At 29.0% G+C, this 57,671-nt stretch carries 48 protein-coding genes, 1 tRNA gene, 1 other RNA gene, 1 pseudogene and 1 other annotated feature (1 of these 52 only partly in view); of the genes and pseudogenes, 46 read left to right on the top strand and 5 right to left on the bottom strand.

All coding sequences use genetic code 11. The annotated features are described in order from the left end of the window. The 11 genes from groL to CLPA_RS13810 form a co-directional block, all read left to right on the top strand. Positions 1-1,482: the 3' portion of a chaperonin GroEL gene (groL, locus tag CLPA_RS13860; protein WP_003443077.1), read on the top strand. Its footprint begins 150 nt before the window's first position; 1,482 of the gene's 1,632 nt are visible here — the last part of the coding sequence; the start codon falls outside the window, past its left edge; it ends in the stop codon at positions 1,480-1,482. 510 nt (positions 1,483-1,992) lie between these two features. Then, positions 1,993-3,447: an IMP dehydrogenase gene (gene guaB, locus CLPA_RS13855; RefSeq protein WP_003443075.1), complete on the top strand. Its 1,455-nt coding sequence runs from the start codon at positions 1,993-1,995 to the stop codon at positions 3,445-3,447. Positions 3,448-3,517: 70 nt separating this feature from the next. After that, entirely contained in the window at positions 3,518-5,050 is a 1,533-nt protein-coding gene (gene guaA / locus CLPA_RS13850; RefSeq protein ID WP_003443073.1) for a glutamine-hydrolyzing GMP synthase, read from the top strand. A gap of 283 nt (positions 5,051-5,333) precedes the next feature. Next, the gene (locus CLPA_RS13845) at positions 5,334-8,645 is read left to right on the top strand and encodes a type I restriction endonuclease subunit R (protein ID WP_003443070.1); all 3,312 of its coding nucleotides are present in this window, start codon (positions 5,334-5,336) and stop codon (positions 8,643-8,645) included. 21 nt (positions 8,646-8,666) lie between these two features. Continuing rightward, positions 8,667-10,217, top strand: a complete 1,551-nt coding sequence (locus CLPA_RS13840; RefSeq protein WP_003443068.1) for a class I SAM-dependent DNA methyltransferase — start codon at positions 8,667-8,669, stop codon at positions 10,215-10,217. Between the two features lies 1 nt (position 10,218). Further along, complete coding sequence (locus tag CLPA_RS13835; protein ID WP_003443066.1) at positions 10,219-11,457, top strand: restriction endonuclease subunit S; 1,239 nt, start codon at positions 10,219-10,221, stop codon at positions 11,455-11,457. Positions 11,458-11,573: 116 nt separating this feature from the next. Beyond that, positions 11,574-12,602, top strand: coding sequence for an AAA family ATPase (locus tag CLPA_RS13830; RefSeq protein WP_003443062.1), 1,029 nt, complete (start codon positions 11,574-11,576; stop codon positions 12,600-12,602). Beyond that, entirely contained in the window at positions 12,602-13,114 is a 513-nt protein-coding gene (locus tag CLPA_RS20895) for a hypothetical protein (RefSeq protein WP_003443059.1), read from the top strand. Before CLPA_RS13830 ends, CLPA_RS20895 begins: the two co-directional genes overlap by 1 nt. A gap of 90 nt (positions 13,115-13,204) precedes the next feature. After that, entirely contained in the window at positions 13,205-14,194 is a 990-nt protein-coding gene (gene xerA / locus CLPA_RS13820; RefSeq protein ID WP_034829929.1) for a site-specific tyrosine recombinase/integron integrase, read from the top strand. Positions 14,195-14,215: 21 nt separating this feature from the next. After that, positions 14,216-14,899 carry a restriction endonuclease subunit S gene (locus CLPA_RS13815; protein ID WP_236900344.1) on the top strand — a complete coding sequence of 228 codons (684 nt, stop codon included), beginning with the start codon at positions 14,216-14,218 and terminating at the stop codon, positions 14,897-14,899. Further along, positions 14,880-15,215 carry a hypothetical protein gene (locus CLPA_RS13810; RefSeq protein ID WP_003443051.1) on the top strand — a complete coding sequence of 112 codons (336 nt, stop codon included), beginning with the start codon at positions 14,880-14,882 and terminating at the stop codon, positions 15,213-15,215. The genes CLPA_RS13815 and CLPA_RS13810 overlap by 20 nt, the downstream gene beginning before the upstream one ends. 235 nt (positions 15,216-15,450) lie before the next feature. Here CLPA_RS13810 and CLPA_RS13805 read toward each other — a convergent pair whose 3' ends face one another. Next, entirely contained in the window at positions 15,451-16,779 is a 1,329-nt protein-coding gene (locus tag CLPA_RS13805; RefSeq protein ID WP_051803909.1) for an IS701 family transposase, read from the bottom strand. A gap of 289 nt (positions 16,780-17,068) precedes the next feature. Between CLPA_RS13805 and CLPA_RS13800 the strand changes: the two genes are divergently transcribed. Together CLPA_RS13800 and CLPA_RS13795 are read left to right on the top strand one after the other, a co-directional pair. Further along, positions 17,069-17,449, top strand: coding sequence for a hypothetical protein (locus tag CLPA_RS13800; protein WP_003443047.1), 381 nt, complete (start codon positions 17,069-17,071; stop codon positions 17,447-17,449). A 267-nt stretch (positions 17,450-17,716) separates the two neighbouring features. Continuing rightward, on the top strand, positions 17,717-18,625 hold the full coding sequence (locus CLPA_RS13795; RefSeq protein WP_003443044.1) for a hypothetical protein: 909 nt from the start codon (positions 17,717-17,719) through the stop codon (positions 18,623-18,625). A gap of 71 nt (positions 18,626-18,696) precedes the next feature. On the opposite strand, the gene CLPA_RS13790 is transcribed toward CLPA_RS13795, so the two are convergent. Next, a complete protein-coding gene (locus CLPA_RS13790; RefSeq protein ID WP_003443041.1) occupies positions 18,697-19,899 on the bottom strand; it encodes a cation:proton antiporter in 1,203 nt (400 codons plus the stop codon). Positions 19,900-19,988: 89 nt separating this feature from the next. Next, positions 19,989-20,045, bottom strand: a sequence feature (sodium ion sensor (DUF1646 type); this cis-regulatory element may regulate processes involved in with the transportation of sodium ions). 291 nt (positions 20,046-20,336) lie between these two features. Between CLPA_RS13790 and CLPA_RS13785 the strand changes: the two genes are divergently transcribed. The 7 genes from CLPA_RS13785 to CLPA_RS13755 all read left to right on the top strand — a co-directional run bounded on the left by CLPA_RS13785 (position 20,337) and on the right by CLPA_RS13755 (position 26,050). Then, complete coding sequence (locus CLPA_RS13785) at positions 20,337-20,648, top strand: DUF2325 domain-containing protein (protein WP_003443039.1); 312 nt, start codon at positions 20,337-20,339, stop codon at positions 20,646-20,648. Continuing rightward, a complete protein-coding gene (locus CLPA_RS13780) occupies positions 20,626-21,240 on the top strand; it encodes an HD-GYP domain-containing protein (protein ID WP_003443036.1) in 615 nt (204 codons plus the stop codon). The genes CLPA_RS13785 and CLPA_RS13780 overlap by 23 nt, the downstream gene beginning before the upstream one ends. A 223-nt stretch (positions 21,241-21,463) precedes the next feature. Beyond that, the gene (locus CLPA_RS13775) at positions 21,464-22,096 is read left to right on the top strand and encodes a hypothetical protein (protein ID WP_003443033.1); all 633 of its coding nucleotides are present in this window, start codon (positions 21,464-21,466) and stop codon (positions 22,094-22,096) included. Positions 22,097-22,187: 91 nt separating this feature from the next. Next, positions 22,188-22,532, top strand: coding sequence for a phenylpyruvate tautomerase MIF-related protein (locus tag CLPA_RS13770; protein WP_003443030.1), 345 nt, complete (start codon positions 22,188-22,190; stop codon positions 22,530-22,532). 104 nt (positions 22,533-22,636) lie between these two features. Next, the gene (locus tag CLPA_RS13765) at positions 22,637-23,206 is read left to right on the top strand and encodes a LemA family protein (protein ID WP_003443027.1); all 570 of its coding nucleotides are present in this window, start codon (positions 22,637-22,639) and stop codon (positions 23,204-23,206) included. A 13-nt stretch (positions 23,207-23,219) separates the two neighbouring features. Then, complete coding sequence (locus CLPA_RS13760; RefSeq protein WP_003443025.1) at positions 23,220-24,023, top strand: TPM domain-containing protein; 804 nt, start codon at positions 23,220-23,222, stop codon at positions 24,021-24,023. 56 nt (positions 24,024-24,079) lie between these two features. Then, positions 24,080-26,050 carry an HD-GYP domain-containing protein gene (locus CLPA_RS13755; RefSeq protein WP_003443022.1) on the top strand — a complete coding sequence of 657 codons (1,971 nt, stop codon included), beginning with the start codon at positions 24,080-24,082 and terminating at the stop codon, positions 26,048-26,050. A gap of 139 nt (positions 26,051-26,189) precedes the next feature. Here CLPA_RS13755 and CLPA_RS13750 read toward each other — a convergent pair whose 3' ends face one another. Next, positions 26,190-27,221, bottom strand: a complete 1,032-nt coding sequence (locus CLPA_RS13750; RefSeq protein ID WP_003443019.1) for a M42 family metallopeptidase — start codon at positions 27,219-27,221, stop codon at positions 26,190-26,192. A 204-nt stretch (positions 27,222-27,425) separates the two neighbouring features. On the opposite strand from CLPA_RS13750, the gene CLPA_RS13745 reads away from it, so the two are divergent. The 3 genes from CLPA_RS13745 to CLPA_RS13735 all read left to right on the top strand — a co-directional run bounded on the left by CLPA_RS13745 (position 27,426) and on the right by CLPA_RS13735 (position 29,711). Further along, on the top strand, positions 27,426-28,781 hold the full coding sequence (locus CLPA_RS13745) for a VanW family protein (RefSeq protein WP_003443007.1): 1,356 nt from the start codon (positions 27,426-27,428) through the stop codon (positions 28,779-28,781). An 87-nt stretch (positions 28,782-28,868) separates the two neighbouring features. Further along, positions 28,869-28,952, top strand: a tRNA-Leu gene (locus CLPA_RS13740). A 186-nt stretch (positions 28,953-29,138) separates the two neighbouring features. After that, on the top strand, positions 29,139-29,711 hold the full coding sequence (locus CLPA_RS13735; RefSeq protein WP_236900343.1) for a hypothetical protein: 573 nt from the start codon (positions 29,139-29,141) through the stop codon (positions 29,709-29,711). A gap of 181 nt (positions 29,712-29,892) precedes the next feature. Here CLPA_RS13735 and CLPA_RS13730 read toward each other — a convergent pair whose 3' ends face one another. Beyond that, on the bottom strand, positions 29,893-32,472 hold the full coding sequence (locus CLPA_RS13730) for a RyR domain-containing protein (RefSeq protein ID WP_003443001.1): 2,580 nt from the start codon (positions 32,470-32,472) through the stop codon (positions 29,893-29,895). Between the two features lie 365 nt (positions 32,473-32,837). Between CLPA_RS13730 and CLPA_RS13725 the strand changes: the two genes are divergently transcribed. The 14 genes from CLPA_RS13725 to ssrA all read left to right on the top strand — a co-directional run bounded on the left by CLPA_RS13725 (position 32,838) and on the right by ssrA (position 48,600). Beyond that, entirely contained in the window at positions 32,838-33,659 is an 822-nt protein-coding gene (locus CLPA_RS13725; protein WP_003442998.1) for a Cof-type HAD-IIB family hydrolase, read from the top strand. A 67-nt stretch (positions 33,660-33,726) separates the two neighbouring features. Further along, complete coding sequence (locus CLPA_RS13720; protein ID WP_003442996.1) at positions 33,727-34,209, top strand: tRNA (cytidine(34)-2'-O)-methyltransferase; 483 nt, start codon at positions 33,727-33,729, stop codon at positions 34,207-34,209. Between the two features lie 39 nt (positions 34,210-34,248). Next, entirely contained in the window at positions 34,249-35,091 is an 843-nt protein-coding gene (locus CLPA_RS13715; protein WP_003442990.1) for a DegV family protein, read from the top strand. A 101-nt stretch (positions 35,092-35,192) separates the two neighbouring features. Beyond that, entirely contained in the window at positions 35,193-36,554 is a 1,362-nt protein-coding gene (rpoN, locus tag CLPA_RS13710) for an RNA polymerase factor sigma-54 (protein WP_003442988.1), read from the top strand. A gap of 136 nt (positions 36,555-36,690) precedes the next feature. Further along, entirely contained in the window at positions 36,691-37,722 is a 1,032-nt protein-coding gene (locus CLPA_RS13705; RefSeq protein WP_003442986.1) for a sugar-binding transcriptional regulator, read from the top strand. 126 nt (positions 37,723-37,848) lie between these two features. Next, positions 37,849-38,853 carry a type I glyceraldehyde-3-phosphate dehydrogenase gene (gene gap, locus CLPA_RS13700; protein WP_003442985.1) on the top strand — a complete coding sequence of 335 codons (1,005 nt, stop codon included), beginning with the start codon at positions 37,849-37,851 and terminating at the stop codon, positions 38,851-38,853. Positions 38,854-39,016: 163 nt separating this feature from the next. Further along, positions 39,017-40,210 carry a phosphoglycerate kinase gene (locus tag CLPA_RS13695; protein WP_003442983.1) on the top strand — a complete coding sequence of 398 codons (1,194 nt, stop codon included), beginning with the start codon at positions 39,017-39,019 and terminating at the stop codon, positions 40,208-40,210. Positions 40,211-40,414: 204 nt separating this feature from the next. After that, positions 40,415-41,164, top strand: a complete 750-nt coding sequence (gene tpiA / locus CLPA_RS13690; protein WP_003442982.1) for a triose-phosphate isomerase — start codon at positions 40,415-40,417, stop codon at positions 41,162-41,164. Between the two features lie 362 nt (positions 41,165-41,526). Beyond that, entirely contained in the window at positions 41,527-43,059 is a 1,533-nt protein-coding gene (gene gpmI / locus CLPA_RS13685) for a 2,3-bisphosphoglycerate-independent phosphoglycerate mutase (RefSeq protein ID WP_003442980.1), read from the top strand. Between the two features lie 160 nt (positions 43,060-43,219). After that, positions 43,220-44,515 (top strand): phosphopyruvate hydratase, encoded by a 1,296-nt coding sequence (eno, locus tag CLPA_RS13680; protein ID WP_003442979.1) that lies wholly within the window; start codon positions 43,220-43,222, stop codon positions 44,513-44,515. 202 nt (positions 44,516-44,717) lie between these two features. Continuing rightward, positions 44,718-44,960: a preprotein translocase subunit SecG gene (gene secG / locus CLPA_RS13675; RefSeq protein ID WP_003442975.1), complete on the top strand. Its 243-nt coding sequence runs from the start codon at positions 44,718-44,720 to the stop codon at positions 44,958-44,960. Positions 44,961-45,115: 155 nt separating this feature from the next. After that, positions 45,116-47,386, top strand: a complete 2,271-nt coding sequence (gene rnr / locus CLPA_RS13670; RefSeq protein ID WP_003442972.1) for a ribonuclease R — start codon at positions 45,116-45,118, stop codon at positions 47,384-47,386. A 183-nt stretch (positions 47,387-47,569) separates the two neighbouring features. Then, entirely contained in the window at positions 47,570-48,040 is a 471-nt protein-coding gene (smpB, locus tag CLPA_RS13665; protein WP_003442969.1) for an SsrA-binding protein SmpB, read from the top strand. A gap of 226 nt (positions 48,041-48,266) precedes the next feature. Beyond that, positions 48,267-48,600, top strand: a transfer-messenger RNA (tmRNA) gene (ssrA, locus tag CLPA_RS20540). A 369-nt stretch (positions 48,601-48,969) separates the two neighbouring features. On the opposite strand, the pseudogene CLPA_RS13660 reads toward ssrA, so the two are convergent. After that, positions 48,970-49,379, bottom strand: a pseudogene (locus CLPA_RS13660) (LAGLIDADG family homing endonuclease). Positions 49,380-49,650: 271 nt separating this feature from the next. Between CLPA_RS13660 and CLPA_RS13655 the strand changes: the two are divergent. From CLPA_RS13655 to CLPA_RS13615, 9 genes are all read left to right on the top strand, one after another. Then, the gene (locus tag CLPA_RS13655) at positions 49,651-50,226 is read left to right on the top strand and encodes a DUF5317 family protein (RefSeq protein ID WP_003442966.1); all 576 of its coding nucleotides are present in this window, start codon (positions 49,651-49,653) and stop codon (positions 50,224-50,226) included. 30 nt (positions 50,227-50,256) lie between these two features. Further along, positions 50,257-50,724, top strand: coding sequence for a hypothetical protein (locus CLPA_RS13650; RefSeq protein WP_003442964.1), 468 nt, complete (start codon positions 50,257-50,259; stop codon positions 50,722-50,724). 2 nt (positions 50,725-50,726) lie between these two features. Beyond that, positions 50,727-51,389 (top strand): accessory gene regulator ArgB-like protein, encoded by a 663-nt coding sequence (locus CLPA_RS13645; protein WP_003442959.1) that lies wholly within the window; start codon positions 50,727-50,729, stop codon positions 51,387-51,389. 1 nt (position 51,390) lies between these two features. Next, positions 51,391-51,516 carry a cyclic lactone autoinducer peptide gene (locus CLPA_RS13640; RefSeq protein ID WP_003442957.1) on the top strand — a complete coding sequence of 42 codons (126 nt, stop codon included), beginning with the start codon at positions 51,391-51,393 and terminating at the stop codon, positions 51,514-51,516. A 62-nt stretch (positions 51,517-51,578) separates the two neighbouring features. After that, positions 51,579-53,267, top strand: coding sequence for a bifunctional diguanylate cyclase/phosphohydrolase (locus CLPA_RS13635; RefSeq protein ID WP_003442956.1), 1,689 nt, complete (start codon positions 51,579-51,581; stop codon positions 53,265-53,267). 185 nt (positions 53,268-53,452) lie between these two features. Further along, positions 53,453-54,541 (top strand): iron-containing alcohol dehydrogenase family protein, encoded by a 1,089-nt coding sequence (locus CLPA_RS13630; protein WP_003442954.1) that lies wholly within the window; start codon positions 53,453-53,455, stop codon positions 54,539-54,541. A gap of 314 nt (positions 54,542-54,855) precedes the next feature. Beyond that, positions 54,856-55,689, top strand: a complete 834-nt coding sequence (locus CLPA_RS13625; protein WP_003442950.1) for a hypothetical protein — start codon at positions 54,856-54,858, stop codon at positions 55,687-55,689. Then, positions 55,655-56,665: an SPL family radical SAM protein gene (locus CLPA_RS13620; protein WP_003442949.1), complete on the top strand. Its 1,011-nt coding sequence runs from the start codon at positions 55,655-55,657 to the stop codon at positions 56,663-56,665. Before CLPA_RS13625 ends, CLPA_RS13620 begins: the two co-directional genes overlap by 35 nt. Before the next feature lie 163 nt (positions 56,666-56,828). Next, entirely contained in the window at positions 56,829-57,527 is a 699-nt protein-coding gene (locus tag CLPA_RS13615; RefSeq protein ID WP_003442945.1) for an SDR family NAD(P)-dependent oxidoreductase, read from the top strand. Positions 57,528-57,671: the final 144 nt, after the last annotated feature.

The raw sequence follows: 57,671 nt of genomic DNA, 5'->3' as shown, positions 1-57,671 counted from the left end.
GATGGTGTAAGTATTGCAAGAGAAATAGAATTAGAAGATCCATATGAAAACATGGGAGCTCAACTTGTAAAAGAAGTTGCTACAAAAACTAATGACGTAGCAGGAGATGGTACTACAACAGCTACACTATTAGCACAGGCTATAATAAGAGAAGGATTAAAAAATGTTACAGCAGGTGCTAATCCAATGCTTATAAGAACAGGTATAAATAAAGCTGTTGAAGAAACTATTAAAAATCTAAAGGAACTTTCAAAACCTATAAATGGAAAAGAAGACATAGCTAGAGTTGCAGCTATTTCAGCCAGTGATCCAAATATTGGAAAACTTATAGCAGATGCTATGGAAAAGGTTGGTAACGAAGGAGTTATCACTGTAGAAGAATCAAAATCTATGGGAACAGAATTAGACATAGTTGAAGGTATGCAATTTGATAGAGGATATTTAAGTGCTTACATGGTAACTGATACAGAAAAGATGGAAGCAGCTCTTGATGATCCATATGTACTTATAACAGATAAGAAAATTTCAAACATACAGGAAATACTTCCACTATTAGAACAAATAGTTCAACAGGGAAAGAAGCTTTTAATCATAGCTGAAGATATCGAAGGAGAAGCTCTTACAACACTTGTTGTAAATAAATTAAGAGGTACATTTACATGCATAGGTGTTAAAGCTCCTGGTTTCGGAGATAGAAGAAAAGATATGCTTAAAGATATAGCTATTTTAACTGGTGGAGAAGTTATATCAGATGAACTTGGAAAAGATCTTAAAGATGTAACTTTAGATGAGCTTGGAAGAGCTGAAAGCGTTAAAGTTACAAAAGAAAACACTACAATTGTAAATGGCAGAGGTAGCAAAGAAGAAATTAAAGACAGAGTTGCTCAAATAAAAACTCAAATTGAAGATTCAACTTCAGATTTTGATACTGAAAAATTAAAAGAAAGACTTGCAAAACTTGCAGGAGGAGTTGCAGTAGTAAAAGTAGGAGCTGCTACTGAAACAGAACTTAAGGAAAGAAAGCTTAGAATAGAAGATGCACTTGCAGCAACAAAAGCAGCTGTAGAAGAGGGAATAGTTCCTGGTGGTGGTACAGCTTACTTAAATATACTACCAGAAGTTAAGAAAATTACTGATGAAGATCCAGACGTTCAAGTTGGAATTAACATAATAGTAAAAGCTCTTGAAGAGCCTGTAAGACAAATAGCAGCAAATGCTGGACTTGAAGGTTCTGTTATAATAGAAAAAGTTATAAACAGTGAAAAGGGTATTGGTTTTGATGCTCTTCGTGAAAGATATGTAGATATGATAAAAGAAGGAATTGTAGATCCAACTAAAGTTACAAGATCTGCACTTCAAAATGCTGCATCTGTAGCTTCAACATTCCTAACAACTGAAGGTGTGGTTGCAGATATACCTGAAAAGAATCCTGCACCAATGCCAGGTGGAGCTCCTGGAATGGGAATGGACGGAATGTACTAATTTAAAAAGTAAATATAGTGTAAAAATATCTCGTAAACTTAGTTTACGGGATATTTTTATATTATAAAATTGTTTCATTATAAAATAATTTGTTTTTATGAATTATTACAATTTACCCATAAAAATTAAATATTTAAATAATTAATTTGTACATTAAATATTATTTATATAAAATATGATTATAAATATAATTATATTGGTAAATATATATAATATTAAGATGTTTATATTTTATAATGTGGCAATTTTTGCAATTGACAAATGTATTTATTTTAAATAAAATAAGTGATATTGTTGAGAATAATATATAATTATATGTGTGTAATTTTATTTAGAAAATTAAAAAACCAATATTCTTGGTTTTTTTGTTTATTAATATAAAAGATATGGATAGAAAAGGTAAAATATATTTTCTATTCCATTGTAGTGCATAGAACTGGTAGAGCTTGTTACTACTAGTTATAGATAAGTTAATAATAGTTTACTATATGCTGAAAGGAAGTTATGATAATGGCCAAAATTTTAAAACAAGCTTACACTTTTGATGATGTGTTATTAGTACCTAATAAATCTGAAATTTTACCAAGAAATACAAACCTTAGTACAAATCTTACTAAAACTATAAAGCTAAATATACCTCTTATGAGTGCTAGTATGGATACTGTAACGGAATCCAAAATGGCTATAGCTATGGCAAGAGAAGGTGGTATAGGAATAATACATAAGAATATGACAATTGAAGAGCAGGCTCTTGAAGTAGATAGGGTAAAAAGACAAGAGAATGGAGTTATAACTAATCCTTTTTCACTAGCACCTGAAAATACAATTGAAGATGCTCTTAAACTTATGTCTAGATACAGAATTTCTGGTGTTCCTATAACCGTTGAAGGCAAATTGGTAGGAATAATTACAAATAGAGATATAGTATTTGAAAATGATTATACTAAGGCTATTTCTGAAGTTATGACCTCTGAAAAACTTATAACTGCTGTAGAAAATACTACTTTAGAAGAAGCTAAAGAAATATTAAAGAAAAATAAAATTGAAAAACTTCCATTAGTTGATGAAAATAATTATTTAAAAGGACTTATTACTATAAAAGACATAGAAAAAGTAAAGGCTTTCCCAAATGCTGCAAAAGATAAGCAGGGAAGACTTCTGTGTGGTGCTGGTGTGGGTGTTACTGACGACATGATGGATAGAGTAGATGCACTTGTTAAGGCACATGTAGATGTCATAGTAGTAGATACTGCTCATGGTCATTCTAAAGGCGTAATAGAAGCAGTGAAAAAAATAAAAGAAAAATATACTGATATTCAAATCATTGCAGGAAATATAGCTACTGGTGAAGCTACAAAGGAGCTTATTGAGGCTGGAGTAGATTGTGTAAAAGTTGGTATAGGACCAGGATCTATCTGTACAACTAGAGTTGTTTCAGGTATTGGTGTACCTCAATTAACAGCAGTAATGGATTGTGTTGAAGTTGCTAACAAATATGGAATACCTGTAATTGCAGATGGTGGACTCAAGTATTCTGGAGATATAGTTAAGGCTTTGGCGGCCGGTGCTAGTGTAGCTATGCTTGGATCAATGTTTGCAGGCTGTGAAGAAGCTCCAGGAGAAATAGAAATATACCAGGGAAGAAGTTATAAAGTGTATAGAGGTATGGGATCTTTGGCTGCAATGGCAAATGGAAGTAAGGATAGATACTTCCAAGAAGGCAACAAAAAACTCGTGCCAGAAGGTGTTGAAGGAAGAGTACCATTTAAAGGATCTGTTGTAGATACAATTTATCAGCTTGTAGGCGGAATACGTTCTGGTATGGGATATTTAGGAGCAAAAGATTTGCATACTATGTACGAAACAGCAAATTTTGTAGTTCAAACTTCTGCTGGACTTAGAGAAAGTCATCCACATGATATATCTATAACAAAAGAAGCTCCTAATTACAGTGTAAATCAATAAAAATTAACTACCTATTGGCATTCATTAATAGTATAATAATTTTAAATGATAATTTAATTAGGAGGAAAATATGAACAGAGAACTTGTTTTAGTTATAGATTTTGGCGGACAATATAATCAGCTTATTGCAAGAAGAGTAAGAGAAAATAATGTATACTGTGAAATAATTCCATATACATATTCTATTGATAAGATAAAAGAAAAAGCTCCAAAGGGAATAATTTTCACTGGTGGTCCAAATAGTGTTTATGGAGATAATACGCCAAAGGTTGATAAGAAATTATTTGATCTTGGAATTCCAGTACTTGGTATATGTTATGGACATCAGCTTATAACTCACACTCTAGGTGGTAAAGTGGAAAGTGCAGAAATTAGAGAATATGGAAAAGCTGAGATTAATCTTTCTAAAGATTGTAAAATTTTCAATGGAATAGAAGAGAATAATATAGCTTTGATGAGTCATACAGATTATGTATCAGAACCACCAGCAGGCTTTAAAATAGCTGCTACTACTAAGCAGTGCCCTGTAGCAGCCATGGCAAATGAAGAGAAGAATATATATGGAGTCCAATTTCATCCGGAAGTAGAACATACGGCTTTTGGAAAAGAAATGTTGTCTAATTTTTTATTCAAGGTTTGTGACTTAAAGGGTGATTGGTCCATGTCATCTTTTGCAGAAGAAAAAATTAAGGAAATTAAAGAAATTGTTGGAGATAAAAAAGTTATCTGTGCACTTTCTGGCGGGGTTGATTCCTCAGTAGCAGCAGTACTTGTGCATAAGGCTATAGGTAAACAGCTTACATGTATTTTTGTAGATCATGGTCTTTTAAGAAAAGATGAGGGTGATCAGGTTGAAGACATTTTTAGAAAACAATTTGATATGAATCTTATAAGAGTGAATGCAAAAGATAGATTCTTGGGTAAGCTTTCCGGGGTTAGTGATCCTGAGAAAAAGAGAAAAATTATAGGTGAAGAATTTATAAGAGTGTTTGAAGAAGAATCAAAAAAGCTAGGAGATATAGCTTACCTTGTACAAGGGACAATTTATCCTGACGTAGTTGAAAGTGGTACTGCTACCTCAGCAACAATAAAAAGCCATCATAATGTAGGTGGACTTCCTGAAGATATGGAATTTAAACTTATTGAACCACTTAGAGAGCTTTTTAAAGATGAAGTAAGAGCAGTAGGAGAGGAACTTGGTATTCCTCATGGATTAGTATGGAGGCAGCCTTTCCCTGGACCAGGTCTTGGAATAAGAGTACTTGGAGAGATAACAGAAGAAAAACTTGAAATTGTAAGAGAAGCAGATGCAATTTTCAGGGATGAAATAGCTAAAGCAAAACTTGATGAAGCTATATGGCAGTACTTTGCATGTCTTCCAAACATAAGATCCGTTGGTGTTATGGGAGATGAAAGAACTTATACTCATACAATAGCACTAAGGGCCGTAACTAGTTCTGATGCCATGACTTCTGACTGGGCAAGAATTCCCTATGAGGTTTTAGATACAGTTTCCAGAAGAATAGTAAATGAAGTCAAGGGTGTAAACAGAATAGTGTATGACATAACAAGCAAGCCTCCGGCTACCATTGAGTGGGAATAGCATAAAAATACTGTGAAACCAGTACTTACAGAGATTACGGGATATTTATAAAGTTGGGAAAAGTAATTAAGATAGAAATATCTTAGTTACTTTTTTACGTTTTATTCTTTAATATTGATATAAAAGAATATCATTTATGTTATTGGTATTGAAAATAACTTTTGTAAGACTGTATATATAATAATTATTTATTATTTGTAAAATTAATGTAATATATTGAATGATTTAGTCAAAACGAATAAAATATTATTATAATTATTAAGTTAAACTGAGGGGGATTAGGATGTCCAATTTTACTTTTTTAAATAATAAGAAATGGACAATTTTGGCTAAGTTAGGAACACAAGCTGAAAATTATCTTCATACGGATAATAATGCATCAATGTTAAAGATGCGTATGTTTGGGGAACAGATAATTGATTATATATTAGCAACTTTAAAGATTGAAGTACCTAGGTTTGCAACTCAAGATGATAAGATTAAGCTTTTAAGATCTACGGGAATAAATGGAGCTATTCCAGATTTGTTTGATATAGTGAGACGATATGGAAATAAGGCTAATCATGAAGGATATGAAAATAAAAAAGATGCCTTAGAGTGTTTAGTTTCTATGTATAAGGTAGCTGCATGGTTTTATATTAAGGTAACAAAGGACACTTCAATAAAACCGCTAACATACAAGATGCCAAGACCAGTTACAACCAAAGCACCAGTATATAATATTGAAGATTATGCTAAAGAAAAGGAAGAAATAAGTGAAGAACATACTAAAAAAGTAAGTTCTGTCAAAGAAGAAACAAAAACAGCTGTTGTAACTGAAAAAGATAAGATTGTAGAAAAGGAAGTTGAAGAAACCTTAGACCTTAATGAAGCAGAAACTAGAAAGAAGCTTATAGATATAATGTTAAAGGATGCTGGATGGGATGTTAGCAATAATGAATTAGTTAAATTAGAGTTTCATCTAGAGAATCATAAAGAATTAGGTAAAAAAGGTTTTGCTGATTATGTATTGTTCAATAAAAAAGGTAAACCAGTTGCAGTAGTTGAGGCTAAAAAATCTTCCGTTGATCCTATTATAGGTCGTCAGCAAGCGGTAGAATATGCTGATACTATTGAAAGAGATTATAGAGTTAGACCTATAGTTTTCTATACCAATGGATATGAAATATATATGTGGGATGACAAGTATAGTCAGCCAAGACAAATTTGGGGGTTTTACACCCTAGATGATTTAGAAGAGTTATTCTTTAAGCATAAATATAAAAAAGATTTAAATAAAGTTGAAATAGATAAAAATATTGCAGGCAGACCCTATCAAATAGAAGGTATAAAAAGGGTATATGAAAGATATTCTAATGGATATAGAAAAGCTCTTTTAGTAATGGCTACTGGAACAGGAAAAACAAGAACCGTTATTGCATTAACTAAAGGCATGATGGAAGCAAACTGTGCTAAGAGAGTGTTGTTTTTAGCTGATAGAGATGAACTAGTTAGACAAGCTAAAGAGGACAAGAATAGCTTTAAAACATTCATGCCAGAGCAAATATCCTGTAGGTTTACAGGTAAAAACTCAGATAATAGAGAAGCTACACTTTATTTCTCCACTTATCAAACTATGATTAATTATTATAGCAAGTTTAGTGTGGGATTTTTTGATCTTGTTATTTGTGATGAGTCACATAGAAGCATATACAAGACCTATAGAGATATATTAGAATATTTTGATGCACATATTATAGGTCTTACAGCTACGCCTATAGATTTTATAGAAAGAAATACTTTTGATTTATTCAATTGTGATGATGAAGATCCCACTTTCAATTTTTCAGTAGATGAGGCATGGAGTCATGTACCTCCATACCTTATTGAACCAAGAGTAGTTGATACAACTACTGACTTTTTAAGAAAAGGAATAAAGTATAGCCAGATGACAGAACAGCAAAGAATACAATTAGAAGATGAGGGATATAACGGTGATGAAATTGAATTTGATAAAGATGCCTTAGAAAAGAAAATAACAAATAAAGAGACTAATAGATACATATTAAAGACATTAATGGATAATGGAATTAAAGTAGGAGACTATCTAGGTAAGACAATTATATTTGCAAAAAATAAAAAGCATGCCAATCTTTTAGAGTCTTTATTTAATGAAATGTATCCTCAGTATAAGGGTAAGATGACAGCCGTTATTTACTCAGGTATTACAGAAAAAGAAAGACTTATAGAAGATTTTAAAGGAGAAGACTTTCCGAGAATAGCTATATCGGTAGATTTATTAGATACAGGGATAGATGTACCTGAAATAGTTAACTTAGTGTTCGCAAAGCCCATTTATTCAAAAGTTAAGTTCTGGCAGATGATAGGCAGGGGCACAAGAAGATGTGATAACTTATTTGGAGATGGAGTAGATAAAAAGGAATTTGCAATCTTTGACTGTTATAAAAACTTTGAGTTTTTTGAAATGAATCCAAAAGGATTTGTTCCAAGACCTCAAAAAACATCTATGCAGGTTAGGTTTGAACTTATGTGCAGGCTTTTAGAAATATATAAGTCAAAAAATAACACTGGCATATGTAATGATTTTATAGAAAGATTAAAGTCTGATATTAGAGAATTGCCATCAGAAAGTATAGAGATAAAGAAGAATAGAAAGAAGATAGAACAGGTTAAAAAGGAAGAATACTGGAGTCAATTGAGTGAAGACTTCATTAAGAAGTTAAAGCTGGAAATAGCACCGCTAATACAGTGGATTGAAGCAAAAGAAAATTTAGATGCTATTTTATTTGACAATTCAATTTATAGAATACTTCAATGCTTTGAGACTAACGATAAGGATTCATTAGTTAGAGAAATCAATACTGCTATGGAAAAGTTGGCAAGACTAAAAACAAATATAAATCAGTTTGATGGAAAGAGAGAATTTGTAAAGTTATTATTGGAGCCAGCAGGTTGGGAGAATCTTAGTTATGAAAAGTTAGAGAAAATAAGAATAGATTTAAGAGATTTAATGAAACATAAGGGAGTTGGAGCAGGGGCTTTTGTAGTAATTGATATAAAGGATACTGGAGCAGTAGTAAAAGAAATTAGTGCTGGTTCAGTTCTTTATGGGGCAAATATGGAACCTTATGAAAAGAGGGTAAAAACAGCTATTGAAGAAAGATTGAAGGATCAGTTAGTAATTCATAAAATAAGGAAAGGTGAAAAGCTTTCTCAAGAAGAAATGGATAGTATATATTCCATATTTGGAGAAGATTTTGTTTATACTGTAGACGAGCTTTCGAATAAAACTGATATAGATAAAGAGGACATAGTTGGAATCATTAGGAGATTTATAGGGGTAGATGAAATAGAATTAAATAAGAGATTTGAAGATTTCATTCAAAAACATCATAATAAAATGAATGCTACACAGATTAAAACTTTAGAAATAATTAAGAACGACATTGCTAAAAATAGAGGCATATCCTTTGCAGCATTATTTACAACTCCCTATACATCCTTTGACCCCAATGGAGTAGATGGAATATTTGGAACAATGGCAGATGATGTTTTTAATTTAATAGCACCGTTCAAAGTAAGCGTTATATCTTAGACTTAGAGAGGAATTGAAGAAATGTTACACACAGAAATTAAGAGTAAAATTGATAAACTATGGAACAATTTTTGGTCAGGGGGAATATCTAATCCTTTGACAGTAATAGAGCAGATATCTTATTTATTGTTTATAAAGAGATTAGATGATATAGATACTACTAATGAAAAAATGGCCAATAGGATGGGTAAGCCATTTAAATCCTTATTTATGGAATTAAGTGAAAAGTTAAAGAAAGAGAATAAAATAAAGGATGATTCTAATTGGGAATTATTAAAGTGGAGTCAATTTAAGCATTTAGAAGTAGAAAAGATGTTTGAAGTAGTATCTCAAAAGGTATTTCCATTTATAAAATCTATGGGAGGAGAAGAATCGAGCTTTACAGCTGAAATGAAGGATGCTGTATTTATGATACCTAAGCCATCATTACTTCAAGAATCTGTAAGACTTATAGATGGTATAAATATGGATGATGCAGATACAAAAGGGGATTTATATGAATATCTGTTATCAAAACTTGCCACATCAGGGGTAAATGGTCAGTTTAGAACACCAAGACACATAATAAGGATGATGGTTGAGCTTATGGATCCATCAGCTGAAGATAAGATATGTGACCCTGCCTGTGGTACAGCAGGTTTTTTAATTAATTCATTAGAATATATACTTGAAAAATATACAAGATCAGAAAGTGTATTTACAGATGAGGAAGGGAATATACATAACAGAATTGGAGATATGATGAGTCCAAAAGACTGGGATCATTTTAAGAAGGATATGTTCTACGGTTTTGACTTTGATGCATCAATGGTCAGAATAGCTTCAATGAACTTAATGCTTCATAGCATTGATGATCCAAATGTTAGACAAATGGATTCGTTATCAAAAAGATATGAAGAAGAAAATAAATATACTTTGGTTTTAGCTAATCCTCCTTTTAAAGGCAGTATAGATAAGGAAGATATTAATCCTTCTTTATTAAAAGGTGCCAAAACTACTAAGACGGAATTATTATTTATAAAACTCATAAACAGAATACTTGACTTAGGTGGAAGATGCGCAGTTATAGTACCAGATGGAGTACTATTTGGGTCAACTAAGGCACATAAGGATATAAGAAAAAATTTAGTAGAAGAAAATCAATTAGAAGGTGTAATATCAATGCCTTCAGGAGTATTTAAGCCCTATGCAGGAGTATCAACAGCAGTGCTTTTATTTACTAAAGGTGGAGAAACAAATAAAGTATGGTTTTATGATATGGAAAGCGATGGATACTCTCTAGATGATAAGAGAAATAAACTTGATACTGATGGAGATATTCCAGATATAATTGAAAAATGGAGAGATATAAAGAAAGATAATACTTTGGAACCTAGTAAAGAAGATAGATGGTTCTGGGTAGAAAAAGAAGAAATAGCAGGTAATGATTATGATTTATCAATAAATAAGTATAAAGAGATAGAATATGAAGAAGTTGTGTATGAAAAGCCAGAGGTTATATTGGAGAGGATTGAAATTTTGGAGAAATCTATTTTAGAGAATATAGCTGAGTTAAAGGGAATGGTGAAGTAGTATGGAAAATGTTAAGTTACCTGAAGGATGGAGATTAGAAAAACTAAAAGATTTATTAGAAGATAAATATGCAGGGGAATGGGGTGATGAAGATACTGATAACAGTGGAATTTGTGTAATAAGAACTACTAATTTTACTAATAGTGGAAGGCTAGATTTTAGCAATGTTGTAACTAGAAAAATAGATAAAAAAATAATTGAAAAGAAAGAGTTAAAGTATGGAGATATTATTTTAGAAAAATCAGGCGGTAGTGAAAATCAACCGGTAGGTAGAGTAGTATACTTTGATAAATATGAAGATAATCATATTTGCAATAATTTTACACATGTATTAAGAATATATGATAAAAAAGCTGTTTCAAAATATGTTATGTACTTTTTACTAGACATATATAAAAAAGGAATAACAGAATATTTTCAAAATAAAACAACAGGAATAAGAAATCTTCAAATGAAGAGATATTTAGAGTTAGATATAGTATTACCACCATTAGAAACTCAAAAGAAAATAGTTGATGTTTTAGAAAAGGCTGAAAAGACTTTAGAAAAGAGAAAAGAAGCCATTAAGTTGTTAGATGAATTAGTCAAATCGAGATTTATCGAGATGTTTGGTGATCCAGCTACTAATTCTAAGGGATGGATAGTTGAAGAGCTTTCAAAGTGTTTAATTAATATTGAAAATGGAAAAAGCTTTGTATGTGAAAACTATAGTAGAAAAGGTGAATATCCAGCTATATTAAAATTAAGTGCTGTAACATATGGAATATATAATTCTTCTGAAAATAAAGCATTGACAGATGAAAATTTATTTGTAGAAAGTGTTGAGGTGAAAAATGGAGATTTGTTATTTACAAGAAAAAACACTCCAGAATTAGTAGGAATGAGTGCATATGTTTATGAAACTTCTCCTAATTTAATGATGCCTGATTTAATATTTAGGTTTAATACTAATGAAAAATGTAACAAAGTTTATTTGTGGAAATTAATTAATCACGATTTGTTTAGAGAAAATATTAAGGCTTTATCTAATGGTTCTGCGAAGTCTATGTCTAATATATCAAAACAAAGATTAATGAGTCTGAATATTCCAATACCACCACTAGAACTCCAAAACCAATTTGCAGATTTCGTCAAGCAAGTCGACAAATTGAAATTTGAAATGCAAAAGAGTTTAAAAGAACTAGAGGACAACTTTAATTCTTTGATGCAAAAAGCTTTTAATGGAGAATTGTATAGCTAATTATATATGATCTTGAAGTAATTACCATTAACTTAATTTCAAACAGGTAAATTATGGTATATAATATAAGAGAAAACTAATAATATACCTTATGGGTAACAAGGAGTGATACAATTGTGAGTATAGAAAGTGTTGAATTAAGAAACTTTACTGTTTTTAAAAACTTTAAAGCTGATTTTTCAAAGGGTATAAATATAATAATTGGAGAGAACGGCACAGGAAAAACACAATTACTTAAGGCAATTTATTCAGATATTCAAATTTCTAAAAGCAAAAATATAGAGGATATCTCAAAATACTTTAAATCTGTTAACTTAAAAAGTGATTTTTTAGTTAAACAGTTTAAACCGTTATTTTTAGAAGTAAAGGCATTAAATATTAATAATAAGTCAGATAAAAAATATTTAGCGGGAAAATCTAATTTTAATATTAATGAAAGTAATCCGAAAACAGGTATTAAGCATGAATGTTCATATGAAATATCATATCCATCACAGGAAATGAATTGTACATTTATTCCAGCAAAGGATATGCTTACTCACTCAAAAGGTCTTGTATCAATGGCTGATAAATTTAATGAATTTCCATTTGATAAAACATTAATTGATATTGTAAAAATAGCTTCACAGTGGCAATTAAAAGAACCACCTAAGATTGCATTGAAAATACTGCCAATTCTTGAAAAGATGATGGATGGCAAGGTTGTCATTGAAAATGAAGAATTTTATGTTAAAAAAAATAATGGTGATATGGTTGATTTTGCAGTAGAAGCAGAAGGATTAAAGAAAATAGGGTTGTTATGGCAGCTTTTAATGAATGAGAATATAACAGAGAATAGTATTCTTTTATGGGATGAGCCGGAATCCAATATTAATCCTAAATTTATTCCAGATTTAGTGGAAATATTAATTGAATTACAGAGAAATGGTGTTCAAATTTTTCTTACCACACATGATTATATTTTTGCAAAATATTTTGAAGTTAAACGATCTGAAAATGACGAAATTATGTATTATTCATTATATAAAACTAATTATGGCGTAAAATGTGAGAACAATACTAAGTTTGGAGATTTGAAAAATAATACCATAATGGATACCTTTATTCAACTGTATAAAGATGAAGTTGAAAGGGCGATGGAATAATGGTGCAGATAAAAGAATCTAATATGATTTTTGGTGATTTTCAGGAAGATAAAATTTTTAAGATTGAAAAATCTAAACTACATAATAAAATAGGAGATGGCATAAAAGTTGTAGAATTCATTCTTTTAAGAAATGTAAATGAACTGAATTTTATTGAAGCAAAATCAAGTTCACCAAGGCCCACACAACACAATATTATACGTTTTGATGAGTTTATAGATGAAATTTCAGATAAATTTATACATTCTTTTAACTTATTTTATTCAGCTATTTTAAAAAGAAATAAGGCTTATGGGGAACTGAATAATAACTTTTTTGAATTGAATAATAGTCAAGCAAAGTTAAAGTTTATTCTTGTAATTAAAGGACATGAGATAGAATGGCTATTACCTATATCAGATGCACTAAAGAGGAAATTATCATATCACAATACCATTTGGAAAAGCGAAATTATTGTAATGAATGATAAGATTGCTAATAAATATAATCTGGTTAAAAGTGTTGTTGAATAGCACTTTTAACCAGATTGTTTTTATAAATGGTATAATAATGCAATTAGTGGCAATATACCATAATATATTAGATGTTAGGAGCTGAAAATTATGATGGAAAAACTTATTGTTGAAATTGAACAGGAAATGATAAATTTACTGGATAACATGCAAATGGAAGAACTTCATAAAGTTTTGTTAAGAAAATTTCAAGGATTAACTTTGGTAGACAAGTCTAATAAGAAAATTTTCGAAAATGATGAAATTGATTACTGTAATATATTTATTTGTGCAAAGAGGGTAGAGGGCTGTTCAGAAAAGTCTATTAAGTATTATAAGTCAACTATAGAAAATATGTTGAAAACGTTAAATAAAGCAGTTAAGCATATTACAACAGAGAATTTAAGGCAATACTTGGGGGAATATGAGAAAAAAAGTGGTTGTAGTAAGATTACTATTGATAATATTAGAAGAATTTTATCAACATTTTTTTCCTGGCTGGAAGATGAAAATTATGTTTTAAAGAGTCCAGTAAGACGAATCCATAAAATAAGAACTGGGAAGATTGTGAAAGAAATATATACAGATGAGAATTTAGAAATAATGCGTGATAATTGTAAAGAAATACGAGATCTTGCTATTATAGATTTGTTAAATTCTACTGGAATACGTGTTGGAGAGCTAGTAAAATTAGATATAGATGATATAAATTTCAATGAAAGAGAATGCATCGTTGAGGGGAAAGGTAATAAGCAGAGAAAAGTATACTTTGATGCAAGAACTAAGATACACTTACAAAATTATATTGATAGCAGAGTAGATAATAATAAAGCATTATTTGTTTCATTAATAGAGCCATATAACAGGCTAAACATCAGTGGAGTTGAAATTAGAATGAGAACTTTGGGAAAAAGGCTTAGCATTAATAAGGTACATCCTCATAAATTCAGAAGAACACTGGCAACAAGAGCTATTGATAAGGGAATGCCTATAGAGCAGGTGCAGCATCTTTTAGGTCATCAAAAGATAGATACAACACTTGAATATGCCATGGTTAGTCAAAATAATGTTAAGATTTCCCATAGAAAGTATATTGGTTGAATACAGTTTATATGTTATTATGTGGAATATAAATCGAGATTTATAGGGATGTTTGGTGACCCTATAAATAATCCTATGGGATGGGAAGTTAAAAAATTAAAAAATATATCAACTAAAATACTAAGCGGAAATACTCCAAAAGGAGGAAGTGAAGTTTATGTTGATGAAGGGATTATGTTTTTTAGAAGTCAAAATGTTTGGAAAAATAAATTGGTACTTGATGATATAGCATATATAGATAAAGAAACTCATAATAAAATGTTAAAAAGTAGTTTAAAGAATAGAGATATTTTAATGACTAAAACTGGTAGAATAAATACTGAAAATAGTAGCTTAGGTAGAGCAGCTATGTTTATAGGAGAAGATGATAGTGCGAATATTAATGGACACGTTTATTTGATAAGGTTACAAGATGGTGAAATAAATGAATTTGTCTTATTTATTCTTACTACAAATGAATATAGAGATTATATAAGGAGTGTATGTGTTGGAGGAATTGATAAGAGACAAATAAATAAAGAACATTTGGAGGAGTTTCCTATAATTTATCCGCCACTAGAACTGCAAAACCAATTTGCAGCCTTTGTTAACCAAGTCGACAAATTGAAATTTGAATTTATAAAGGAAACAAATACATCTATATTTACATATCATGATATTGTTGAAAAATTTATTGGAGGATTAAATGTATCAAAAAAAATATGAAGTGCCAATAATGCCAAATATAGAATATTTATTTAGAGGAGAAGAATTAGAAGAAGATAGAATAGATAAGATAAATGCAAATCCATCTGTAAGTCATATGCCTAATATGGAAGAGCAAATGTCAGATAAGATGAATATGTCAAATATGGATATGCAAAAAATAAAATCAGATACTGAAGAAATTGTAGAAATGTTTGAAAAGCATCATCCTGACTTAATAAATACATTAACAAATTGCAATATGTCATTAGATCAAGCAAGGCAATATCTAAGTAGAATTGTTGAAATGACGATAATGCATCATATGATGCATTAAATATTTTAAAGGATTTAGATTAATTCTAGATCCTTTTTTAATATAGAAATTTAATCTATAATAGTATAAATTCTAAATAATATTAATTTGTATTAAATGGCGTTAATTTATTGCATATAAAACTTATATTATATATTAAAATAAATTGTTTTGCATAATTTTATACAAAAATGTATTGACAAATATAATGAAAATTATGTATTATATATATAAAGAACACCACTTTACAATAAAATTAACTAGCGTTATCTTGAGAAGCCAAGGAATTAATTACCTTTAGAACTTCTTCTTGAATTTTGTTCTTTTGTAGCTTTTGCACGAAAGTGCGTAATATTAATTCTTTTGACATTTGGTAAGATATAGTATTTTTAGTTACCTGGGGACTCTTAAATTGGTATTTCGAAAAAGCTTTATTTATAAAAGGTAATATTACCGTAAAACTGTAGGCGATAGCCAGTAAGTTAACATATTTCTCTATAGCCTCTTGAGACCTTACCATATATTTACCAAAAGACCAGAAGAATTTATGTTGATAAAAAATAACTTCTATGTTCCATCTTATTTTGTATGTATAAAATGGAATAAGATGTGGTTTGTTTTTATCGATAGTTAAGTCATCAGTATTGTAGTTCTTAAAAACTTCCAATTCTGAAGGTTCTATAGAGCTAATATATAACCTTACAGATGAAAATTTATCAATATCTGTAGTGGTTACAGTTACAAATACTGGTTCATCAAATAAGTTTGTTATTACTTTTTTAGTTGCTATATAGTAGTTATCTACTTTTTCATAGTTAAAGTTTTTAATATTGAGTTTTTCACCTTTTTTTCTTGGGCGTCCTCTTTTACCTGTAGGTTTAGGCTGTAAATCATATAAGCACGTATCAGAACGAACTGCCCCTATTACATTAATGTTATTGAAATTCTTTGATATTTCTAAAAATGGCTTTTTAGTATACCAGCTGTCGCATAGTACAATAACTTGATAATCTATAAGTAGTGGCATAACATTTACAATCATATTACCTGCAATTTCAAGTTTACTTTTTGTTTTATCATAGAGCTTATACCCTACGGGTAGGCTAATATACTTGATTTTTCCATTAAAAAGTATAGGTATATTTATAACTAACGATACAAAACAATGCCCATTTAAGTACGAAGTACCATTATGCTGTGTATGGTCAAAAAGTTTACTATAACAATCAAATTTGTTCCCAAATTTAGGTTGAAGAGTATCATCTACAATTAAGAATATAGTAATAGATGATTTTATATCTTCTGGAATGAGAGTTAATGCTATTCTAACTGTAACTATCATTAAACTCTCTACCGAAAACTTGGTGTAGGATAAAAAGTAATAAAAGCTATTTAGAACTTTAGTCCAATATTTTTTTATAAAATTATCATATAAAAATTTTATTGAGCGAAGCTCTTGAACCGCTAGTATAGCTTCAATGAGTATAACAAATATAACAAAGCTTCGCTTCTTAAAAATTGATCTATATTCACTTAAATAAATTTTTATTGTTTGAATTAATGATTTTTGGTCAATACTAACCATAGTACCAGATACCTCCATTCTCTACTGGTTTCTTTCAAAGTTAGTATTGATATTTTAGAGGTATTTGGTACGTTGTATTTTTTGGTATTTTTTAATTACTTGTAAAGTGGTGTATATAAAGAACATAGCTCCTTTTAATTTTAAGTTGGAAAGGCACTGATAAATATCTATCAGTGTTTTTTCATGTAAAAAATCCAATATGTGATTTTTTATTAAGTATAAATATAAAAGTTTATAACATAATAACCATGTATAGTTTATATATAATAATTGTAAAGGGAGTGTTTGTGTGAATAGGTATAAAAATTTCAACAGGATAATTATTTTCTTTTTAAGCTGTACTATGTTTATGCTTTTATTTACAGCCTGTGGTAATAAAAGTGCTTCTGATTTAAAAAGATCAACAGAAAATTCAGCTGAAAGACAACTGGATGGAAATCAAATTAAGAAAAAATATGAAGCAGGACTTCAACAATTAGTTGATGATGCTACAATTACTAAAGATCAAGCTGATAAGGTTTTAAATTCTATCGTGACAAATGCAAGTGATTTAGGTAAGCAAACTGAACAGAAACAAAAAGATAATTTAAATAAATTGGTAGAAGATAAAGTGATTACACGTGAACAAGCAGATAGAATTATAGAAGTTATAGATAAAATTGATCAGTAGAAAATATTTTATTTATAAGGAAGTAATTGTAGATTATATAATTACTTTGCGGAAAATAATTATTAAAAAGTAATTATAAGTGTTTACAATTGTGTCTTTATTGTGTAGTATATAAGTATAACATTACCCTATAAATTTTAAATTGGTATTAGTAGAGATATTAGTACCAATTTATATTTTATTAAATAAATTATATGGATATATTAAAGGATATTTATATATTTATGTAGAAATAATTATTTTAATGAGAGATAGGGGGGAACTATTTTGAGTTTTAACGATTTAAAAAAAGTTATATATGATAAAGATGATCATAAATTTCAAATGTGGAGTAAACATAGAGAAATTATTAGAGATGTGGTAGAAAGAAGAATGCAGGAACTAAACTTAGATGCCAATAAAAGTATTGCAATATGGGGAGCAGGTAAATGTTACGATATTGATTTAGAGTACTTAAGCAACAAATTTGATAAAGTTGTCTTGATGGATATAAATGAAGATTCCATGAAAGATGCTTTAATATTACATAATGTCATTGATAGAGAGAATATTGAAATTAAAAAAGTTGATTTTATGGATAATACTGATAAGATATACAAAGAATTCTCTTCATTGATTGAAAATAGATGTGATGTACATGAATTAAAGAGATATTTAGAAAATTTAGAAAATAGTATAATAAATAATAATGAAGTAAATAAAGATTTAGATAAATATAATATTAGCCTTTGCTTAGGTGTACATAGTCAAATATTAGTGGCAATAAATATAATGCTAGCACAGGCAAAGAAAATTTATCATGAAAGTGATATAGAAGATTTAATTAATATATTTAAAATTTGTAAGAGACAGGCTGAAAAGAATTTTAATGACTCTATAATTAGTCATTCAACAGACTTATTGTTTATAGGTTTTGATTTAATGGAGCTATCATTGAAAAATGGTACAGAAAAATTTTATGATTTAATACAGGAAGCTTTATTGAAAAATGATATTGAAAATGTAATTAAGACAGCTATGCGATATCCTGTATCTGGCGCTGTACAAGCAGCTGAAGATATATGGGATCGTATAATGAATAAAAAATTAAAATTTGATGCTTTTGATGCTTGGATTTGGGATTATGATATGGAAAAAAGTTATGTTTTTATTTTAGAAACAATAATAAAGCCTTAAAAATACATATTAATTATAGAGGCATGTATTGCAATTATTTGTAATACATGCCTCTAATTTGATATTAAAATTTATGAGTTTTGTGGATTATTATTAATTAGTTTTTCATTTTTATGTGAAAAAGAAATTTTTAATAATATAGGAGTTATAATAGTTGTCAGTATTACTACTATTAGAGTAGGAAGAAATACTTCTTCTGATATAAGACCCTTTTGAAGGCATATATTTGAAGTTATTATAGCCACTTCTCCTCTTGAAATCATGCCAACTCCAATTTGTAAAGATTCACTTTTGCTCATTTTTAACATTTTAGCACTGATACCGCATCCTAAAACTTTGCCAAGTACAGCAATTACGAACATAACAATGGTAATAAGTATTACTTTAGAATTTAATCCGGTTAAATTAGCTTCAAGACCAACACTTGCAAAAAATATAAGGGATAGAAATCCAGATGAAATTGCTTTTATTCTTCTATCTAGATACTCTTTATATTGTAGAGATGAAACAATAAGGCCGCATATATATGCACCTGTAATTCCAGCTATACCTAAGAATTCAGCTAAGTAAGCTATTAATAGTGCACAGGCTATAGAAAATGTGAGTACTGATCTTCTAGGTTTTATATTTTTAGAAAATTTTTTAATATGTTTTGGGAGATATATTACTGCCAGAACAGATGCAATACAAAATACAGATATTTTAGCAAAAGTCAGTAAAAGTATTATAGTTGTAGAGGAGGCAGCGGAAACAGGAGCATTTGTCTGAGCCAAGGTGAGCACCACAGAAATAAGAATAAGACCTAAAATATCATCTATTACAGCGGCTCCAAGAATATTTATTCCAGCTTTTGTATTTAATTTTCCAAGTTCTGTTAAAGTTTGAACAGTAATACTAACACTTGTAGCAGTTAAGATTACTCCAATAAGAACATTTTCCCAGAAGTTATCAAAGAAAATGTATGCAGATAAGGTCCCTAGAATTAATGGTAATATAATTCCCATAATGGCAATAATTAGTGAAGATAAACCGGATTTTTTAAATTCATTTACATTGGTTTCTATGCCTGCAAGAAACATAAGAAGTATTACACCTATGTTTGAAAGTAATTTTATATTTTCATCATAATGAACCAGGTTTAATATCATGGGACCTAAAATTACACCTGCAATCAATGCACCGAGAACTTCAGGCATTTTAAATTTTTTACTGATTAAACCACCTATTTTTGTAAATATTAAAATTAAAGCAATATTTAATAAAGTCTTTTCCATAGATCTTCTCCTTGTAATTTTTTAATATTTTATGTTGATTATTTATTTTAACAATATAAAAAATAACGACAAAAAAGCAGAAAGTATATAACTTTCCACCCCAAAAGTCGCAATCTCTTGAAAACAAATAAATTATTTGTCCAACCGAAAATATAAACCTATATTAAAAATTTAGTTTATAATATCATAAACCTAGGATTAAGTCAATTTGGAATTTTATGATAAATGAAATATTAGAAAATATATTATAAATAAAAATAAATATAAATTTTTTATCATAAAATTACAATTAAAGTTGATAAAAAAATGTATAGATGGAAATAATATATTTACAAATAGCAAATTTTATATTAAAATGAAAATGATAATCAATATCATTATGATTGAGTTATAAATATTAAAATAAATTTAAATAATAATTATTAGGAGGGTTTTTTATGAGTATTTTACTTGTTGGAGGGGACAGATTAGACAACATAAAGGATAAACTGACGGAAAGAGGTTTTGAGGATATAGAACATGTTAGCGGAAGGAAAAAAAGTGATAAGAAGATTAAAATACCTGAAAAGACAGATTTAGTATTAGTTTTTGTAGATTATGTAGGACACAAACTTTCTCAAACTATAAAGGAGCAATCTAGAAAATCTGATGTGAAAATTGCATTTAGTAAAAGATCTTGGACTTGTATGGAGAAGACTATTCAAAGGTGTATCGAGGAAATAACTAATGATAAGCGAAGTTCTATTTAGAACTAGAGAAAAGTCTATATATCATGATATTATTGAAAGTTTAGTAACAGCCCTTGAAGCTAAAGATATCTATACAAGTGGTCATTCTAAAAGAGTTGCATTTTTGACCTATGAATTATCTAAAAAGCTTGGATTAAGTAGAGTAGATTGTGAAAATATGCATATAGCTGCACATCTTCATGATATTGGCAAAATAGGTGTTCCTGATAAGGTACTTAATAAACATGGCAAATTACTTCCACATGAATGGGAGTATATGAAAATGCATCCTCAAATAGGATATGATATTTTAAGTAAATCTAAAAAATTAAAACCTATAGCTAAAATGGTATTGTACCATCATGAAAGGTGGGATGGCAGAGGCTATCCTAGTAAGCTTACTCAAATGGATATTCCGTTAGGAGCAAGAATAATAGCTATATGTGATTCTATAGATGCCATGACTTCTAATAGACCTTATAGAAAAGAAATGGATTTCGAAACTTGCATGAGAGAAATATCAATTAATAAAGCTATAATGTTTGATCCATACATAGTTGAATGCATTGAGGATAATTTAAATTTTATGAGACGAATTATAAGTCTTAAATAAATTTATAATTAAAAATTTATGGAGAAGGTATGTTTTTTAATAATATTATAAACTTTATACAGATATAATTTGATTATCAGTATAGAGTTTTTTCTTTTTTGGGCATTTATATATTAAAGTTTTCTATTTATTTTTTTGAATAATAACTGAAAAAATGAAGAAAATATAATAATCAGTATGTATATAATATATTTTTAATTTGCAGCAAAGGGAGTGGAGGAATATGCCAAAAATTTTTTTTAGAGAAATTATCTCGGCTACTGCAATTATAGGTGGAACTCTTATTGGTGCCATATGCAGTTATCTTATAGCTAAAAGTACTACTAATAAAAGTACAAAAGTTCAAAATGAAATATTTAATGAAAGTAGAAAATTAGAAGCTAATATAAGAAAAAAAAATACCTGCCAATATGCTAATATACTTCAATTAGATATATGTACTGCCATATTTCAAAGCATAAGGTCAATAAGAAATATTCAAAGCAATGAAGTTAATAAATACCCAATATATATACCGGTAAATACCCAATATTCAAAGGCTATTGCATTTCTTACAGATGATTTTAATTTAAAAGAGATGAGCTATTTATATCAATTATATGGAATTATAGAGAAAATAAATCATGATATAAAAAAGTTAGATTATAAGAATTGTAGAGATTATGATTCTGTAAGGATAGATTATGAAATATTTTTAGAAAAACTTTATGGAGAGAACATGGAAATAATTTCAAAATTAGACATAGATAATGGTATTACTTATGAAGATTTAATAGGTAATAATTTTATAAAAGATGGTTATAAAATAGTACTTGAAAAATTAAATAAGATATGCAATTCTTTTGAAAATAAATAAATGTAAATTTTATTGATATCATGATATAATTAATTTAACAGTCAGAAAGTAGCAAAAAATTCTAGTGGAAATTTAGTTAGGAGTGTTATATATGCCTTATATTAATTCAGATTTGACAATAAAACTTACAGAGGATAAAAAAGAAAAAATAAAAGAAAAATTGGGAGAACTTATAAGTATTTTACCTGGGAAAAGTGAAGATTGGTTATTTGTTGGATTTAATGATAATAAAACTTTATATTTTAGAGGAGAGAAAAAAGAGAGAGCAGCAGTTGTAGAAGTGAAAATATGCGGCAGTGTAAGCAGAGAAAGTAAAGAAAATCTCACAGGTGCTATTTGTAATCTATTAAAGGACGAACTCAATATTGAGGGCGAAAATATATATGTGATTTTTCATGAAATTGATGATTGGGGTTATAACGGAACATTATTTTAACATTTATAATAGATATTTAATGAAAGAAAGGAGAATTTGACGCCTATTAACTGTATTAAAAATAAATCAATATGGTTTTTTAGGTTTTGTCAATAGTATATAATATGAGTAAAACTTTGAAAACAATAATAATAGTTATAGTAATTGCGTTAATTATTATTGTGCCAGTTACAAGTACTTATAATTCTATAGCAACTTTAAATCAAAAAGTAATTAGCTCTTCTTCAAATATAGATACTCAGCTTCAGAGAAGATCTGATCTTATTCCTAATCTTGTTTCTACAGTTAAGGGATATGCTGCACAAGAAAAAGATATTTTTACTGATGTTGCAAATGCTAGAGCAAAGCTTAGTGGTGCTCAGGGAATTCAAGAAAAAGCAACAGCTGATAGTGAACTTTCACAGTCTTTATCAAGACTTTTGGTTGTGGTAGAAAGATATCCAGATTTAAAATCTAATCAAAATTTTAGAGATTTATCAGTAGCACTAGAGGGCAGTGAAAATAGAATTTCTGTAGCAAGGCAGGATTATAATAATGCTGTGAATGCCTATAATACATCTATAGTTAAATTCCCTAGTAATATTGTAGCAAGAATTTTTGGATTTACTTCCAAACCTTACTATAAAGCAGCTGAAGGTGCTTCAGAGGTCCCAAAAGTAGATTTTACAAAGTAGGGATGTGCATAATATGGCTAAAAAAATAGGTCTAATGTTAACGACGTTAATATTATTAATTATTATACCTTTATATAATATAGAAGCAAAGCCTCAAGATCTTTCACCCACAAAACTTAAATATGTAAATGATTATGTTAATATAATAGATGATGACACAAAGAATTCTATTGTGTCCATTGGCAATGAACTTGAAAATAAAACAGGAGCTCAGGAAGTTGTTGTAATAATAAATTCACTAGAGGGTAGAGACATAGAAAGCTATGCCAATGAACTTTTCAGAACTTGGGGAATAGGCGAAAAAGATAAAAATAATGGCCTTCTTATACTTATCTCTATTAAAGATAAGAAATGGAGAGTGGAAGTTGGAAAGGGACTTGAAGGTACAATAACAGATATTTATTCTGCAAGGGTTATGGATTCGGAGGCTGCTCCTAAGTTCAAGCAGGGAGATTTTAATACAGGAATAAAAAATGTTTATTCTATATTTGCAGATGATATAGCAAAGTCCTATAATGTCAGTCTGGATAAAAATTTAAATGCAAAAATAGATAGAAATAAAAATGAAAATAGTAATGATATATGGGGATTTGTTCCATTTGCACTTGCAGTATTAGTTTTTATAGTTTTAATTATAAAATCTTTTAGAAATGGACCAAGAGGTGGGAGCGGCCTTGGAGGCGGAGGCTTTGGTGGCTTTGGAGGTTTCGGTGGAAGTGGTTTTGGAAATTCAAATGGAGGTTCTTCAGGTGGAAATGATTTTGGCGGCTTTGGCGGAGGTGATTCTGGAGGCGGAGGGTCTTCTGGAGGCTGGTGATAAGTGGTTTTTAATACTCTTAACTCCATATATTTTACATAGGAGAGTATAAAATAATGTATAGAAATAAAAGTAAGTCTATTTTAAAACTTTATAGGGAACATACTGCAATAATTGTGATATTATTCTTTTTGTCCATTATTGCTTTTTTTACTTTGTTAATTTTTAGTATCTATAGAAATAATGTAAGTAATAATTTGATTAAAGTACTTTCAAATCAGTCTACATTAACTCAAACTATGGCAAAGGATTCTAATAGGATTTTTGAAATTAAGTCATTATTAGATGTATATAATGGCAATGGTGAATCTAGAGATTCTTTACAGAATAAAATGAATAAAACATTACAAGATTTAAAACATACAAAAGATGAATATATTAATCAATACAATTTCATAAAACAGGGATACATAAAATATGATGATAAAATATTTACTTTTAAGGGTATACCTCCTGATGTATTAAAAAATATATTTAATAAACATGATAAACTTTGGGCTGAATACAGCTATCATGTAGGAATAATTTTAAGTAATGAAAATAATATGGAAAACTTATTGAAATCTACTAGATATATCAATGAGAATAATCAATTTTTGTTAAAATACAATGACGATATGGCAAGTTTAATTCAAGAGTATAATAATAATCAAACCATAGTGTATATAAATATTTTAACTGCTGCAGGCATATTAATATTAATTATATTGGCTTTGTTTATAATAAGGACTTATATAAATGTATTTTTACCTATGAATCAGTTCTATAGAGGAATGACTAATGTTGGGATTAATGACCTTAGTTTAGCTATACCAAAATTTAAAGGAGAGGAATTAAAACCACTATTTTATGAAGTTCAAAATGCATTTGAAAAGTTGAAAAGTCTTATCAACATAATTGAAGATTTAAGTAAAAATGTGCCTTTTAGTAATATATTGGATAAAATATTCAATTCCTTTTCGGAATATGTGCCTTATACATACATAGGTGTAGCACTTATTGAAGATAATAATAAATTAATAAGAGCTTCTTACGCCGCATCAACAAAAGAACAGGAAAATTTGGTTAAGAGAATGATTGGGTTAAAGGCGGAAATTGATAGTACAAGCTTAGGAAAATTACTGAAAGATAATAAAGCAAGACTTATAAATGATTTGGAAGAATATGTAAAAGGGAAAAATGTTCGTGAGTATAATAAAATATTATTGGAGGAAGGTGTAAAAGCGTCCATAACTTTTCCACTAATAAATCACAATCAGCCTGTAGGAATAATATTTTTTTCAAGTAATAAGAAGGATGTTTATAAAAAAGAGCATATACAGTTTCTTAAAATTGTGGCTAACAGCATTATGTTGAGTCTAGAAGAAGACATATTAATGGAAGATATGGTTATAAGTTCTACCCTAGCTTTGGCTGTATTGACAGAGGAAAGAGATCCGGAAACAGGCGAGCATTTAAACAGAATGAAAATTTATTCAAGAATGTTAACTGAATGTCTATCCAAAGAAGATAAATATAAAGACATTATTGATATGACATATATAAATTCTATAGAGCGTTTTAGTCCTCTTCATGATATAGGAAAAGTAGCTATAAGAGATGATATATTATTAAAACCGGGAAAATTGACTGAAGAAGAATTTGAAATAATGAAAACTCATACTACCTATGGAGGAAAAGTTTTAAGATTAGCAGATGAAAATCTTAAGAAAAGAGGAAGAAGCATATTTACTCTAGGAATAGAAATAGCAGAAGGGCATCATGAATGGTGGAATGGTACAGGTTATCCTCAGGGTAAAAAATGTGAAGAAATTCCTCTTAGTGCGAGAATAGTTGCTATAGCAGATGTGCTGGATGCATTAACAAGTAAAAGACCTTACAAAAAAGCTTTCTCTTTTGAGGATTCTATAGAAATTATAGCTAAAGATGCAGGCACTCATTTTGATCCATATATTACAGAAGTATTTTTTAAGAATATAGGAAAGTTTAAGTCTAGATACAAAAGGTTTTATAAAAATCAACAGTGAATCAACCTGTAAAAGTAAGTATCCAATATTAAAAGAATAAATTGTTTAAGGAAAATTGGAACGGATAAAAAGCTATCTCGCAATACAATATATGCAATGCGGAATAGCTTTTTAATTTTAAAAGTTTGTATAACAAATACTAAATTTCCATGCAGTAGTTTAGTATTAAATCCAATGTACAGAGTATTCCATCTATATGAGTTCTTTCATAACCGTGAGAAGCATATACACCAGTACCTATTAAAGCAGTTTTTATATCATAGCCGGCTCTTAAAGCAGAAGAAGCATCTGAGCCATAATTAGGATATATATCTGTTTTATATGCTATATTTTTGCTCTTACAAGTATTAGTAAGTTTTTTCCTTAGATCTAAATCATAGGGTCCGGAGGAATCTTTTGCACAAATACAGACAGTATATTCAGAGGAATTTTGACCAGAACCGGGAGCTCCCATATCTACTGCAATAAATTCTTTTGTATTATCGGGAATAAAGGAGCCGCCATGACCTACTTCTTCATGGTTAGTAAATAAAAAATTTACAGTATAGGGAAGAACTAAATTATTTTCCGTAATATATTTTATAGCATAAAGTAATATAGCTGTACTTGCCTTATCATCTAGATGTCTACTCTTTATAAAGCCCTTATCTGTAAATTTTATTCTAGGATCAAAAGTGATGAAATCTCCTACATCTATGCCAAGATTTTCTACATCATCTTTTGTATTAACTTTTTCATCCAGTACTACTTCCATATTAGATGGCTCTCTTTTTAAATCTCTTGCATCACTATGAATGTGTACGGAGGGTTTTATGGTTTGTATAGTAGCGCTAAAACTTTTACCCTCTAATGTTTCAATAGTACAATTTTCACCTTCAATTGAGTTCATCATAAATCCACCTATGGGAGAGAGAGAAAGAGTTCCTTTAGCTTTAATTTCCTTAACCATTGCTCCTAAAGTATCTACATGGCAGGAAAAAGTCTTTACATAATCTTTATTTTCACCATCTATTTTTACAATTAATGATCCCTTATTTGTAGAGGAATAAAATGCATTTAATAGATGTAATTCTTCTTTTATATAATCCATTATATTAGAAGTAAAACCAGTAGGGCTTGGTATTTTAAGTATATTATTAAGATAATATTTAATTTTATCAACGTTATACATTGCATCACTTCCTTTGCCATAATTCTATCATAATATATAAATTTTTTGAACTTAAATATATCTAATTAGTTTTAGTATACATTAATAATATTATTCTATGTATAAGAAAAATTTAATATATTATAAGAGAGGATAATGTATTAATGAAAATTGTTTTGTAGTATAATAAACAAGATATTAGTAAGAAAGCTGAGGAGATTGATTATGAAAAAAAAGAATAAAATTATTATAGGCATTGTCTTTGCGGTATTAATAATTTTAGGTGTTTCAATACCGTCATATAATATTTATTCTAAAGTTAAATCCTTTGATGGTGTTATTTATCCAGGAATAAGTATTCAAGGTATAGATGTTTCTGGTAAAAATATAGATCAGGCTAAGAAAATGGTTTCGGATAAGTATCAGGCTGTGGTAGGAGATAAAAAAGTAAATGTACAAGCTCAAGACAAAAGTTACAGTATAGCTTATTCTAAGTTAAATGCACAATATGATACTGATAAAGTTGTAAAAGAAGCCTTTAATTATGGGAAAAATCGTAGTATTTATAGTAAATATAAAATTATAAAAAATGCTGCTAAAAAGGATTTTAAACTTACATTTACTTATGATAAAAAACCCTTAGATAATTTTGTAGGCAATATTAAAAAAGATGTAGATAGAGAACCTGTAAATGCTACCATTACAAAATCGGGAGCTGGTTTTAGTATTTCAGATGATTCTGATGGATATAAGCTTAAAGACCAAGAGCTTAAAAACAAAATAATAGCTTCTATAGATGGTACTCTTGGAGCTGATACAAATATAACTGCAGATATGGAAACTATAAAGGCCAATAAAACTAAAGATAAACTTCAAACTATTAATACATTAATATCTAGTTTTAGTACAGAATATGGTTCTAGATCTAGTGCAGGAAGAGTGACCAATATAAAACTAGCTACAAAAGCTATAAGTGGTTTAGTACTTATGCCAGGAGAATCTTTTAGCTTCAATGGAGTAGTAGGTGAGAGAACCGCGGCAAAAGGTTATCAAGCTGCACCGGTAGATATAGGATATAGTACGGGAATGGGACTTGGTGGAGGTATATGCCAGGTGTCCACTACTCTTCATAATGCCATATTACAATCTGGAATAAAACCTACTGAAAGATTACACCATACCATACCTTCTGCCTATGTTCCATTAGGGTATGATGCTACTGTGGATTATGGTAATTTAGATTACAAATTCAAAAATACATTGAATTTTCCAATATATATTGAAGGCATTTCAGACAATGGAGTGGAGACTTTTAATATATATGCTAATAACAGCTTAACTAATAGAACTTATAAAATTGTAAATGATGTTTATGAAACTATTCAGCCTAAAACCACTTATATTAATGATCCAACTCTACCAGCAGGAACTACAAGAATTGATCAAAATTCTCTGGTAGGACATAAAGTAAAAGTGTTCTTACAGACCTATGAGAATGGTACTATGATTTCTCAGGAAATGATAGCAAATGATGCATATAATTCTGTTAATCAGGTTATAAGAAGAGGAACTAAGAAGTAAATTAATTTTATTTAATATTTGATTATTTAGGCTATTGTAGTATAATAGATTGTGTTGGTTATGCTGCAATAACCTAAAAATTAGTATGCGGATATGGCGGAATTGGCAGACGCGTTAGCTTCAGGTGCTAGTGGCTTAGCCGTGCAGGTTCAAATCCTGTTATCCGCACCAAAGTATATAATATAAGGCTTCCGGTAACTTACTGGAAGCCTTTAGTTTTTATCATTAAAATACTATAGATATTGAGTAATTTTTACAATTTATATGATATAATAACATTATTCTAACATTTTATCTATTTTTGTTGTATAAATATAGAATAATATTGAAATGAGGTGAATATATGTGGTTACCTTTATGTATATATCATTTTTATTTTTAATACCTGTTATTTTTCTTTATAGTTATCAATTTAAAAAATTAAATAGGAAAAAATGTAGTTACAAGTATAAAAATGCAAAGATATGTCAATTTGTATTGGTTGATATTTTTATTGGATGTATAATAATTTTTATTATTACAATTATTTTACCATCACTGATATGGACTTTTAAAGAAAAAGGATATCAACTAGAAGATGAAGTTTTAAATACATATACAATTAAACCATTATCAAAATCCAATGATAAAATATATGTAAAAGAAATTTTGGACAGGGATACTAAAAATTATATAATTAATATAAATGGTTCTTTACAAGAATATGACAGTAAATCCACGGAATTAGTTCAAGACAATTCTTACGAGGATGATGCTAAACTTATAGAAGCTAATGAATATAATGTCTATGAACTTAAAGGATATGGATTGATTACTTCAAGTGTGAATGATATGTATGCAGATGTATATTTGCATAATCCTAAAAAAGTGTTTGTTAAGAAAAAGACTCAAATATGTGTTCCAAAAAATTCAGTTGAAAAGACAAATTAGATTTAATACATAGTTAATATAAATAAATTGCTTAATATATTAAGATAGAAAATGATTTTATAATATAGAGTTTATTATGATGAGGATATAAAGAAATTTTCTTTATATCCTCATTAAAAAATTAAATATAGTGCATATTAAATATGCTAAAATATCACAGAAGATAAAGATTATCTAATTTTCAATCTAATAATCCGTGGACTTCACAATAACATAGAGATTTTAATCTTTCTATTTTAAAGTTTGCATCTGCCAATATTTCTGGCCAAAATTTAACTGTTTCAATTACTCTTTTTTTTCTGTCTTCGGGTAACATTTCCCAGGCAACTAAGGACGGATGAGTTTTAGCTTGAGAGTCTTTAGTTCTTCCATAGGTCCATCCAGCTTCTTTTTTCTGAAGACACCAGCGTTTATGTTCATAAGCAGCTAGAGTGTTTAATTCCTTGTCTGTAAATTTTATGGCATTTACTCTTTCTTTCACTGATACTATATCATAATTAACTCTATGTAATGCATCTGGTATGTGTTTTATTTGGTCTATACTTGAATTTTTAACGTCTTCATCAAGACTATGCCACAATTGAGTATAATTTTTACTGCTGCTGGTGGTTTTCATCATTTCATGTCTTTTATAAATATCCATTGCAAGTTTTTCAATCTTTTCACTGAAAAATGCATCCTGCATCAGGTGCCTTGAAAATTGTTCTTCATCTACATGGAGTTTAAGCTGTTCTTTTGAAGGTAAATAGGATTGCTCCCATTTTTTTGCGTTATTTAGCATACTCATTTCAAGAATAGCTTCCATAGAACGAGATTCATGCTTATATTTTGGCACTTTAAGCATAGCTCTCAATACTCCATTATCTATTTGGGCCTCTCCTTTTTCAGCTATTAAATGAGGAAATTTACGTTCTATTAGTGAACGCAGCAACATAGCTCTTCTAACGATAAATAACTGATCCCAGTTTTCATCTGTCTGATTAGGGCCTAAGATATTTACATATCCTCTTAAACGACTTATAAAATCAGGACCTTTAGCACCTTGAAATTCTTTTAAGAAATTTTTCTTCTCACTTTCATCTTCAATTTCTTCACCACAAAATTGTTCAAAAGTACTGCTTGTTCCACCTGCAAATACAAAAATTGCTTTACCAATAGGATGAATGGAGTCACCTTCTCTAAATACACCATCCTGCATAGGGGCTAGGAAGTATTTTAACCAACCTAAATTTGTATCAAAATTTGAGTCGAATTCATCAAAGAATACTAAAGGCAGCTTGCCCTCTAGAGAAAGATCTCTGACTTTGTGGAAAGCACTAATTAAATCATCTAATGTCTGCAGCTGTGAAAGATTAAAATTTATTTTTTTTATTAAACCAGGAGCAATACTTGATGCTACTTCTGTTACACCAAAGGATTTCCCAGAACCAGGAGTACCAAATACTGCTATGGAAAGTGGACGAACAGCATTTTTGGTATTTACATATTCCACCATTAGATTTTTGATACTTCTATAACTTTCAATTTCTGTTCTATCAACGGTTTTTAAATTTCCAAATTGTGCTATAGGTATAAACTTTAATGCACTCTCTTCACCATTTTTTACTATATCATAGGCTATTTCAGCTAAGTTAATAGAGCTTTTATCTTTAATTATATACCAACAAGCTCTGCAATTTGGATTGTTGGAATTACGTATTACAACATCCTGTATCTGTTCTTTGTATATAAAATCATTTTCTCCTTCTAGGAATATATCACTTGGACAGACTTCTTCTTTAGCATCTTTTCCAAAGCCATGGATAAAATATTTCTGAGAATATACAATTCCTTCTCTTATACCTTCACTTATGGAATCATTTAAGTCTTCATTATTTAGAATTCCAAATACAACGTTATGAGTGAGACCTGCTACAAAGCAGGATAAAAGTCCATACATACTGCCTTGATCTTCTTTAATAAAATCGCCTTCAAATTCATTTGTCAAAAAATATAAGCGAGATTCATTAGTACCATCATTTCTATAATGTATTGCACCTTCAAGTCCGAAAGGTACTATGAGATGATGGCATTTTGCAAGAAAAGACAGGTTGGGATTGTTATTGAGCTGCCAAATGAAGTCTAATGCTGTTCTTTCCCAGGAAAGACTTCTGCTGATATTGACACCTTTTGAACGTAAATCATCTGCATTTATAACTACTATAGTATTTTTAATATGAAATTTTTCAAGATGCTGCCAAAGACTATTAGATCCTATGGGATTATTCATTTTGTATATAACTACAGGAGTTTTATTAGGGGATTTAAGTGATAGAGGCCAAAACTCCTTACTAGAATTAAATCCATTATCTTCGTCATCCAATATAACTAAATCAGCATTTTCATCATCATTGACTACTGGAAGCAGTTCTGGTATTTTATCACAGGGACCAGTATATCCTAAAAAGTTTTTTATCCTGTATACTTTATTCTTATCGTTTTTTTTGCCGCTTAGAGAAAATAGTCCTAATTCGGAAGTAGAGTGTAAAATTTCTTTTGGTAGAATTCCATTTGAATAATCTAATTCAGGTGATATTACAGGTAAATTTGTTGCGGCAGCTATAAATTTTGATAAAAGCAGTGCTTCTCCAGGTTTTATGTCACTATGTACATAGGGATATGATTGCCAATTTAATCCCCTTATGCAGCTATTAGTTTTCCACTGCAATAAATTTATACAAATATCTCCAGATACCACTATTTTTAATTGTTTTTTATTCATAGTATTTTCCTCCTACTAGAAGTATAATAAAATAATTATATAAAAATAATATTTACATAATTTTATTTTATAGAACTATAATCAGCAATAATTTAAATCTTATATGGACATAGAAGATAATTCTCATGCTAATTTAAGATTATATAAAAATTATAGAACAAATATGGTGATTTATTAATATTCATTGATGATAGTATAAACTCTATCAAAAACTTTTTCAAGTAATTATGATTATTTGATAATAATTACTGGTGGTAAAATTACATTAATATGTATAATAAAAAATAATTATCTGTAACGGTGAATTGATTAAATTATTAATGTATAATATATAGAGCGTATTTTTATAAGGGAGAGGATTATATATGAGTTATAAATTAATTTGCATTGACATGGATGGAACTCTTTTAGATGATAAAAAAGAAGTAAGCGAAAAAAATTTAAATGCTTTAAGAGAAGCTATTAAAAAAGGAGTAAAAATAGCAGTATGTACAGGAAGGCTTTTTGCTTCAGCTAGATATTATGCAGAACTTATTGGTGTAAAGGCTCCAGTTATAGCCTCTAATGGAGCATATATAAGAGAAAAGGATAGAAATGATGTTATTTATGAACTTTCTATAGGTGTGGATAGGTGCAAAGAATTACAAAACATACTTAATAAGTATAAATTTAATGTGTATTATAATAAATACGATTCAGTAATTACGAAAAATGGATTCTTCCAAGGTAACACTTATGCTATAATGAATAAAAATTTATCTGATAATAATAAGATAAAATTAGTTACAGTTGAGGATATAGATAAAATTATTGAAGAAGAAGGCGATGATATTTTAAAATGTATATGCATTAGTGATGATTATGAAAATCTAGTAAAGGCAAAGGATGAAATACTGAAAACTGGATATTATGAGGTGGTAAGTTCTAATAGAGATAATATAGAAATAATGATTAAAGGGGTATCGAAAGGTAGAGCAGTAAAAGTTTTAGCGGATTTTTATAATATTTTACAATCAGAAGTTATTTGCATTGGAGATAATGAAAATGATTTTTCAATGATAGAATTTGCAGGTCTTGGGGTTGCCATGGGAAATGCCACTGATCATGTAAAAAAAATTGCAAATTATATAACGGATACAAATAATGAGGATGGTGTAGCGAAGGTAATAGAAAAATTTGTGCTTTGATAGTTTAGCATATTTTGTTTGAGTAATAAAATTTTATAACTTATTTTTTGCGGGAGATGGATTTATAATGATTTTGGAACAGGAAAATTTAAATATAGTTTTATTTCAGCCTGAAATACCTCAGAATACTGGGAATATAGCTAGAACTTGTGTGCTTACAAATAGTAAGCTGCATTTAATAAGACCTCTTGGATTTAGTTTAGATGAAAAACATCTTAAAAGAGCAGGTCTGGATTATTGGGATCAATTAGATATGAAAGTATATGAATCTTTTGAAGAATTAAGACAGCTATATAAAAATTCAGATTTTTACTTTTCTACTACTAAAGGTAAAAATTATTATGATGATGTTCATTTTAAACAGGGAGATTTTATTGTATTTGGAAGAGAATCCTGTGGACTTCCAGATGAAATAAGAGATAGTGATCCTGAAAAATGTATAAGAGTGCCCATGATAAAAACAAGTCTTAGATCCTTGAATCTTTCAAATACAGTAGCTATAGTAGCTTATGAAGGATTAAGACAAATTGGTTTTAAAAACATGAAATAATTTTAATATAGGTAAATAATTATAATGAGGAGAATTTTAATGGATAAAATTAAAATTATAACGGTAAGTACTGCAGATTTGAATGAAGACATAATAAAAAAATATGATATAGAAGTATTGCCTCTTGTAGTGAATATAGGTGAAAATACTTATTTAGATGGTATAGATATAAAAACCCCAAAGCTTTTAGAATATATGAAAGTTAGTGAGGAATTTCCGACTACTTCTCAGGTTAATCCACAAAGATGTCTGGAATGTTTTGAAAAATATATTCATGAAGGATATAAAATATTATTTTTAAATATGTCTTCAAAAATGAGCGGTACTTATCAGGCGTCCTGTATAGCTAGAGATATGATTGATAAAAAAGAAAATATAGTTATTATTGATACTTTAAATGTTACTTCTGGTCTTGGAGTACTTGTACTGAAGGCATGTAGGCTAAGAGAAGAGGGGCTTAATCTTTATGAAATAAAAAAGCAGATAGAAGAAACTATTCCCCACGTTAAAAGTGCTTTAATTTTTAATAGTCTTGAAAATCTTGTAAAAGGAGGAAGGCTATCAAAAACTGCAGGAACTATTGGCGGTATTCTTGGTATAAAACTTATATTGGAAATAAAAGATGGAGAAATTTCAGTAATGAATAAGGTTAGAGGAACGAAGAAGGCAGTAAAAACTGTTTTGAATTATTTAGATGATCTGGGAGTGTCTCATAAGGATACAGCTATATTATTGCATATTGACTCAGAAGAGGTTAGATGTAGTTTGAGGACAAACTTACAGAATAATAACACTAATTTTATAGAATGTGAAGTTGGATGTGTAGTTGGAACACATTCGGGAGCTGATGCCTGTGGAGTATTTTTTATTGAAAAATACTAAATATATTATTTAGTATTATATAGCCACAGGCTATTTGTATATGGGTAAGTATGTTATACTATTTATTAGTAATACAAATTAATTTTAATTTAGGTGATGATATGAATTTAGATTTTAATTTAAATTTGACACAACAACAAAAACTTGTAATGACACAGCAAATGCAATTATCTGTAAAACTTTTGCAGATGTCCAATTATGAATTGTTAGATTATGTAAATAAAGAAATAGAAGAAAATCCTGTAATAGATGCAGAAGCTTCAGGGGTTTTGAAGGAAGACAATAATGAGATTGATTACAATAAATTATCTAAATATTTAGAAGATGACAATTACAGTAGTAAAGAAATCTCTAGAAATAATGAAGATGTATCCCCTTTTAATTTCATATCAGAACAAAAGTCATTAAAAGATTTTTTAAAAGAACAAATTATAGATTTGTTTGAAAATGATTACATTAGATCCATATGTTTTTATATTATTGAATCTATAAATAATTTAGGATATTTATCAGAGAGTATAGAAAATTTATCTAATAGCTTAAAGGTAGATTCTAAATATATAAGTGAAGCTCTAAAAGTAATACAGTCACTAGATCCTACGGGTATTGGAGCTAGAGATTTAAAGGAATGTTTAATGATACAAGCTAGGAAAAAAGGTATATTAGATAACAAACTTAAGGAAATAATAGATAGATATTTAGAAGATATAGCTGATAATAAATATAATAAAATTGCGAAAGATATGAATATAACAATTCATGAAGCTCAAATTTATGGAGACATAATAAAATCCTTTGAACCAAAACCCTCTAGGGGATTTTACACAGGTGATGAAACTGAATATATAATACCAGATGCTTATATTAAGCAAGTCAAAGAAGATTTATATATTTTAATGAATGACAATTTTATTCCCAAGATTTCAATTAATAATATATATAAGAATATTTTAAATAATTCTCAGGATGAAGATGCTAAAAAATATGTTAAAGAAAAGATAAATGGTGCAACTTTTTTAATAAAAAGTATAGATATGAGAAGAAATACTATTTATAGAGTTATTGAACAAATTGTTGATATTCAAAGAAATTATTTTTTAGATAAGCATAGTTATTTAAAACCAATGACTTTAAAAGATATTTCTGAGAGAATTAATATGCATGAATCTACTATCAGCAGAGCTATTAGAGATAAATATATAAATACTGATAGAGGTATTATGAAAATTAAAGATTTATTTACTACTTCCATAAGTAATAATAAAAATGAGGATATATCTACAATAAAAGTGAAAAAATATATTAGGGATATAATTGATAAGGAAGATAAATCAAAACCCATTTCAGATCAGCAAATAAGTGATATTTTAAAAAATGAAGGCATGAAAATTTCTAGAAGAACTATAGCAAAATATAGGGATGAAATGGAAATAAAATCATCTAGTAAAAGAAAAAGATTTTAGACTTTTTAGTATTTTAATAAAATAATTTAGATTTTTTTTTAAAATACTATTTAAAAATAAAAATTTTTATTTTATAATATTAACTGGGACATGAATTGAGTTACTGGGACATCATAAGGCCAGAGAGGTGGTTTAATTGCAGGAAGTTTTAAAGTTACAGCAAAAAATTGTTCCAGAGCTTATGGACTTACTTGAAAAACGATACAATATTCTTAGAGCAATTTACTATAATCAGCCAATAGGTAGAAGGATTTTGGCAAACCATTTAGAGATTGGAGAAAGAATAGTCAGAACGGAGATTAATTTTTTAAAAAAGCAAAATTTGATAAATATAAGTACTCCGGGAATGACTGTAACCGCAGAAGGTGAAGAAATAATTAATAAGCTTAAAGACTTTATTCACGAATTTAAAGGATTAAGTGAAATAGAACAATCTTTGAAGAAGGTTTTAAAAATTAAAGATGTTATAATTGTTCCAGGAGATGTAGAAGAAGATCATACAGTTATGAAAGAGCTCGGAAGAACTGCTGCTCAATATGTAAAAAGAATTATTAAGGATAATACAATTGTAGCAGTTACTGGCGGTACTACTATAAAAGAAGTAGTTGATAGTTTCCCCTGTATTCCATATTTTAAAAATACCACTGTAGTTCCTGCAAGAGGAGCTATGGAAAGAATGGTGGAAACAGAAGCCAATACTCTTGCCGCTAGATTTGCAAATAAGCTAGGGGCAAAATACAAACTTTTAAGTGTTCCAGAAAATTTAAGTGATTTAGCTTTTAGCACAATTCTCAATGAGAAGAGCATTAAAAATGTCATAAATATGCTTCACAATGCAGATGTTGTCATATATGGAATTGGAAGAGCTGATGAAATGAGTACAAGACGAGGATTAAGTCAAGAAGAAATTAATGTTATATTGGAAAAAAAGTCTGTAGGTGAAGCCTTTGGTTATTATTTTGATAAAAAGGGAAAAGTAGTTCATTCTACTCCATCTATAGGATTGTCTATGGAAGATATAAAAAAAATAGATAACCTTGTAGCAGTGGCTGGAGGAAAATCTAAAGCAGATGCCATAGTTTCTACTCAGCTTAGTAATGACAAAAATGTACTTATAACTGATGAAGGAACAGCTATAGAAATGTTAAACATAACAAATGATAATTAGTAAAACAATTTATTTTATTAAGTATTATTTATGATACTTAGTAAATAATATGTTTTGTTAATATATATAAAGCTAATATTATATATTTACATATAATTTAGAATATTTTATTTTGGAGGTATTAAAATGACAAAAGTAGCTATTAATGGTTTTGGAAGAATAGGAAGATTAGCTTTAAGAAGAATTCTTGAAGTACCTGGTTTAGAGGTAGTTGCAATCAATGATTTAACTGATGCAAAAATGTTAGCACACTTATTCAAATATGATTCATCACAAGGTAGATTCAATGGTGAAATTGAAGTTAAAGAAGGAGCTTTCGTTGTTAACGGAAAAGAAGTTAAAGTTTTCGCAGAAGCAGATCCTGAAAAATTACCATGGGGAGAACTAGGAATTGATGTTGTTCTTGAATGTACTGGATTCTTCACTAAAAAAGAAAAAGCTGAAGCTCATGTAAGAGCTGGTGCTAAAAAAGTTGTTATTTCAGCTCCTGCTGGAAATGACTTAAAGACAATAGTATTTAACGTTAATAACGAAGATCTTGATGGAACTGAAACAGTTATATCAGGTGCATCATGCACAACTAACTGCTTAGCTCCAATGGCTAAAGTATTAAACGATAAATTCGGAATAGAAAAAGGATTTATGACTACAATCCATGCTTACACTAATGACCAAAACACATTAGACGGCCCACACAGAAAAGGTGATTTCAGAAGAGCTAGAGCTGCTGCTGTCAGCATAATCCCTAACTCAACTGGTGCTGCTAAAGCTATCGCTCAAGTTATCCCAGAATTAAAAGGTAAATTAGATGGAAACGCTCAAAGAGTTCCAGTTCCAACTGGTTCAGTAACTGAATTAATTTCAGTTCTTAAGAAAAATGTTACAGTTGAAGAAATCAATGCTGCTATGAAAGAAGCTGCAAATGAATCTTTCGGATACACTGAAGATGAAATAGTTTCAGCTGACGTTGTTGGAATATCTTATGGTTCATTATTTGATGCAACTTTAACTAAAATTGTAGATGTTGATGGATCACAATTAGTTAAAACTGTTTCTTGGTATGATAATGAAATGTCATACACTTCACAATTAGTTAGAACTTTAGAATATTTCGCTAAAATTGCAAAATAGTCTTAAAAGTTAATAATTGAAATTTTAAAATGTGAACATAGTAAATAGGTCTGGTTTTGTAGTTAAGGCTATGAGGCTGGGCCTTTTTAAAACTAAATATGTAAATATAGATTCTAGTAGATATAAAACATTTTTTTAAATAATTTTTATGAGGTGAAATGATATGTCATATAACAAAAAGACAATTGAAGATATTGATGTTAAAGGTAAAAGAGTATTAGTAAGATGTGATTTTAATGTACCTTTAAAAGATGGCGTTATAACTGACGAAAACAGACTTAATGGTGCACTTCCAACTATAAAATATTTAACAGAAAAAGGTGGAAAGGTTATCCTTTGCTCACATCTTGGAAAAGCTAAAGGACCAGATCCAAAGCTTACTCTTGCTCCAGTTGCAAAGAGACTTTCAGAATTACTTGGAAAAGAAGTTGTTTTTGCAGCAGATGATACTGTTGTAGGAGAAAATGCTAAAAAAGCTGTTGAAAACTTAAAAGAGGGAGAAGTTGTTCTTCTTCAAAATACAAGATACAGAAAAGAAGAAGGAAAGAACGAAGAAAACTTCTCAAAAGAATTAGCTTCACTTGCTGATGTATATGTAAATGATGCTTTTGGTACAGCTCATAGAGCTCACTGCTCAACAGTTGGTGTAACTCAATTCGTTGGAACTGCTGCATGCGGATACTTAATTCAAAAAGAATTAAAATTCTTAGGAGAAGCAGTAGAAAATCCAGTAAGACCATTCGTAGCTATTCTTGGTGGAGCTAAAGTTTCAGATAAAATCAATGTTATAAACAATCTTCTTGAAAAAGTTGATACATTAATCATTGGTGGAGGAATGGCTTATACATTCTTAAAAGGCCAAGGATATACTATTGGTAAATCACTTGTTGAAGAAGATAAAGTAGAATATGCAAAAGAAATGCTTGAAAAGGCTAAAGCTAAGGGTGTAAAATTATTACTTCCAATAGATAACGTAGTTGGAGCAGAGTTCAGTGCTGATACTAAACCAGTAACTACTGAAGATGCAAATATTCCAGAAGGATACATGGGTCTTGACATCGGACCTAAAACTGCTGGAGAATATGCTGCAGCTGTTAAAGAAGCTAAAACAGTTATCTGGAACGGACCAATGGGAGTATTTGAATTCGAAAACTTTGCTAAAGGAACAATAGCTGTTGCTAAAGCTATGGCTGAAGCTGATGCTACAACAGTTATAGGTGGTGGAGATAGTGCTGCTGCTGTTAATCAATTAGGATTTGGAGACAAAATGACTCATATTTCAACTGGTGGTGGAGCTTCACTTGAATTCCTAGAAGGAAAAGAACTTCCAGGAATAGCAGCACTTAATGATAAATAATTAAGATATATATGGAATAGAAAAATTGTTTGATAAATTTTTCTATTCTGTCTTTAACTTTAATAAATATTATTAAATAATAAATATTATTGTAAAGGTTATTTACAGACTATTTGTTAATGATATAATATAACTGAAAAATAAATAATTAGAAAATAAAATATTAATATAAATTTTATATTATAAAATTGGAGCGTGAATTATATGAGTAGAACACCAATAATAGCTGGAAACTGGAAGTTAAATAATACAATTAGTGAATCTTTAAAATTAATTGAAGAACTAAAACCACTTGTTAAGGATGCAAAGGCAGACGTTGTTGTAGCACCTACTTCTATTGCTTTGGAAGCAGTTGTAAATGCTGTTAAGGGAACAAATGTTAAAGTAGCTGCACAAAACGCTCATTTTGAAGAAAGTGGAGCTTTCACTGGAGAAATATCTCTAAAAGCACTTCAAGAATTAGGTGTGGAATATGTAATACTTGGACACAGTGAAAGAAGAGAATATTTCAATGAAACAGATGCTGCATTAAACAAAAAGGTAAAAGCTGCATTTGCACATGGAATAACTCCAATACTTTGCTGTGGTGAAACTCTTGAAGAAAGAGAAGCAAATGTAACTAATGAAGTTACAGGAAAACAGATAAAATTAGACTTAGCAGGATTAAATGCTGATGAAGCTGCTAAAGTTGTAATAGCTTACGAACCAATCTGGGCAATTGGAACAGGTAAAACAGCTACAGATGAGCAAGCCAATGAAACAATAGGAGCTATAAGAAAAACTGTTGCTGAAGTTTTCGGACAGGAAGTTGCTGATAAAGTGAGAATTCAATATGGTGGATCAGTTAAACCAGGAACTATAAAAGCTCAAATGCAGCAACCAGAAATTGATGGAGCACTAGTTGGAGGAGCAAGTTTAAAAGCTTCTGATTTTGCAGCTATTGTTAATTTCTAGAGGTAAGTTAAAGAAAAAAATAGATTTATGATATGTAATCTATGAAGCACATGTGCTTCATAGATTACAATGAAAATATTTTTTAATTAAATATTTTTTGTAGAAAATGTATAAATAAACTCGATTTAAAATAAAAATTGTATTTATTTTGCTTCAAAAAATAGTATTTATATAATATAATCTAGGTAAAGTATTAACAAATTATATAATTAGTTTATGATGGATTACTTAAATAAGGTTTTATTTTGATACATAAGGATACTTGGTATTTATATTTAAATTTTATAAACTTGAAAATAACATATAATTATTATATTTATATGTTAATATATATTAAATTTTAAGCGTGTGGAGGAATTGAAATGGCTAAAAAACCTGTTATGTTAATGATATTAGATGGATTTGGACTAACGGACAAAGTAGATGGAAATGCGGTAAAAGCAGCTAATAAACCAAATATTGATAATATATTTACACATTATTATAGTACAACTTTAGGGGCTAGTGGCTTAAGTGTTGGATTACCTGATGGACAAATGGGAAATTCAGAAGTTGGACATTTAAATATAGGCGCAGGAAGAGTTGTTTATCAATCTCTTACAAGAATAACTAAAGCTATTGAGGATGGCGAGATATTTGAAAATGAAGCTTTAAATAAAGCTGTTACTAGTGCTTTAGAGAAAGATTCAACATTACATTTAATGGGACTATTATCACCAGGTGGAGTTCATTCACATATAGACCATTTAAAAGGATTATTAAAGCTTGCTAAAGAAAAAGGTGTTAAAAAGGTATTTGTACATGCATTCCTAGATGGTAGAGATGTAGCTCCATCTTCAGCAAAAGAATATATAACAGAAATTGAAGATTATATGAAAGAACTTGGTGTTGGTAAAATTGCCAGCCTTTCTGGAAGATATTATGCCATGGATAGAGATAAGAGATGGGAAAGAGTTCAGCTTGCATACAATGCAATAGTACTTGGCCAGGGAGAAACTGCTGGAAGTGCATTAGAAGCTGTAGAAAAATCTTATCATGACAATAAAACAGATGAATTTGTTCTTCCAACAGTTATAGTTGAAAATGGAACTCCATTAGCTACTATAAAAAATAATGATTCAGTAATATTCTTTAATTTTAGACCAGATAGAGCAAGAGAAATAACAAGAGCAATAAACGATAAGGAATTTGATGGTTTTAAAAGAGAAACTTTAAACTTAACTTTTATAACACTAACAGAATACGATTCAACATTAGAAGGTGTAGAAGTAGCTTATAAGCCAGAAACACTAAAAAATACTCTTGGAGAATATGTAAGTAACCTTGGTAAAAAACAACTTAGAATTGCTGAAACTGAGAAATATGCTCACGTAACCTTCTTCTTTAATGGTGGTGTAGAAGAACCTAATAAGGATGAAGATAGAGCATTAATAGCATCTCCAAAGGTAGCAACTTATGATCTTAAACCAGAAATGAGTGCTTATGAAGTTACTGATGAGTTATTAAAGAGACTTGATACAGATCAGTATGATATGATTATATTAAACTTTGCTAATCCAGATATGGTAGGACATACAGGAATATTTGAGGCAGCTAAAGCAGCAATAGAAGCTGTAGATGTATGTTTAGGTAAAGTTGTGGATAAAATATTAGAAAAAGACGGTACTGTATTTATAACAGCTGATCATGGTAATGCTGAACAGATGATAGATTATTCTACAGGCAATCCTATGACAGCACATACAATTGATCCCGTACCATTTGTATATGTAAGTAAGGAATCAAAGGAACTTAGAGATGGAGGAGCTCTTGCAGATATAGCACCTACAATACTTGATGCTATGGGTCTTGAGCCACCAGTTGAAATGACTGGAAAAAGTTTAATAAAAAAATAACAAAAGGGTTACAATAATTGATGGTATTGTTTGGGTAAAATAAATTAAAATATAATTGAGAAATAAGTAATTAAAATTTTATGGTAAATACACTATATTTAGTTAAATATATAATTGGATATAGTTTATTAATAAATATTTTATGGGAGGAATTTATAATATGAGTTACGAAGTTGAAATTGTAGATGTATATGCTAGACAAATATTAGATTCAAGAGCATTACCTACAGTAGAGGTAGAAATTACATTAGAAGATGGAACTATTGGTAGAGCAGCAGTACCTTCAGGTGCTTCCACTGGGTCTTTTGAAGCAGTAGAACTTAGAGATAATGATAAAAGTGTATATAATGGTAAGGGTGTATTAAAAGCAGTAGATAATGTAAATAATATTGTAGCTCCAGAACTTATAGGATCGAATATTTTTAATCAAGTGGCAATTGATAATGCCCTTATAAAATTAGATGGCACAGAAAACAAGGGGAAACTTGGAGCAAATGCTACTTTGGGTGTGTCGTTAGCTGTGGCAAGAGCGGCAGCAGCATATCTTGGAATAAGCTTATATTCATATATAGGCGGAGTTAATGCCAAAGTTTTACCTGTTCCTATGATGAATATATTAAATGGTGGTAAACATGCAGATAATAATGTAGATCTTCAAGAATTTATGGTTATGCCAGTAGGAGCTAAGAGCTTTAGTGAAGCACTTAGAATGGGCTCAGAAGTTTACCATGCACTAAAATCAAATCTTAAGGCTAAGGGACTTGAAACAGCAGTAGGAGATGAGGGTGGTTTTGCACCAAATCTAAAAAGTAATGAAGAAGCTATAGAAGTTATAGTAGAGGCTATAAAATCAGCCGGATATGAACCAGGTAAGGATGCTTTTATTGCTCTTGACCCTGCATCTTCAGAATTCTATGAAGACGGAAAGTATAATCTAGCTGGAGAAGGTAAGATTTTATCACCATCAGAAATGGTAGATTTTTATGAAAATTTAGTAAATAAATACCCAATAATATCAATTGAAGATGGTTTAGCAGAAGAAGATTGGGAAGGTTGGAAACAACTTACTGATAGACTTGGAAACAAAATCCAACTTGTAGGTGACGATCTATTTGTAACTAATACTTCAAGACTTAAAAAGGGAATTGAATTAGGTGTTGCTAATTCTGTTCTTATAAAATTAAATCAAATTGGTACATTAACTGAAACATTAAATACTATAGAGATGGCTGAAAGAGCTGGATATACAGCAGTTGTTTCTCATAGATCTGGTGAAACAGAAGATACAACTATTTCTGATCTAGTAGTTGCAGTTAATGCAGGACAAATTAAAACTGGTGCACCAGCAAGATCTGAAAGAGTTGCTAAGTACAATCAATTATTAAGAATAGAAGAATCACTTGGAGAAGTAGGAGAATATAGAAGTATTGATGCATTCTATAATCTAAAAAAATAGTATTTAGCATAAATATAGATACCACTTGATACTCTTGTTATCAAGTGGTATTGTATGTGATGTTGTAATAGTTCATTAGTTATGTTAGAATTAATTATATTAAACACAAAATATGTATTAAAAAATTACATAGTATTAAATATAATATTTTAAGTGTAAATAAGTATTATATTTATTTAAATTACCTATAGGAGGTTTTTTTGTGCGCAATTTATTGATAGTTATTCAATTGATATCTGCAGTGGTAATCATAGTTTCTATTTTAATGCAGCCTAGCAAAATGGATGGATTTGCTAATTTTGTTTCTGGAACTACGGATACATTTTTTTCAAGAAACAAATCTAAAACTCGTGAATCTATGTTAGCTAGAGTAACCATTGTTTTTTCTGTAATATTTGCACTTTCAGTTATAGCACAAAACTTATCAAGATTTATACAAAATTAAAGTTAAGTGAGGTATAATTCTATTGAGATTTAGAATTATACTTTTTTTATTTATATATAAAACCAATTTTATATAAAATATAATTATATATGTGAATATTATATCTTTAATGGTTAAAACTTAAAATATATTAGTTTAAGAATGGAGTTGAATTTATGAACTTAAGAGAATCTATAGTGGCATTTATGCGAGAACAAGCATATAAACCCATGAATATATTGGAACTTTCAAGAATATTTGATATAAAGAGATTAGAATCTAAAAATTTTAAAAAACTTTTAAAAGATATGGAACAGGAAGGTCTTATAGTTAAAAATAGGACAAAACATTATGGTGTACCAGAAAGAATGGGTCTTGTGGTAGGAAAACTTCAAGGAAATGCAAAGGGATTTGGATTTGTTATATGTGAATGGGAAAGACCTGACATTTTTATAGCTAGTTCTTTTATGAATGGTGCTATGAATGGAGATAAAGTTGTAGCCAAAATAACTAGGGAAGAAAATGGCGGGAAAAAATGTGAAGGGGAAATAATAAGAATTTTAGAAAGGGCCAACAAAACCATAATAGGGGTATATGAAGATAGTAAAAATTTTGGCTTTGTAGTTCCTGATGATGTAAGAATACATCAAGATGTATTTATACCAAAAAGTGTTAAAGGCAATGCAAAAACTGGAGATGTAGTTATTGCAGAAATAATAGAATGGCCGGAAAAGAGGAGAAATCCTGAAGGAAAAATAATTGAAGTATTAGGTAAAAAAGAGGATAAAGGTGTAGACATACTAACAATTATAAAAAAGCACAAACTTCCAGAAGAATTTCCTGATAAAGTATTGAACTTTGCAGATAAGATACCAGACACAATACCAGAAGAAGAATATAAAAATAGAAGAGATTTAAGAGATATAAAAATGGTTACTATAGATGGTGAAGATGCTAAGGATTTAGACGATGCTGTATCTATAGAAAAATTGGAAAATGGTAACTATTATCTTGGAGTTCATATTGCAGATGTTTCAAATTATGTCAGAGAAAAAAATCCTTTAGATAAAGAAGCACTTCTTAGAGGAACTTCTGTTTATCTGATTGATAGAGTTATACCAATGCTGCCAAGAAAGCTTTCAAATGGAATATGCAGTTTAAATCCTAAAGTTGACAGATTGGCATTAAGCTGCTTTATGGAGATAAACGAAGAAGGAAAAGTAGTTAATCATGATGTATTTGAAAGTATAATAAAGACAAATGAAAGAATGACCTACACAGATGTAACAAAGATAATGAGAGATAAGGACAAAGAAACTATAGAAAAGTATAAGTATCTATATGAAGATTTTATGGCTATGGAAGAGTTATGCAATATACTGTATAAAAGAAGAATAAATAGAGGGTCTATAGATTTTGATTTTCAAGAAAGTAAAATAATATTAAATGAACAGGGAAAGCCAATAGACATAAAACCTTATGAAAGGGCAATAGCTAATAGAGTTATTGAGGAATTTATGCTTGTATGTAATGAAACCATAGCGGAACATATGTTTTGGACTAATCTTCCTTTTGTCTATAGAATTCATGAAGATCCAGACACAGAAAAATTAGAGCATTTCAATGAATTTGCTCATAATCTCGGATATGTGGTAAGGTGGGGAACTAATAAAGTACATCCAAAGGAGCTTCAAAAAATAATTGAAGCAGTAAAGGGCAAAAAAGAAGAAACTGTAGTTAGTACTTTACTTTTAAGATCTTTAAAGCAGGCAAGATATTCACCAGAATGCGTAGGACATTTTGGGCTTGCAGCCAAGTATTATTGCCATTTTACTTCACCTATAAGAAGGTATCCTGATCTTATGATTCATAGAATAATAAAGGAATTTTTGCACGGGAAAATAGATAAAGAGCGATCAAAAAAATTAATTGGAATTGTTGATTATGCATCTGTACAATCTTCAGATATGGAGAGGGTAGCACAGGAAGCTGAAAGAGAAGTAGATGATCTTAAAAAGGCAGAATATATGCAAGGAAAAATTGGTGAAGAATATGATGGAATAATATCTTCTGTAACAAATTTTGGAATGTTTGTAGAATTGCCCAACACTATTGAAGGTTTGGTGCATATAAGCTATCTAAATGATGATTACTATATATATGATGAAAAGCATCTAAGCCTTATTGGGGAAAGAACCAAAAAAATATATAGGCTTGGAGATGAAGTTAGAATAAAAGTACAAAAAGTTAATTTGGCTTCCCATGAAATATATTTTGAGATAGCTGAAAATGATAATGAGCTTAAAGAAAATAAATTATCAGAAGAAAATTCAATAGATAATGAAAATCTGGATTCTGAAGATTATATAGAAGAAATTCATCCTCCAAGAGCATTGAAAGATACCTTAGAGGCATATAAACCTGAAATAAGTGAAGATGAAGAGTAGAGTAATGAAAAACAAAAAGCAAAGTATAAAGTTCAAAGAACAAATATCAAATGGGGAAAAGCTTCGTCCTTTTCTCCTACTGTGAATCAAGTGTAAAATAGGAATATTATAGAAATAAAAATTGACCTATATATTCTTTTATAGTATAATAAAATACTACAATAAACTAAAGTGGGTGTTTTTATGGCTAAAAAGAATAAGACCAACAATACATTGGCTGAAAATAGAAAAGCTAGACATGATTATTTTATAGAGGAATCTATAGAATCTGGAATAGAACTTGTAGGTACAGAAGTAAAATCTATAAGACAGGGAAAAGCTAATCTTAAAGATAGTTATGCAGAGATAAATAATGGAGAAGTATTTATGTGTAATGTACATATAAGTCCTTATGAAAAGGGAAATATATTTAATAAAGATCCTTTAAGAAAGAGAAAATTACTTTTGCATAAAGTGGAGATAAGAAAACTTGAAGCTTATACTTCACAGAAGGGGTACACACTAGTACCATTATCTTTATATCTTAAAAATGGAAGAGTAAAAGTGCAGCTTTCTGTAGCTAAAGGTAAAAAAGACTATGACAAAAGAGATACAATGCTTGAAAAAGCTGCAAAGCGAGAAATTGATAGGCAAATGAAAAATAGCATGAGATAATAGAAAAAGATGTAAAATATGTTTAAAAATAATACTTGCTTAACTTATATATATGGTGTAATATATAGTTACAGTAATTAATAAACAAACAAAATTTAATATGTTATGAAAGCTGGCATTTAGCGTATCACCTTTGTTATACTGTAAAATATTAGTTCCACTTAGTGGTTAGTGTTTTACTTTGAATACTTTCATATCTGTGAAAGTAATATGACAAGGGGGCGTATTTGGTTTCGACGGGGATACGTTGTACCTGAGAAGCGAGTCGAGGGAACCTGTGGACCCGCGTTAAAAAACTATGGGATTAAATATAAACGCTAAAAACGATAATTTAGCTTTAGCAGCCTAGTCTGCTACGTCCGCCTTTTGAGTCCCACGGCTTAAGGATGGGCGTCGATAGTGGGGAAACGAGTCTAGGAAAGCTTTGACCTAGAAACGGAATTTATGAAGCTACTAAAGTCAGAAGCCTGTCTTTCGGCGTCTGATGGAGGGAATGTCAAAGGAAAGACTGCACTCGGAGATGCTTAGATATTACTATTTTCGGACAGGGGTTCGATTCATAAGAGTCGCCTTATGAAGTGATTCATAAGTGATAACTTGGCTTTATCGGTGAAACCGTAACGTACTATATGTGACGACGGCAATACCGAGTGGTATGTGAGGAAACTCAACAGCCGTGTATCGACTCATAGGCTTCTAAGTTCAAAATATTGAATAAGAAGTACTAGGATAGAAGTATTAAACTATAATATGACTTCTATAATATGCCAGGACACATTTTTATTATAAAAAATGCAAAATGTGTAAGATATAGTCAGCGCTATTAGAAATAATAGAACCAGAGCGACCCCTCGCCTCCACCATACAAGATTATAAATCCACATTAAAATTAAATTTTAATGTGGATTTTTTTCGAAAAGATATAATAATTATTTTATGCCAATAAATTTAGCATAGAAATTTTCTTTTTCTTCAAGTATAGTAGATGAATATCTGCCATTTCTAGGAGTACTCTTTTGTATTCCTTAATGATTAATTTAGCTCTTTTCCTTTTACTTTCAATTACTAAATAATGTTCTATTTCTTTTATTAAGCTTATAGCATTGTTGTATTTTACCATATAAGTAAATGAATCTCTATGTTTGTCTAAATTATAATTTTTTTTACTTTTTATAGTACCCATTTCAGTTGTATTCTTTAACCATTGCAGTAACTCTATAGTTGTAGAACTTATACTTAAGCAAGGAGCTGGAAATTGATTATTATGAAATTTTATAAGCATTATACTTCCTTCACCATCTACAATTCCAGCAATATAGGCTTTTTCTTCTGGGGACATAGGTATCACAGCCTTTCAAATTAAAGTATATTTTATATAATATGTGTAATTTGTGATTTTATATATCTTATAACACTTATTTAATAACTCGTTAAATATAATTTAATAATTTAATAAATAAATGGAATTCAATAAAAAATGTTGGTATAATGTATATAACTTAATAAAATATTAGATTAAAAATTATTTGATATAATTCTCTAAATAATTTCAAAATTAAATTGATTACAACAATAAATTAACATATTAAAAAATTGAGGTTAATATAATTATGATAGAGGCTGTACTCATAGCAATGGTAATAGCTAAACTACGAAGATATAAGTTAAAACCATTATTTACTTCTTGGCACATATATCCTGTGCTATTTATGATTATTATATATATATTCTTAAATATTGGAGTATTTTGGGGAAATTACAGTTTTATAAAGTTTTCTGGTATATTGGAATCAATATACATAGGTACATTTTTTGTTTTAGTTATAAAATATAAACAATATATTAGTGCTATTATAGGTTCTATATGTATTGTTATAGGTACCATGTTGAATAAAGTAGCTATTTCAGCTAATGGTGGCAAGATGCCTGTGTTTCCCACTTTGTCCTACACAACTGGTTATATTACAAATGAATCCTTTGCAAGAGCTAATGACATACATATCTTGGGGAATGAGGCTGCTAAATTAAAAATTCTTACTGATATTATTGATTTAGGATATAGTATTTTAAGTATAGGAGATATATTTATAAGAATTTTTACTTTTTTAATTATCTATAATTGCATTAAAAGTTTAAGTAAATCTGAAAATAACATAAATAGAAATGTAATTGAAAATAATTTTTAAAATATAGTTTTGTCTAAGGAGAAGAAGAATATGCTAAAGGTATCATTCTTAGAATTCATAATAAGGGGAATCCCAGAAAGTTTAGTGTTTTTTTTTGCAGCCTATGCTTTGACAAAAAATAAGATTCAATATAATAGATATTTAATTTCTGTTGTATTACTATCTGTTAGTGTGTATCTTATTAGGTTGCTTCCCATTGGAAATGGATCCAATTCTATATTAAATCTAATTATTTTTATTGTATTAACTGTTTTGGTAAATAAATTTCCGGTTATTCAATCTATTAAAACAGGTATTATTATAATGATTTTAGAATTTATATGTGAGGGAATTAATGTTTTTTTCATTCAGTTTATCCTTAAAAAAGATTTAAATGAAATTTTTAAGGATTCAATTTTAAAGATGTTATATACAAGTCCGTCATTAATTATTTTTGCTTGCATAATCATAATTTATTATATTAGGTTATGGAAGAGAAAAGAGTTGAAGAGTATTTAATTATGGAAAAGTTAACAAATAATATGGCTAGTAAAATTGCAAAAGAGCTTGAACTTGATAATGATAATCGAGATATAATTGCCTATGGAATGTTTGCTTTAATAAGTATAGCTTTATCAATAATATCTATCATAATATTTGGTATGATATTTCATGTTGCTATAGAAGCACTTATAATTTGTTTTACAGGTAGTATACTTAGAAAATATTCTGGGGGCGTTCATGCAAGCTCTCCAAGTAGATGTATAATTATAGGAACTATTGTCTGTATTGGACAAGCAATAATATTTTCACTTTTAATCGGTCCAGTTATTACTAAAAGTTTAGTGATAATTTTAGGGATAGTGGTTTTTGTAATGTCTTACTATTTTCTTTATAAACTAGCTCCAGTGGATAGTATTGCAAAGCCCATAAAAAAAAGAGAAAAAATAATTAGGATGAAAAAAAGATCTATTTTTGTTTTAAGCATATATTTGATAATTGTTATAATAAATATTTTTATGCATGTGTATTCTCAAAAGAAAGGGTCTCTTATTTATTCTCTATGTATATATGGAGGGGTAACTTGGCAGGTATTTACTCTTACTAAAATGGGAAATAATATAATGAATAAGATAGATTCTTTTTTTAGTCAAATAGCAAGATTTATTAAAGGAGTGAAGTAGAATGAAAAAGAAATTATTGATTGTAGTTGCAGCTGTTACAACTGTAGTTGCTTCTGTAATTGCTTCATCAGCATGTGTATTCTTTTTTTATCAACCAGAAGAACCAAAATGCTTACAGAAGAGGTAATCCTAAAGGGGGTCGGTTTACCGACCCTAATATTTTTTAGATTAATGTAAGGTAGTGAAAATATGAGTGAAGTAGATAATAAAAAAAAGCAAATAAATGATATTGTATCAGTAGTAAAATTATCTTCGTTGCTATTTTCTGGTATGGCATTTTTTAAATTTGTTCAGAAACATTTTAATATATCATTTAGTAATTTCAATTATTCATTAACAATACAATTTGTAATAGTTTCTGTACTTATTTTAACATTAATTTATTCTATATGGGCATTTTCTACAACTAAGAAATTTAATAAAAAGTATATTATTAGAATTCAAATAATTGAAAATTATATATTTGTTCTAATATTTTTGTGTATTATCCTTCTTACAGGTGCACATAGAAGTGATTTTAAATTTTTATTTCTTTTTATTATAATAACTACTGCTATACAATCGGGTATGAATCAAGGCTTAATAATTGCCTTTACATCTTCAATTATTGTATTGACAATAGATCTTATATATGCTCAGGGACTTATGGAAAATATATACTTTGAAAAGGATCTGATATTAGCTGCTGTATTTATACTTACAGCCTGGCCCCTTGGATTTTATGTGAAAACTGAAAGAAATCATATAGAAAAGCTGCAAAATTTAGCCAATGAAGATGGGCTTACTGGGGTATATAATCATAGATTTTTTCATGAAGCTTTAAGAGAGAAATTAATATCATATAAAAAGGAAAATAGACCTATTTCATTGATATTTATAGATATAGATCATTTTAAGCATTATAATGATTTATACGGTCATCAAAAGGGTGATCAGGTGCTTAAAATTATAGGTTCATTATTAAAAGAGATTATAGTTGAAAATGGAATTGCAGCAAGATATGGAGGAGAAGAGTTTGCTATTATATTACCGGATACTTTAGAACAGGACGCAATAAAAATAGCTGAAAATATAAGATATAGAATCCAGGAAACTTATTTTGAAGGTGAAGAAAATCAACCAAAGGGAAAAATAACAGCTTCCATGGGGGTATCCACTTTTCCGGATAAAGCTGAAAATGAAGTTGAACTTATAAAGTGTGCAGATGATGCCCTTTATAGAGCTAAATTTTTTAATAAGAATAGAGTTGAAACTTATCATTCCATACTTGATGAGCTTAAAAAGGAGATAGAACATAAGGATATAGACCTTGTTACTTCTATAAAGACATTAATAAGTGTTATTAATGCAAAGGATAGATATACTTATGGTCATGTTGAAAGAGTAGTTTTCTACAGCAGATTACTTGCAGAAAAACTTGGACTTAGTGAGGAAGATAAGAAAAAATTAGTGTATGGAGCATACATGCATGATATAGGTAAAATTAATATTGGAGAAGAAGTATTGAATAAGAAAATGCCCTTGAATAATGAGGAGTGGGAAGTATTAAAGCAACATCCAGCAAATGGTGTAGAAATTATAAATCCAGTTAAATCTTTAAGTTATATTGCTCCGCTAATATTACATCATCATGAAAGATATGATGGAAAAGGTTATCCTGACAATTTAAAGGGGGAGAATATACCTTATCTTGCCAGAATTTTAACTGTAGTAGATAGTTTTGATGCCATGACTTCTAATAGACCTTATTCAAAGATAAAGAGTCATAGTGAAGCTATTGAAGAATTAAAAAAATGCAGAGGTAGCCAATTTGATCCTGATATTGCCGATGCATTTATTGAAGTTATTGAAGAAAATAAAGATAATATTACTTATTGATAATATTTTATTAGTCCATGTTAGGAATAATCTTAATGTGGATTTTTTATATAATAGATTATATTTATTGATAGGATAGATAGATATATTAGCATATATTTAAGTTGTTATTAATATCTGAATTAGTTATAATTAATGTATTAATTATAAAATGATTTTATAAAAATAAATAAAGGGATGATTGGATGAGTTATAGTGTTTTTTTACCAAGTTACAGTATAGGAACAGATGCCTATGATAGGATAAAGGAACTGTGTCCAAATTATGGTAAAAATATAGTTGTTATTGGTGGCAAAACTGCCATTGAAAAGGTAAAGAAAAAGATAAAAAGTGCGGTTACAGATAGTACACTTGAAATCCTAGATTTCATTTGGTATGGTGGAGATTCTTCCTTTGAAAATGTAGAAATGTTAAAGGAGAATCCTTTAATACATAAAGCTGATATTATATTTGCCGTAGGTGGTGGACGTGCTATAGATACTTGTAAAGTACTTTCTCACCAGATTAATAAGCCAATATTTACTTTTCCAACTATTGCTTCTAACTGTGCAGCTTGTACTTCTGTATGTGTTATGTATGACAATAAAGGTGTTTTCAAGGAATTATATTTTAGAGATAAACCAGCTGAGCATACTTTTATATGCACTGAAATAATTGCAGAGGCTCCTAAAGTATTTTTATGGGCAGGTATTGGTGATGCTTTAAGCAAAAAATATGAATGTACTTTTTCTTCTCGTAATGATAAGCTTGAGCATTTTAATGCACTGGGAGTTCAAATCAGTAAAATATGTACAGAACCTTTGCTGGAGAATGGTAAAAAAGCATTAGAAGATTGTGAAGCAAATATTGCCAGTTATGAATTAGAACAAGTTACTCTTGATATTATCATTAGTACGGGACTTGTTTCCAATCTTGTCATAAATGATTATAATAGCTGTCTTGCCCATTCCATATATTATGGTATGACAGAATTAAAGCAGATTGAGAAAAATCATTTACATGGAGAAGTTGTTTCTTATGGAGTATTGGTATTGTTATTATGTGACAAACAATTTGATGAACTAAATAAAGTGTATAATTTCTGTAAAAGTATAGGGTTACCAACAAAACTTTCAGACTTAGAAGTTACAAAAGATGAACTGAAAATAGTAATTTCTAAAGTTATGCAAACAGGGGATATTGTTCATGTACCTTATGAAATTACCTATGATATGATAGAAGATTCAATTTTAAAATTAGAAGAATACAGTAATGAGCCTGTGAAAGCTGTCTAAAAGTAGAAGTCTTTAATAAATAGTTTAAACTTTTTGATGATGCAATAATTTTATGTAAAGTAGAATTAAGCAATAATAAAATTTATCAATAAGTAAAAAGTTATAGTTTGCACTTTTTATATATTAATTTAGATATATAAAAAGTGCATTTTTTGTATATCTAATAAAATTTAATATAAATTCTATTTATGAGTTTTAATATCTAAGTAGAATCCTGTTAAGTAAAATTAAAAATAAGCAATTTGGATTATATAAGTGTATATAGTATAATTTTCATATAAATTAATTTATTTAAGCTATGGAGTGAACAAAATATGATTTATTTCTTAACTGCTCTATATTATGAAGCAAAAGATATAATTTTTCATTATAATATGAAAAAGTCTATGGAATCTACAAGATTTCAGGTTTTCAAAGGTAAAAATGAAATACTTATTATTAGTGGTACGGGATATATAAAATCTGTAGCTGCTGTAACTTATCTGTTAAATTGTTTTGGATATAATGAAAATGATATTTTCATAGATATAGGTATATGTGGAAGTACCAGATATGAGCTTGAAAAAGGAAAAATAATTTTATGTAATAAGCTCATAGATAATTGTTCAAAAAAATCTTTTTATCCAGATATGTTATTTAAACATCCATTTAATGAAGGTACTTTGGAATCTTTTGCACAGGTGGTTGAACAGGATAAACTAGAAAAAATAGAAGGAGATATTGTAGACCAGGAAGGGGCCTTTGTATATCAAGCTGCTTCTATATTTGCAAAACCTCATAATATTCACATAATAAAAATTGTTTCGGATATATTAAATCCACAATCTGTAACACCTGAAAAAATAGAAAGATTATTTGTAGATAGTATGCAAAGTATATATATCTGGCTGGAAAAAAGAGTGAAAATAAATTTTTATAGTGAAGATATTATTACTGAAGAGGAATATAATGTTTTAAAGTTATTATCAGAAAATATAAAACTTACCTCTTCTATGAAGATGGAATTAAATAAACTTTCTACACAATATGAGATAAGAAATGGGAATGTTATTGAGTTACTTAAAGAGTATACAAAATTTCAATGTAAATCTAAAAATGAAGGGAAGAAGATTTTTGAGCAAGTTAAAAATAGACTTATGGAATTGTAAGTTTTCACATATTTATGTAGAAGAACAGGCCTTAAATTATGAAATTTCTTCTAAAATTATTGACAATTTTAATAACAGCAAAGTAGTTAAAATAGATCATTATAAAGATGTATTTTGCAGAAGCCATCAGAATTTTGTAATTCAAAAGAATAGTCCAAAACTCATATTAGCTGTGAAGAAAAATAATTTTGTGTATAAAGGTTCACAAATGTGTGATAGTTTTGGAAATAGCAATTTTTATTATACTTCAGCTGTAATGAATTGCATTTACAATTGTGAATATTGTTATTTACAGGGGATGTATCCTTCTGGAAATATTGTGATATTTGTAAATATTGAAGACAGCATATCTGAAATAGAAAAAATGCTTAAAAATCATCCTGTATACTTATGTGTATCTTATGACACAGATTTAATGGCTTTAGAAGGTATTACAGGATTTCTCCATAAGTGGATTGATACTGCGGTTAAGCATAATAATTTAAAAATAGAGATTAGAACTAAAAGTGCAAGTTTTGAATTATTAAAGGAAATACCTTGTTGTGATAATGTAATTTTAGCATGGACTTTATCGCCAAAAAAAGTTATAGAAGAATTTGAAATTGGTACTCCATTCTTACAGAAAAGATTGGAGAATATATGTCAGGCAATAGATAGAGGCTGGAAAGTAAGATTGTGCTTTGATCCTCTACTTTATATAAATAATTGGAAAATAGTTTATAAAGAATTTATAGATACAATATTCAAAAATATTTCTGGAAGAAGAATTTATCAGGTAAGTATTGGAGTATTTAGAATATCAAAAAATTATTTAAAGATAATAAATAAATTAAGAACAAATTCTAAAATATTAGCCTATCCCTTTAGTGTGGAAGATGACATTTGCAGTTACAATGAAAAACATATTGAGGAAATGATAGTATTTGTAAAAAATGAGACTATGAAATATATATATGAAAATAAAATATACATTTAAATATAGATATCCAATCTCATAATTAAATATTGATAAATATGAATAAGCTAAATAGCTTTATTTAAAAAATTTAAAATTTGTATTTTAAATTGGATATCTATATAAAAAATTAAAGTATAGATTTATAACTCACTGATTAAATAATTATATGGAGATGATATAGATGAAGTCTGCAATAGTAACAGGTGCATCTTCAGGAATAGGACTTGAGATAGCAAAAGTTCTACTTGATATGAGATATAAAGTTTATGGGATAGCAAGAAATTTTTCGAAAACTGATTTTCAACATGAAAATTTTATTGAAATAGTTTGTGATATAACTGATATTAATTTATTAGAGAAAAAAATTAAAGATATAAGGAGCGGTGAAAAGGAAATATTTATACTAGTTAACAATGCGGGGATAGGGTATTTTGGGCCTCATGAGGAAATAAGCACTAAAAAAATTCATGCAATGATAGCAACAAATTTAGAAGCGCCTATAATATTCACTCATATTCTCTTAAGAGATTTAAAAAGGAATTCCGGTTATATAATAAACATATCTTCGATAACTGCTAAAAAATCTAGTCCTATAGGCTGTGCCTATTCTGCTACTAAGGCCGGTCTCAGTCATTTTAGTGAGAGTTTATTTGATGAAACCAGAAAGGCTGGAGTAAAGGTGGTTACAATACATCCTGATATGACTAAAACGGATTTTTATAATAATGCTAAATTTAAAGAAGGAGATCTTCCAGAATCTTATATTACTGGAGAGTGTGTATCAAATGTAGTAGAAATGATACTTAGTCAGAGACCGGGAACAGTTCTCACTGATGTTACTATAAGACCGCAAAGACATGTTATAGGTAAGAAAAAATAAATTGCATAGTATAATTTAATAAAAAGGGAAATTAAATTTCATGAAAAATATATTGACGAAAAAAATTCCTTATATTATTATAGAATTGTAATTATAAAAAATTTAATTTTACAGTTTACTATTAAAGTTTTATACGATTACTAT

It is taken from the genome of Clostridium pasteurianum DSM 525 = ATCC 6013, from assembly GCF_000807255.1.
GTDB lineage: Bacteria > Bacillota > Clostridia > Clostridiales > Clostridiaceae > Clostridium_I > Clostridium_I pasteurianum.
The sequence above is the reverse complement of the archived record's forward strand: the minus strand, read 5'-3'. Positions and strand labels throughout refer to the sequence as shown.

What these genes read in the sequence shown, in the direction of transcription:
- CLPA_RS13810 (WP_003443051.1), top strand. Translation starts at nt 14,880, where the DNA reads ATGTATCAAAAAAAATATGAAGTGCCAATAATGCCAAATATAGAATAT.
- CLPA_RS13650 (WP_003442964.1), top strand. Translation starts at nt 50,257, where the DNA reads ATGCTAAAGGTATCATTCTTAGAATTCATAATAAGGGGAATCCCAGAA.
- CLPA_RS13765 (WP_003443027.1), top strand. Translation starts at nt 22,637, where the DNA reads ATGAGTAAAACTTTGAAAACAATAATAATAGTTATAGTAATTGCGTTA.
- CLPA_RS13695 (WP_003442983.1), top strand. Translation starts at nt 39,017, where the DNA reads ATGTCATATAACAAAAAGACAATTGAAGATATTGATGTTAAAGGTAAA.
- xerA (WP_034829929.1), top strand. Translation starts at nt 13,205, where the DNA reads ATGATGGAAAAACTTATTGTTGAAATTGAACAGGAAATGATAAATTTA.
- CLPA_RS13655 (WP_003442966.1), top strand. Translation starts at nt 49,651, where the DNA reads ATGATAGAGGCTGTACTCATAGCAATGGTAATAGCTAAACTACGAAGA.
- CLPA_RS13780 (WP_003443036.1), top strand. Translation starts at nt 20,626, where the DNA reads ATGATAAGCGAAGTTCTATTTAGAACTAGAGAAAAGTCTATATATCAT.
- gap (WP_003442985.1), top strand. Translation starts at nt 37,849, where the DNA reads ATGACAAAAGTAGCTATTAATGGTTTTGGAAGAATAGGAAGATTAGCT.
- rpoN (WP_003442988.1), top strand. Translation starts at nt 35,193, where the DNA reads ATGAATTTAGATTTTAATTTAAATTTGACACAACAACAAAAACTTGTA.
- CLPA_RS13835 (WP_003443066.1), top strand. Translation starts at nt 10,219, where the DNA reads ATGGAAAATGTTAAGTTACCTGAAGGATGGAGATTAGAAAAACTAAAA.
- CLPA_RS20895 (WP_003443059.1), top strand. Translation starts at nt 12,602, where the DNA reads ATGGTGCAGATAAAAGAATCTAATATGATTTTTGGTGATTTTCAGGAA.
- CLPA_RS13625 (WP_003442950.1), top strand. Translation starts at nt 54,856, where the DNA reads ATGATTTATTTCTTAACTGCTCTATATTATGAAGCAAAAGATATAATT.
- guaA (WP_003443073.1), top strand. Translation starts at nt 3,518, where the DNA reads ATGAACAGAGAACTTGTTTTAGTTATAGATTTTGGCGGACAATATAAT.
- CLPA_RS13640 (WP_003442957.1), top strand. Translation starts at nt 51,391, where the DNA reads ATGAAAAAGAAATTATTGATTGTAGTTGCAGCTGTTACAACTGTAGTT.
- CLPA_RS13760 (WP_003443025.1), top strand. Translation starts at nt 23,220, where the DNA reads ATGGCTAAAAAAATAGGTCTAATGTTAACGACGTTAATATTATTAATT.
- CLPA_RS13645 (WP_003442959.1), top strand. Translation starts at nt 50,727, where the DNA reads ATGGAAAAGTTAACAAATAATATGGCTAGTAAAATTGCAAAAGAGCTT.
- CLPA_RS13615 (WP_003442945.1), top strand. Translation starts at nt 56,829, where the DNA reads ATGAAGTCTGCAATAGTAACAGGTGCATCTTCAGGAATAGGACTTGAG.
- CLPA_RS13630 (WP_003442954.1), top strand. Translation starts at nt 53,453, where the DNA reads ATGAGTTATAGTGTTTTTTTACCAAGTTACAGTATAGGAACAGATGCC.
- CLPA_RS13725 (WP_003442998.1), top strand. Translation starts at nt 32,838, where the DNA reads ATGAGTTATAAATTAATTTGCATTGACATGGATGGAACTCTTTTAGAT.
- smpB (WP_003442969.1), top strand. Translation starts at nt 47,570, where the DNA reads ATGGCTAAAAAGAATAAGACCAACAATACATTGGCTGAAAATAGAAAA.
- CLPA_RS13730 (WP_003443001.1), bottom strand. Translation starts at nt 32,472, where the DNA reads ATGAATAAAAAACAATTAAAAATAGTGGTATCTGGAGATATTTGTATA.
- CLPA_RS13735 (WP_236900343.1), top strand. Translation starts at nt 29,139, where the DNA reads ATGTATATATCATTTTTATTTTTAATACCTGTTATTTTTCTTTATAGT.
- CLPA_RS13715 (WP_003442990.1), top strand. Translation starts at nt 34,249, where the DNA reads ATGGATAAAATTAAAATTATAACGGTAAGTACTGCAGATTTGAATGAA.
- CLPA_RS13845 (WP_003443070.1), top strand. Translation starts at nt 5,334, where the DNA reads ATGTCCAATTTTACTTTTTTAAATAATAAGAAATGGACAATTTTGGCT.
- CLPA_RS13750 (WP_003443019.1), bottom strand. Translation starts at nt 27,221, where the DNA reads ATGTATAACGTTGATAAAATTAAATATTATCTTAATAATATACTTAAA.
- tpiA (WP_003442982.1), top strand. Translation starts at nt 40,415, where the DNA reads ATGAGTAGAACACCAATAATAGCTGGAAACTGGAAGTTAAATAATACA.
- CLPA_RS13840 (WP_003443068.1), top strand. Translation starts at nt 8,667, where the DNA reads ATGTTACACACAGAAATTAAGAGTAAAATTGATAAACTATGGAACAAT.
- gpmI (WP_003442980.1), top strand. Translation starts at nt 41,527, where the DNA reads ATGGCTAAAAAACCTGTTATGTTAATGATATTAGATGGATTTGGACTA.
- CLPA_RS13745 (WP_003443007.1), top strand. Translation starts at nt 27,426, where the DNA reads ATGAAAAAAAAGAATAAAATTATTATAGGCATTGTCTTTGCGGTATTA.
- CLPA_RS13785 (WP_003443039.1), top strand. Translation starts at nt 20,337, where the DNA reads ATGAGTATTTTACTTGTTGGAGGGGACAGATTAGACAACATAAAGGAT.
- CLPA_RS13720 (WP_003442996.1), top strand. Translation starts at nt 33,727, where the DNA reads ATGATTTTGGAACAGGAAAATTTAAATATAGTTTTATTTCAGCCTGAA.
- CLPA_RS13635 (WP_003442956.1), top strand. Translation starts at nt 51,579, where the DNA reads ATGAGTGAAGTAGATAATAAAAAAAAGCAAATAAATGATATTGTATCA.
- CLPA_RS13790 (WP_003443041.1), bottom strand. Translation starts at nt 19,899, where the DNA reads ATGGAAAAGACTTTATTAAATATTGCTTTAATTTTAATATTTACAAAA.
- rnr (WP_003442972.1), top strand. Translation starts at nt 45,116, where the DNA reads ATGAACTTAAGAGAATCTATAGTGGCATTTATGCGAGAACAAGCATAT.
- CLPA_RS13775 (WP_003443033.1), top strand. Translation starts at nt 21,464, where the DNA reads ATGCCAAAAATTTTTTTTAGAGAAATTATCTCGGCTACTGCAATTATA.
- eno (WP_003442979.1), top strand. Translation starts at nt 43,220, where the DNA reads ATGAGTTACGAAGTTGAAATTGTAGATGTATATGCTAGACAAATATTA.
- CLPA_RS13805 (WP_051803909.1), bottom strand. Translation starts at nt 16,779, where the DNA reads ATGGTTAGTATTGACCAAAAATCATTAATTCAAACAATAAAAATTTAT.
- guaB (WP_003443075.1), top strand. Translation starts at nt 1,993, where the DNA reads ATGGCCAAAATTTTAAAACAAGCTTACACTTTTGATGATGTGTTATTA.
- CLPA_RS13770 (WP_003443030.1), top strand. Translation starts at nt 22,188, where the DNA reads ATGCCTTATATTAATTCAGATTTGACAATAAAACTTACAGAGGATAAA.
- CLPA_RS13755 (WP_003443022.1), top strand. Translation starts at nt 24,080, where the DNA reads ATGTATAGAAATAAAAGTAAGTCTATTTTAAAACTTTATAGGGAACAT.